The sequence below is a fragment of the Sphingomonas sp. genome (genome assembly GCF_026460985.1).
In the GTDB taxonomy this organism is placed as follows: Bacteria; Pseudomonadota; Alphaproteobacteria; order Sphingomonadales; family Sphingomonadaceae; genus Sphingomonas.
Window position 1 is genome coordinate 1 of record NZ_JAPKNM010000071.1, and the last position, 56269, is coordinate 56269.

Below are 56269 nucleotides of genomic sequence, written 5' to 3' on the forward strand. Positions count from 1 at the left end.
CCGACCTGGGCGATCTCGTTCGAGCCGGAGACCGGCTTCGAGCGCGACTTGATGTCCTCGACGACCTTGGTGACCGCGAGGTCGATGCCGCGCTTCAGGTCCATCGGGTTCATGCCGGCCGCGACCGACTTCATGCCCTCGCGGACGATCGCCTGGGCGAGCACGGTGGCGGTGGTGGTGCCGTCACCGGCGAGGTCGTTGGTCTTCGACGCGACTTCGCGGATCATCTGCGCGCCCATGTTCTCGAACTTGTCCTTGAGTTCGATTTCCTTGGCGACGGTGACGCCGTCCTTGGTGATGCGGGGCGCACCGAACGACTTGTCGATCACGACGTTGCGGCCCTTCGGCCCCAGCGTGACCTTGACCGCGTCGGCGAGGATATCGACGCCGCGCAGGATGCGTTCGCGTGCGTCGCGGCTGAATTTAACGTCCTTGGCTGCCATGTTGGCTGACCTTTCGAATTGATGACCGGTTGACGAAGTTGACTATTGCCATCGCGCGAGTCCCGGGCAGGGACCCGGCGGGCTTCAGCCGATGATCCCGAGGATGTCGGATTCCTTCATGATGAGGAGGTCCTCACCATTGACCTTGACCTCGGTGCCCGACCACTTGCCGAACAGGATGCGGTCGCCGGCCTTGACGTCGAGCGGCGTCACCTTGCCGTCCTCGGCCTTGGCGCCCGAACCGGCGGCGACGACTTCGCCTTCCTGCGGCTTTTCCTTGGCGGTGTCGGGGATGATGATCCCGCCGGCGGTCTTTTCCTCGGCTTCGACGCGGCGGACGAGCACGCGGTCGTGCAACGGACGGAAGTTCATTGCGCTGCGATCCTTTGTCAGGGTTGAACAGGTTTTAGCACTCATATGAGGTGAGTGCTAACGCGGCGGGATATGCGAAGCGGCGCCGGATTCGTCAACGGGCGCGGCGCAAATATTTGATGCCGCCGCCGCGGATCAACCCCGGGTTGCGGGGAGCCGTTGGATTGCCGCGCCGACGGTGGGGAAGGTCTCGTCGGTATCGGTTTCGCCGGCGCCCGCGCCGCGGCGGGAATCCACCACGGCGGCCTGCGTTGCCGGGCGGGGGGAAGGGGCGTATGATCGCGCCTGCCGGGGACATCGAGGAGCGCGTCATGACTGTCGCTCGTGTCGAACCTGTGGAACGCCCCGCGGAGGCGTATGACGTCCGTACCATCACCGCCGCCGACCTGCGCGACGCGCTTCGCCAGGGCTGGGCCGATTTCCTCGAGCATCGCGGCGACCTGATCTTCGTCGGGATCATCTATCCGATGGTGGGCTTCGCCGCGGCGGCGGTCGCGTTGCAAGGCTCGCTCGCCCATCTCTTCTTCCCGCTCGCCGCGGGCGTCGGTCTGCTCGGCCCCGCCGCCGCCGCCGGCTTCTACGAGTTGGCGCGCCGCCGCGAGCAGGGGCTCGAATCGGACTGGTCGCACTTTCTCGACGTCATCAAGCGCCCCTCGTTCGATTCGTTCATGGTCGTCGCGGGGCTGCTGCTCGTGATGTTCTTCGCCTGGCTGACCGTCGCCGCGGGACTTTATGTGGCGCTGATGGGGATCGCGCCGCCCGAGAGCCTGAGCGCGTTCGCGACTCGGCTGTTCACCACGCCCGAGGGCTGGGCGTTGATCGTGCTCGGCAACCTCGCCGGCCTGCTCTTCGCCGCGGCGGTGCTGACGGTGAGCGTGGTGGCGATGCCGATGCTGGTCGACAAGGATGTCGACGCGCGCGTCGCGGTCCATACGTCGCGGCTGGCGGTCAACGCCAACCGGGGCGTGATGCTGCGCTGGGGCGTGATCGTCGCGGCATTGCTGGTGGTCGGATCGATCCCCTTCTTCGTGGGACTCGCGGTGGTGCTGCCGGTGCTCGGCTATGCGACCTGGCACCTCTACACCAAGCTCGTGGTGCGCTGATCCGCGCCGCGCCGGGCGCCCTGCCTGTATTGGATGAATAATACACGGGCCGTTTACTCGCTCCCTGCCATCCGGTAGCAGGAGAGCGCAATTGATGGAGCGGCAGACGTGAAGCTGGTTCGGGGCGCCTGGAAGATACTCGTCGGGATCAAGGATTTTCTCGTCCTCGTCCTGATGCTCCTGTTCTTCGCGGGCCTGTTCGCGGTGCTTTCCTACAAGCCCAACAAGGCGGCGGTGAGCGACGGCGCATTGGTGGTGGCGCTGGACGGGACGCTTGTCGAGCAGCCCGAGGAGGCCGATCCCTTCGCGCGGCTCAGCGGCGGCGAGGTGACCAAGCAGCATCGCCTGCGCGACGTGCTGCGCGCGCTCGACACGGCGCGGACCGACGGGCGGGTCAAGGCGGTGGTGCTCGATCTCGATCGCTTCATGGGCGGCTATCCGGCGGCGATTTCCGAGGTCGCCGATGCCGTGGGCCGGGTGCGCGCGAGCGGCAAGCAGGTGCTGGCCTATGCGACCGGCTATAGCGACGACAGCTATGCGCTCGCCGCCAATGCCAGCGAGATCTGGGTCAATCCGCTGGGCGGGACGCTCTTCGCGGGGCCGGGCGGCACGCAGCTCTATTACAAGGGGCTGATGGACAAGCTCGGCGTCAACGCGCACGTCTACAAGGTCGGCAAGTTCAAGTCGGCGGTCGAGCCCTATATCCGCACCGACATGTCGCCCGAGGCGCGCGAGGCCAATGACGCGCTGTACGGCGCGCTCTTCGCGCAGTGGCGCGAGGGCGTGGCCAAGGCGCGGCCCAAGGCGCGGATCGCCGACTATCTCGCCAAGCCCGACGAAGTCGTGGCCAGCGCCCGGGGCGACATCGCCGCCGCGAACCTTTCCTACGGGCTGGTCGACAAGGTCGGCGACCGGCTCGCCTTCGGCAGGCGCGTCGCGGAGATCGTCGGCGCGCCGGGCGGCAAGCCCGCGGGCAGCTTCAAGTCGATCAAGCTCGGCGACTGGATCGCCGCCAACCCAGCGCCGACGGGGGGCGATTCGATCGGGGTGATCACCGTCGCGGGCGAGATCGTCGACGGCAAGGCCGGGGCGGGGAGCGCGGGCGGCGACACGGTGAGCGGGCTGCTGCTCAAGGGGCTCGCCGAGAAGAAGTTGAAGGCTTTGGTGGTGCGCGTCGATTCGCCGGGCGGATCGGCGATGGCGTCCGAGCAGATCCGCCAGGCGGTGCTCCAGGCCAAGGCGCAGGGGCTGCCGGTGGTGGTCTCGATGGGCAGCCTGGCGGCGAGCGGCGGCTATTGGGTGTCGACCGCGGGCGACGCGATCTTCGCCGAGCCGAGCACGATCACCGGGTCGATCGGCATCTTCGGAGTGCTGCCCTCGTTCGAGAACAGCCTCGCCAAGATCGGTGTGACCAGCGACGGGGTGCGGACCACGCCGCTCTCCGGCCAGCCCGACGTCTTCGGCGGGATCAACCCGGTCACCGACCGGATCCTGCAGGCGGCGATCGAGAGCGGCTATGCGCGCTTCATCGGGCTCGTCGCCCAGTCGCGGAAGCTGACGCCGCAGCGCGTCGACGAGATCGGGCAGGGCCGGGTCTGGGTCGGCGGAGTGGCGCACCAGCTGAAGCTGGTCGACCGGTTCGGCGGGATCGACGCGGCGGTCGCCGAGGCGGCGCGGCGGGCGAAGCTCGATCCCGCGAAGGTGCACGCCGTCTATCTCGAGAAGCAGCCGAGCGGATGGATGCAGTTCCTCGCCTCGCTGGCGGGCGGGGACGATGACGACGAGGAATGGGCGGACCAGCCCGCGGGCACCGACCTGTACGGCCGCATCGCCGCCGAGCGCCGCGCTTTGCTCGGCCAGGCGCTGGGCGACGCGCGGCGGCTGGCGCTGGGCGGTTCGGTGCAGGCGCGCTGCCTCGAATGCATGGCGCTGGCCCCGCCCAACACCCGCACGGAGGACCGCAAGTTGATCGACCTGTTGCTCGCGAGGATCGGCCTGTGATCGCGATCCGCGCCGCAGAGCCCGCCGACGCCGCCGCGATCGCCGCGATCTATGCGCCGCACGTGCTGACCGGCACCGCCTCGTTCGAGATCGACCCGCCCGACGCGCGGGCGATGCGCGCGCGGATGGCGGCGAGCGAGGGGCTCTATCCGTGGATGGTCGCGACCAACGGCGAAGAGGGCGGAGTGATCGGCTATGCCTATGCCGGCAAGTTCCGCGACCGGCCCGCCTATCGCTACGTCTGCGAGACCTCGATCTATCTGACCGACGCGTCGAGCGGCTCGGGGGTGGGGCGGCTGCTCTACGCCGCTTTGGTCACCACGCTGCGTGCGCAGGGCTTCGTCCATGCGATAGGCGCGATCACCTTGCCCAACGATCGCTCGATCAAGCTGCACGAGGCGGTGGGGTTCCGCCGAACGGGCGTCTACCGCGAGGTGGGCTTCAAGCACGGCCAGTGGATCGACGTCGGCTTCTGGCAATGCCAGCTCAACGAGCCGGCCGTGCCGCCGGTGGAGCCGAGGAAGTTCAGCGACGTGGGGGTCGTGCGGCCTTAGTTTTTCTCACGCGGAGGCGCGGAGGCGCGAAGAGAAGAGGTTCGCGCAGAGGCGCAGAGGACGCAGAGAATTTTATTGCCGCGAAGCGGCAGAAAGTTCCCGCCCCTCCGACGCAGTGAACGACGGCCGCGCCAGGCTGTCTCTGCGCTCTCTGCGCCTCCGCGCCTCCGCGTGAAATCAATCAGCGCCTTCCGCGATAGGCCGGCAGGTGGATCTTCCAGACGATCGCAGCTGCCCGGAGCGCGAAGCCGGCGGCGGCGGCGATCAGGCCGGCGGCGAGCGGGGTGAGCCCGGCAAGCGCAAGCCCGACATAGACCGTGGAAGCGAGCGCGGCGGCGGTGACGTAGAGCTCGGGACGCATGAGGATCGACGGCTCGCCGACCAGCACGTCGCGGATGATGCCACCGACGCAGGCGGTCATGATGCCCATCAGCGCCGCGGGGACGGGCGGGATGCCCCAGCCGAGCGCCTTGGCCGCGCCGAACGCGGCGTAGGCGGCGAGCCCGAAGGCATCGAGCCAATCGAACGTCCGGTCGCTCCACCAGCGCTGCGGGGTCAGCCACACCGCCACCGCGACCGCCAGGATCAAAGCCGCGACCGTCGCGTCATGGACCCAGAAGACCGGCGCGCCGATCAGCAGGTCGCGCACCGTGCCGCCGCCGACGCCGGTGATCAGCGCGAAGAAGGCCACCGTGACGAAGGTCAGCCCGCGCCGCGTCGCCGAGAGCGCGCCGGTGGCGGCGAACACGGCGATCCCGCACAGATCGAGCCAGGGGAGGATGGGACCGATATGCGCTGCGACCTGGGCTTGCATGGCGGCTTTCTCTCCTGTCGGCGCGGGCAGGTCAAACGCGGGGTGGCGGCGCGCGATGCGCTGCGGCATTAGAGCGTCATGCACCGGACTGAATCGCCGTTGATCGCAGTCGCCGTCTGCCTGGCGGCGCTCGCCGGCTTCGTCGACGCGCTCGCCTTCACCAGCCTGGGCGGCTTCTTCGCCTCGTTCATGAGCGGCAACTCGACCCGGCTCGGCGTCGGGCTCGGGCAGGGATTGGGCGGCGACGCGCTGACTGCCGGCGGCCTGATCCTGAGCTTCGTCAGCGGCGTGATCGTGTCGAGCGTGATCGTCCGCGCGGCGGGGGCGCGGCGCAAGGCGGCGGTGATGGCGGTGGTCACCGCGCTGCTGACGCTCGCCGCGATCGTCGCGACCGTGATGCCGGGGCCGCTGGTGCTCGTCCTGCTCGCCGCGGCGATGGGCACCGAGAACGGCGTGTTCAACCGCGACGGCGAAGTGACGATCGGGCTGACCTACATGACTGGATCGCTGGTGCGGATCGGCCAGAAGCTCGCGGGCGCGCTGATGGGGGACCAGGACCGCTGGGGCTGGATCCCCTATCTGGCTCTGTGGCTGGGCTTCGTTGCGGGTGTGGTCTCGGGCGCGGCGAGCCAGCTGCGCTGGGGCTGGGACGCGCTGTGGCTCGCCGCGCTGATCGCGGCGGTGCTGACCCTGGCGATCGCGCGGCTGACCGGGGCGACGCGGCCCCAGCCGCGCCCGGCCACCTGAGGCGGACTATTTCCGTTTCGCCGGCATGTCGCGCCCGTGCTGGTGGAGGACCAGCCCGGTCACCTTGCCACCGGCGTCGCGCGTGAAGCTCACCTGCGCGTCGGCCACCTTGAGGAAGAACTGGTCGGGCTTCTCCGCGAACAGCTCGAACGCGTCCTGGCCGGTGGCCTGCGTCGTCAGTTTGCCGCCCTCGACCTTCATGGTGACCGCGAAGGTCGGGCTCAGTTCGTAGGTGCCTTCATATTCGCGGAGCTTTGCGGCCGGCACCGTGATCGCCCGGCGCTCGGCGGGCAGCACCACGTTGCCGCCGCGCGCGAGCGTCATCAGCGACTTGCCGAGCCGGTCCGGTGCGCCGCTGTTGAGGTTGCCGAGCACCACGACGGTCAGCTTGCGATCGGGATCATAGCCGAGCCAGGTGTTGAAGCCCTCGATCCCGCCGCCATGGTTGATCATCGTCGCGCCGTCGACGTTGGCGACGAACAGGCCGAGGGCGTATTTGTCCTTCACCGGCGTGGTCATCGCCTTGAGCGATTCCGGCTTGAGCAGCTTTCCGCCGAACAGGCCGGCGTTCCATTTGAGCAGGTCGTGCGTCGTCGAATAGAGCGCGCCCGCACCCTGCGGGATCGTCATATCGATATAGTCGGTGTTGATCACGCCGCGCGGCGACGGCGTATAGCCCGATGCGCGACGAGGTAGAACGGCGGCGTGACTGTCATAACCGCTGTCGGCCATGCCGAGCGGCTTGAAGATGTTGTCGGTGACGAACGCCGCATAAGGCTGGCCGCTCGCCTTCTCGACGATCGTGGTGAGGAGGATGTAGCCGGAGTTGGAATAAGCGAACTTCTCGCCGGGCTGGAAATCGAGCGGCTTGTCGCGGAAGCGCGCGGTCAGGCTGTCGAGCGTTGCGGGAAGCGGCCGGCTCTTCGAATAATCGTCGAAACTGGTGAAGCTGGGAATGCCGCTGGTGTGGCTGAGCAGGTGGCGCACCGTCACCTTGTCCCAGGCCGCGGGGGCATCGGGCAAATAGGTCTTGATCGGCGCGTCGAGGCTGAGCTTGCCGCGCTCCTGGAGCAGCAGGATCGCGGCGGCGGTGAACTGCTTGGTGATCGACCCGAGGCGGAACTTGGTGTCGCCATCGTTCGGGATCTTCCATTCGAGGTTCGCCGAGCCATAGCCGCGGTCGAGCAGCACCTGCCCGTCGCGCGCGACCAGCACCGCGCCCATGAACTCGCCCTTGTCGGCATCGGCGGCGATCACCTGCTGCATCCGGCCCGGATCCTGCGCCAGCGCGGGCGTGGCGGCGAGGCTGAGCGCGAGCAGGCTGACGGCGAAGCGGTGCATGTGATCCCTCCCACTATGTGTGTTATGTTAGTATAACACTCGGGAGATGATCGCAAGTCCAGCCGCTACCAGCCGAACCTGTCCAGCATAGCGCGGGCCTCTTCCGGCTTCATCCGCGATATCAGCACGCGCATCGTCGCGCCGCCCTGCATCGTGCCGTCGCGCCAATAGGCCCAGTCGATGACCTGGCCGTCGCGGACCGTGACCTGCTGGCCCTTGGCGAAGCGCGGGTCGCGCGGGGCGTTGGCGAGGCGGGCGATGCTGACATCGCCCTGGTGCGAGACGATCTCGGCCCAGGCGAACTCGGCCGGGGCCTCTGGGATCAGGTCGAACTTGATCAGGAAGCCGCCTTCGCCGGGCGAGGGCGCGGTGGCGTGGCCGAAGAAGACCGGCAACCCCGCGCGCGCCTTGGCGACCGCGGCGCGCATCTCGGGATCGTTCTCGGCGACGCCGATCGTGGCGTCCTGGGCGGGCGCCGGCAGCGGCGCGGCGAGCAACAGCAGCGCCGCGCCGAGCCTGACCATCAAATGTGGATCGGCTTGCCCAGCACGCCCATCGCGGCTTCCTTGATCGCCTCGCTATGCGTGGGATGGGCGTGGCAGGTGTACGCGATGTCCTCGGACGTCGCGCCGAATTCCATCGCCTGCGCGACCTGCGCGATCATCGTGCCCGCCACCGAGGTGATGATCCACGCGCCGAGCACGCGATCGGTCTTGGCGTCGGCGATGACCTTCACCCAGCCTACCGTGTCGTCGATCGCCTTGGCGCGGCTGTTGCCCGCCATCGGGAACTTGCCGACCTTGACCTCGCCGCGCTCCTTGGCTTGCTCTTCGGTCAGGCCGACGCCGGCGATCTCGGGGTGGGTGTAGACCACCGACGGGATGACGTCGTGGTTCACGATGCCGGTGAGGCCGGCGATGTTCTCGGCGACCGCAATGCCTTCGTCCTCGGCCTTGTGCGCGAGCATCGGGCCGGGGATGACGTCGCCGATTGCCCAGACGCCGTCGACCGTGGTGCGGAAGCTATGGTCGGTCTCGATCTGGCCGCGCTGGTTGGTGGCGAGACCGATCTTGTCGAGGCCGAGGCCGTCGGTGTTGGGCTTGCGGCCGATCGAGACGAGCACGGCATCGGCCTCGATCGTCTCGGCTGCGCCGCCCGCGGCGGGCTCAACCGTCACGGTCGCCTTGCCGCCATTGACGGCGACGCCAGTGACCTTGGTGGAGAGCTTGATCTCCATGCCCTGCTTCTTGAAGATCTTGGCGGCTTCCTTGCGGACCTCGCCGTCCATGCCGGGGAGCAACTGGTCGAGGAATTCGACCACGGTGACCTTGGCGCCGAGGCGCTGCCAGACCGAGCCGAGCTCGAGCCCGATCACGCCGCCGCCGATCACGACGAGATGCTCGGGGACCTTCTCGAGCGCGATCGCGCCGGTCGAGTCGACGACGACCTTCTGGTCGATTGCGACGCCGGGAAGCGGGGTGACCGACGAGCCGGTGGCGATGACCACGTTCTTCGCGGTGACCTTGCGCTCGCCGACCTGGACGGTGTGCGCGTCGACGAAGGTGCCGAGGCCCTTCACCCACTCGACCTTGTTCTTCTTGAACAGGAACTCGATGCCGCCGGTCAGGCCCTTCACGGCCTTGTCCTTGTCGGCCATCATCGCGGGCAGGTCGAGCTCGACGCTGCCCAGCTTGACGCCGTGCTTGGCGAGCGCGCCCGAGGCGGCTTCGTGGAACAGCTCGGAGGCGTTGAGCAAAGCCTTGGACGGGATGCAGCCGACGTTGAGGCACGTGCCGCCCAGCGTCTCGCGGCTCTCGACGCAGCCGGTGCGCAAACCGAGCTGCGCGGCGCGGATCGCGGCGACATAGCCACCGGGGCCTGAGCCGATCACGAGGACGTCGAAGTCGTATTCAGCCATGTCACACCTTATCTGAGCGGCAGCACGCGAAGAGCACCGTGCTGATCGATAACAATGAATTGGTTGGAAATGTCGAGATCGCCCTCATCCAGGATTCGGAGGAACATCGCCACAGTTTGCGCCACGCCGGTGGAGTGCGACTGCAGATAGACCACGCCCGGCGGAGCAGCGCGCTGCTCGTAGAAGATAAGGCGGCCGAAGTCACTGTCGAAGGTTAGCAAGATCGCACAGTCGGCGACAGCGCGGGCTAGGATATCGATATCATCCGCGCGGGCGGCGATGCGGGCGACATGCTCGACTTCGTGCCTGCGCTCGCATAGCGCATCGAACAAGTCGAACGGCACATTCTCATCGAGCAGGAAGCGCACTTCAGGCTGCGCGAGGTTCTAGCGAATAGAGGCCGTCGGCAATGATATCGCGGGCGAAAGCATGGACGGCGCGCAGATCGGCGGCGGTCACGCGCGGATAATTGCGCAATATCTCCTCTTCCGACCAACCGGCGGCCAACCATTCGAGCAGTATCTCAACCGTGACGCGGGTGTCGCGGATGACGGGCCGCCCGCCCATCACGCCGGGCTTGGTTTCGATATGATCGCGCCAGTCCATCGCACGCTCCTCACAGATCGATCAGCAGCCTCGTCGGATCCTCGATAGCATTCTTCAACGCGACGAGGAACGTCACTGCCTCGCGGCCGTCGATCAGGCGGTGATCGTAGGACAGCGCGAGGTACATCATCGGGCGGACGACGACCTGGCCGTCGCGGACGACCGGGCGGTCCTCGATGCGGTGGAGGCCGAGCACTGCCGACTGGGGCGGGTTGATGATCGGAGTCGACATCAGCGAGCCGAACACGCCGCCGTTGGAGATGGTGAAGGTGCCGCCCTTCATCTCCTCCATCTTGAGCGTGCCTTCCTTGGCGCGCTTGCCGAAATCGCCGATCGTCTTCTCGATGCCGGCGACCGACAGGTCCTGCGCGTCGCGGATCACGGGCACGACGAGCCCCTGCGGCGCGGAGACCGCGACCGAGATGTCGGCATAATCGTGATAGACGATCTCGTCGCCCTCGATCGAGGCGTTGACCGAGGGGATGTCGCGGAGCGCCTGGACGGCGGCCTTCACGAAGAAGCCCATGAAGCCCAGGCGGACGCCGTGCTTCTTCTCGAACAGGTCCTTGTACTTGGTGCGCGCGGCGATGACTTCGGTCATGTCGACGTCGTTGAACGTCGTCAGCATGGCGGCGGTGTTCTGCGCTTCCTTGAGGCGCTTGGCGACGGTCTGGCGCAGGCGCGTCATGCGGACGCGCTCTTCCTTGCGGCCGCCGGCAGAGGCTGCAGCGGCGGGCGCCGGGGTCGCGGCAGGCGCGGCGGCGGGCTTGTTGCTGGCGGCGGCGATCACGTCGTCCTTGGTCAGGCGGCCGTCCTTGCCGGTGCCCTGCACGGTCGAGGGATCGACGCCGGTCTCGAGCACCGCGCGGCGCACCGATGGCGAAAGCGCGGCGGCCGCATCGCTCGCGGCGGCGGCCGGGGCAGCGGCAGGCGCCGGTGCCGGCTCGGCGGCGGCAGGCGCGGGGCTGGGCGCTGCCGCAGCGGCGCCGCCCTCGGTGACGGTGGCGATCACCGCGTCGACCGCGACGGTGTCGCCGACCTTGACCAGCTGGTCGCCCATCACGCCCGCGACGGGCGAGGGGACCTCGACCGAGACCTTGTCGGTCTCGAGGCTGGCGATCGGCTCGTCGAGCTTGACCGGGTCGCCCGGGTTCTTGAGCCACTCGCCGAGCGTCGCTTCGGTGATCGATTCGCCGAGGACCGGGACCTTAACGTCTGCCATCTTCTCTACCTCGTTAGGATTTCCGCGTCCGGCGAATCTCTTCGCGGACGCTGTGACCGAGCGCTTCGGCGACGAGCGCCCCCTGCTCGGCGGTGTGGCGCTTCATCAGGCCGGTGGCGGGCGATGCCGCCGCGGCGCGGCCGGCATAGCGCGGGCGCTGCGGCTTGACGCCGGCATCGATCAGGCACTGCTCGATGAAGGGCTCGACGAAGAACCAATAGCCGTTGTTCTTCGGCTCTTCCTGCGCCCAGACCACTTCCTCGAGGTTGGCCATGCGCTTGAGGCGCGCGGTGAGCGGCTCGCCCGGGAAAGGATAGAGCTGCTCGATCCGGACGATCGCGGTGTTCTTGTCGCCCGCCGCGTCGCGCGCCTCGATCAGGTCGTAGGCGACCTTGCCGGTGCACAATACGAGGCGCTTCACGTCGGCATCCGCCGGCGCGTTGGGGTCCGAGAGGATGCGCTTGAAGTGCGTGTCGCCCAGGAAGTCCTCGGTCTTCGACACCGCCATCTTGTGGCGGAGCAGCGACTTGGGGGTCATCTGCACCAGCGGCTTGCGGAAGTTGCGGTGCATCTGGCGGCGCAGCAGGTGGAAGTAGTTCGCCGGGGTGGTGATGTTGACCACCTGCATATTGTCCTGCGCGCAGAGCTGGAGGAAGCGCTCGGGGCGCGCCGAGCTGTGCTCAGGGCCCTGGCCTTCATAGCCGTGCGGGAGCAGCATCACGAGCCCGTTGGCGCGCAGCCACTTGGCCTCGCCCGATGCGATGAACTGGTCGATCATGATCTGCGCGCCGTTGACGAAATCGCCGAACTGCGCCTCCCAGAGCACCAGCGCCTTCGGATCGGCCGAGGCATAGCCGTACTCGAAGCCGAGCACGCCGTACTCGGACAGCGGGCTGTCGAGCACTTCGAAGCTGCCGTGCGGGATGGTCTGGAGCGGCACGTATTTGTGCTCGTCCTTCTGGTCGACCCAGACGGCGTGGCGTTGGCTGAAGGTGCCGCGACCGGAGTCCTGGCCCGAGAGGCGGACGCCGAAGCCTTCGGAGAGCAAGGAGCCGAACGCCAGCGCCTCGCCGGTCGCCCAGTCGAAATTCTCGCCCGACTTGAACATCTCGCGCTTGGCGTCGAGCACGCGGCCGAGCGTCTTGTGGATCTCGAGACCCTCGGGGGCCTCGGTCAGCGTGCGGCCGAGGCTGTCGAACAGCTTCTTCTCGATGCCGGTATCGACGCTGCGCCGCGCGGTCTCGGGATCGGCGGGGGCGCCGAGGCCCGACCAGCGGCCGGCGAACCAGTCGGCCTTGTTGGGCAGGTACGACTTGCCGGCGTCGAACTCGCCTTCGAGCAGGGTGGTGAACTGGGCGGTCTTCTCGTCGACGAAGCCCTGGTCGGCCACGCCCTCGGCGGCGAGGCGCTTGGCATAGACCTCGCTCACCGGCGGATGCTGCCTGATCTTGGCGTACATCAAGGGCTGGGTGAAGCTCGGCTCGTCGCCTTCGTTGTGGCCGAAGCGGCGATAGCACCACATGTCGATCACGACGTCGCGCTTGAACTTCTGGCGGAACTCGATCGCGACCTTGCAGGCGAAGGTCACCGCCTCGGGATCGTCGCCGTTGACGTGGAGGATCGGCGCCTGGACGCCCTTGGCGACGTCCGACGGATAAGGCGAGGAGCGCGCGAATTGCGGGCTCGTCGTGAAGCCGATCTGGTTGTTGATGACGAAATGGATGCAGCCGCCGGTATTGTAGCCGCGGATGCCCGAGAAGCCGAGGCACTCCCAGACGATGCCCTGGCCCGCCATCGCGGCGTCGCCGTGGATCAGGACGGGAAGGACCTGCTCATGCTCGGCGAGATCGCCGCGCAGCGTCTGGAGCGCGCGGACCTTGCCGAGCACCACCGGATCGACCGCCTCGAGGTGCGAGGGGTTGGCGACCAGCGACATGTGGACGCTGATCCCGTCGAATTCGCGGTCGGTGCTGGTGCCGAGATGGTATTTCACGTCGCCCGATCCGGCCACATCGTCGGGATTGGCCGAGCCGCCGCCGAATTCGTGGAAGATCACGCGGAACGGCTTGGCCATGACGTTGGCGAGCACGTTCAGGCGGCCGCGATGCGCCATGCCGTAGACGATCTCGCGCACGCCGAGCTGGCCGCCATATTTGATCACCGCCTCGAGCGCGGGGATCATCGCCTCGCCGCCGTCGAGCCCGAAGCGCTTGGTGCCGACGAACTTCTTGCCGCAGAAGCGTTCCCACTGCTCGGCCTCGATCACCTTGGAGAGGATCGCCTTCTTGCCGTCGGGGGTGAACTGGATGGCCTTGTCCTTGCCCTCCATCCGCTCCTGGAGGAAGCGGCGCTCCTCGACATCGGCGATGTGCATATATTCGAGGCCGACATTGCCGCAGTAATTGGCCTGCAGGATCGCGACGATCTCGCGCACGGTCGCCTTTTCGAGGCCGAGCACGCCGCCGAGATAGATCGGGCGATCGAGGTCGGCGCCGCTGAAGCCGTGATATTCGGGCGTCATGTCGGCAGGCAGCTCGTGCCGGACGAGGCCGAGCGGATCGAGGCTGGCGGCGAGATGGCCGCGAACGCGATAGGTGCGGATCAGCAGCATCGCGCGGATCGAATCGGCCGCGGCCTTGACGATGTCGGTTTCCGACGCCGCCGGAGCGGCCTTGGGCGCGGGCGCGCCGCCCTTGGCGGGCTTGGGCGCGGGCTCCATCTGGGTGGGATCGAGCGCGGCGGTGAGCGCATCGGTTTCGCTCAGCGGCCAGCGCGGATTGGCCCAGCTCGGGCCGGAGGCAGTATTGTCGAGGCCTTCGAAGAACTGGCGCCAGCCGGATTCGACCGCGTTCGGGTCGGCCTTGTAGCGGCGGTACAGCGTCTCGATGAAGGCGGGGCTCACCCCGCCGGCGATCTGCTCGAAATCCAGGCCTTCGTAGCCCATTCTACACCTCGTCATCCCGGCGCACGCCGGGATCTCATGCGGCACGCGATCCCGGCTCTCGCCGGGATGACGGCCTAGTATTTAGCCCTTCAACACCTCGACCAGCGTCGAGCCGAGCTCGGACGGGCTCGGCGAGACGCGGATGCCGGCGGCTTCCATCGCCGCGATCTTGCTCTCGGCGTCGCCCTTGCCGCCCGAGACGATCGCGCCGGCATGGCCCATGCGGCGCCCCGGAGGCGCGGTGCGGCCCGCGATGAAGCCGGCCATCGGCTTCTTGCGGCCGCGCTTGGCCTCGTCGATCAGGAACTGCGCGGCCTGCTCCTCGGCGTCGCCGCCGATCTCGCCGATCATGATGATCGACTGGGTCGCCTCGTCGGCGAGGAACAGCTCGAGCACGTCGATGAAGTTGGTGCCGTTGACCGGATCGCCGCCGATGCCGACCGCGGTGGTCTGGCCGAGCCCGGCATTGGTGGTCTGGAACACGGCTTCATAGGTAAGCGTACCCGAACGGCTTACAACGCCCACCGAACCCTTGGAGAAGATGCTGCCGGGCATGATGCCGATCTTGCACTCCCCTGGAGTGAGCACGCCGGGGCAGTTCGGGCCGATAAGGCGCGACTTCGAGCCGGTCAGCGCGCGCTTGACGCGGACCATGTCGAGCACCGGAATGCCCTCGGTGATCGCGACGATCAGCGGGATCTCGGCGTCGATCGCCTCGAGGATCGAATCCGCGGCGAAGGGCGGCGGCACGTAGATCACCGATGCGTCGGCGCCGGTCTTCGACTTGGCCTCCGCGACGGTGTCGAACACCGGCAGGCCGAGATGCTCGCTCCCACCCTTGCCCGGCGTGACGCCGCCGACCATCTGCGTGCCGTATTCCAGCGCCGCCTTGGTGTGGAAGCTGCCGGTCTCGCCGGTCATGCCCTGGGTGATGACCTTGGTGTTCTTGTCGACGAGGATGCTCATTGGGTCTCTCTTTCGTCATCCCGGCGAGGCGGGACCGTGTCGCACGAGACCCCGACTTTCGCCGGGGTGACGGTGGGTGCTTAGTTCAGGCTGCTGTCGATGCCCTTGCAGGCGACGAGCAGTTCCTTGACCGCGTCGACCGAGACCGTGAGGTTGGCCTTGGCTTCGTCGGTCAGGCTGATCTCGATCACCTTCTCGACGCCGTCCTTGCCGATGATGATCGGCACGCCGACATAGAGATCGTCGACGCCGTACTGGCCGGTCAGGTGCGCCGCGGCGGGCAGGACGCGCTTCTTGTCGTAGAGGTAGCTCTCGGCCATCGCGATCGCCGAAGTAGCCGGCGCATAGAAGGCCGAGCCGGTCTTGAGCAGGCCGACGATCTCGCCGCCGCCCGAGCGGGTGCGCTGGACGATCGCGTCGATACGCTCCTTGGTCGAGAAGCCCATCGCGATCAGGTCGCTGACCGGGATGCCCGAGACGGTCGAATATTCGAGGACCGGGACCATCGTGTCGCCATGGCCGCCGAGCACGAAGGAGTTGACGTCCTTGACCGAGACCTGGAACTCCTCGGCGAGGAAGTGGCTGAAGCGCGCCGAGTCCAGCACGCCGGCCATGCCGACGACCTTCTGGTGCGGGAGGCCCGAGAATTCGCGCAGCGCCCAGACCATCGCGTCGAGCGGGTTGGTGATGCAGATCACGAAGGCGTCGGGAGCGTTGGCGGCGATGCCTTCGCCGACGGCCTTCATCACCTTCAAATTGATGCCGAGCAGGTCGTCACGGCTCATGCCCGGCTTGCGGGCGATGCCGGCGGTGACGATGATCACGTCGGCGCCCGCGATGTCGGCATAGTCGTTCGAGCCGGTGATCTTCGCGTCGAAGCCCTCGACCGGGCCGCACTGGCTGAGATCGAGCGCCTTGCCCTGGGGCACGCCTTCGACCACGTCGAACAGGACGATGTCGCCCAGGCCCTTGAGTGCGGCGAGGTGCGCGAGCGTGCCGCCGATATTGCCGGCGCCGATCAGCGCGATCTTCTTGCGAGCCATGGAATCTCCTTAGCGCTAGTCAAGCAACCGCAGACGCAGCTGTGGCGCCCCTGAAACGCGGGCGGCTTAGACCTATGATAGGAGGGTCGCAACCCGGGAATCGCTGTAGTTCCGGATTATCTTTGCAACTAATTCGCAAGTGCAATAAGGCGGGCGCGCGCCATCGCGGGTCAGCGGCGCGACCCGGCGCGGCGGCGATATTCCTCCGCGAGCACGTAGAACGCCTGTTTGCGCGCGCCGGTTTCCGAGATCAGCCCCTTGCGGTTCCAGCCCTGCTGGAAGACCGGATGCTGGCGCCGCGGCGAACGGAAATCCTTGAGGATCCACGGGCTCATGCCGGCGAGGAAGGGCACCTTGGCGGCCATGGCCAGCGTCTGGCGGTAATATTCGGCCTGGAATTCCTCGCTGAACTTGTGCGGATCGGTGGCGGCATCGTGATAGCCCACCTGGGCATCGGCGCCGAATTCGGAGAAGATCAGCGGCTTGGCCGCGGGCGAACGCCACTCGAAGCCCGGCAGCTCGGGCAGCGGATCCTGCGAATACCAGCCGTTATAGGTGTTGATCGCCATGACATCGAGATCGGCGACGAGCGGATCGTCGATGGTCATCACCTTGCCTTCGCGCTTGCTGAGCAGGGCGGCGGTGACCAGCCGGCTGTCGTCGATCGCGCGGACGTCGCCGATCAGCGTGCGGAGGAAGGCGTTGCGCGCGTCGCCGACAGGTGTCTCGTTGGCGACGCTCCACAAGGCGATCGAGGCGCGGTTGCGATCGCGAAGGATGTTCTCGCGGAGCTGCTGGCGCGCGGCGGCGAGCGTCGCCGGATTGTCCCAGTTGACGCGCCAATAGACCGGGACCTCGCTCCACACGATCAGACCGAGCTCGTCGGCCATGCGCGTCATGACCTCGCTGTGGGGGTAGTGGGCGAGGCGGACGAAGTTGCCGTTCAGGCCTTGCTTGATCTCGGTGAGCAGCGCGCGGGCGGCCGCGGGGGTGATCGCGCGCACCGGGTTCCGGCCGAGCTCCTCCTCGTGCATCGAGATGCCGCGCAGGAAGACGGGCTTGCCGTTGAGCAGGATCTGCGTGCCGCGGACCTCGACCGTGCGGAAGCCGATCCGGTCCTGGAGGGCGTCGGTGCCCGATTCGATCCGGACGTCGTAGAGCGTGGGCGTCTCGGGCGACCAGCGGGCGAGCGCGCGCGGCGCGGGCGCGCTGCCGCTCCATCGGCCGTCCACGCCGGTCCGGCCCGAAAGCGCGAGGCCGAGCGCGGGGATGCGGACGCGCACGTCGCGGTTCGCGGCCTCGCGGCCGTACAGCCGGACATCGGCATGGATGCGCCCGTCGCGGCCGAGGCGGATCCAGGTATCGTCGACGAAGGTCTCGGGGACGGTGACCAGGGTCACCGAGCGGGTGATGCCGCCATAGGTCTCCCAGTCGGTGACCGGTGGGGGCACGTCGTCGTCGCTGCGCGCGGAATCCATGCCGACGGTGATCTGGTTGCTGCCGTCGCGCAGCAATTCGGTCACGTCGAAGGCGAAGGGGGTGAAGCCGCCGGCATGGCTACCGACGCGCTTGCCGTTCAGATAGACGTCGGCGGTATAGTCGGCGGCGCCGAAGCGCAGGAAGGCGCGCGTGCCGGGGGCGGGCTTCGGCGTGTCGAAGCTGCGCTGGTACCAGACGAGGCCCTGGTAATGGCGCATCTCCGGCGCGTGGCCGATCCAGCCGCCGGGCAGATGCGCGACCGGCGAGCGCTGCATGTCGAACTCGAACAAAGCGCGCGGGTTCTTCTCGGCGACTTCGGCCTGGATGCTGTCCTGCCAACGTTGGGTGCTGCTGCCCGGAGGGCCGCCATGGAAGCCCGCCTTGCCGTCGCGATAGGGATCGACCGACCAGTGCCACGCGCCGTCGAGGCTGTGCGACGGGCGCATGTCGGCGCCGGTGAGCACGGCCTGGGCGAAGGCGGGTGGGGCGAGGAGGAGGGCGAGGGCGAGCAGGAATGTTCGGACCATGCAATTTCTCCCCTTCTTAGCCCTCCCCCTTGATGGGGGAGGGTTGGGTGGGGGTGAGCTCTCCACGGGCCTCGTCGCCCGGGGATAGCTCACCCTCACCCTCCCACGCGCTTCGCGCGCGGGCCCCTCCCTCTCCCATCAAGGGAGAGGGGTGCGAGCCTAATGCTCGCCATGCCCTTCGGCCAGATATTCGTCGGAGGCCATTTCGTGCAGCCGCGAGGCGGTGCGCTCGAATTCGAAGGCGCCGTCGCCGGCGATGTAGAGCTCGTCGGGCTGGGCGTCGGCGGCGGCGAGCAGTTTGACGCGGTTCTCGTAGAGCGCGTCGACCAGGGTGACGAAGCGCGCGGCCTCGTTGCGGTTCTCGGGGCCCAAGCGGGGGATGCCGACCAGGATCACGGTGTGGAAGCGGTGCGCGATGGCGAGATAGTCGGGCGCGCCGCGCGCCTCGCCGCACAGCCGCTTGAACGAGAACACCGCGACGCCCTTCACGCATCGCGGAACATGGATCGAGCGACCGCCCTGCACGGGCAGGTCGCAGGAGGGAACGCGCGCGGCATCCTCGACCGGATAGTCGGTGAGGCGGAAGAAGGCGGCGGAGAGCTGGGCGGTCGCCTCCGGGCCGTTGGGAACGAGCCAGGTCTGCATGCTGCCGAGGCGATCGAGCCGATAGTCGACCGGGCCGTTGAGCGCGAGCACGTCCATGCCGTTCTCGATCAGCGCGATGAAGGGGAGGAAGAGCGCGCGGTTGAGCCCGTCCTTGTAGAGGTCCCTGGGCGGGCGGTTCGACGTGGCGACGACGGTGAGGCCGTGGCCCATCATCTCGGTGAACAGTCGCGAGAGGATCATCGCGTCGGCGGGGTTGTTGACCACCATCTCGTCGAAGGCGAGCAGGCGGATGTCCTCGGACAGCGCATCGGCAACCGCGACCACGGGATCGGCACTGTTCTTCTTGCGCTCGGCATTGAGGCGCTCGTGCACCTCGAGCATGAATTCGTGGAAATGGACGCGGCGCTTGCGGCGGATGTCGACGCAGTCGAACAGCAGGTCCATCAGCATCGACTTGCCGCGGCCCACGCCGCCCCAGAGGTACACGCCGCGCGGCGGATCGGGCCTGCGGCGGAGCGCGCGCCACAGGATGCTGCCTTTGTGCGGCACTTCCTCGAGCTCGCGGGCGAGCCGGTCGAGCCGCTCGGCTGCCGCCTCCTGCTCGGGGTCGGCGCGCAGCTCGCCCGCAGCGACGAGCGCGCGATAGCGGGCGAGGACCTTGGTCATCTGCCTCTCGCGTCACCCCCGCGAAAGCGGGGGCCCATCTCGTGGGCTATCCGAAAGCACAGCGGGCGTATTTCGCTGCGCGTTTCGGAGATGGGCCCCCGCTTTCGCGGGGGTGACGGAAGAGAGGGAATGAGCATCACTTGGCCGAAGGCTTCCGGATCGTGCCGAGGAAGCTGGCGACCATCACCTCGTCCTGCACCACCACGCCGCGCAGGAAGAGCAGCCGGCCGGTCTCGCGGAGCAGTTCGACATGCGCCTCGGTCGGCACGCCGATCGCGCCGCCGGTGATGAACTGGATCGACATGTCGAGCGTCGAGGCGGGGCCGCTCAGCACGCCGAAGCTGCGCCCTGCGGCGAACAGCGCCATGTCGATGAAGCCGGCGAGCGCGCCGCCATGGATATGGTCGCGCAGGTTCGAATGTTCGTGCCGGAAGGTCGTGCGCACGCGCGCGAGCCTGTCCTCGCGCTTGACCGACAAGGCGCCGATGAAGCTGTTGAAGCGGCCCGAATCGAGGATCTGCCAGCGCTTCCAGCCCGGCAGGTCGGGATCGTCGTCGTAGCGGAAATGCTGCTCGGCGAAGTCGCTCAAAGCGCCCGCTCGGCCTCCATCTTCTTGATCTCGGCGATCGCCTTGGCGGGGTTGAGGCCCTTGGGGCACACGTTCGCGCAGTTCATGATCGTGTGGCAGCGATAGAGGCGGAACGGATCCTCGAGCTGGTCGAGCCGCTCGCCGGTCATCTCGTCGCGGCTGTCGGCGAGCCAGCGATAGGCCTGGAGCAGGATCGCCGGGCCGAGGAACTTGTCCGAATTCCACCAATAGCTCGGGCACGAGGTCGAGCAGCAGGCGCAGAGGATGCACTCGTACAGGCCGTCGAGCTTGTCGCGCTGCTCGGGGCTCTGGAGTCGCTCCTTGCCCGAGGGCGTGGTCGAGACGGTCTGCAGCCACGGCTTGATCGAGGCATATTGCGCGTAGAAATGGGTGAAGTCGGGGACGAGGTCCTTGATCACGTCCATGTGCGGCAGCGGCGTGATGCGGATGTCGCCCTTGATGTCCTCGATCGCGGTGGTGCAGGCGAGGCCGTTGCGCCCGTCCATGTTCATCGAGCAGGACCCGCAGATGCCCTCGCGGCATGAGCGGCGGAAGGTGAGCGTCGAATCCTGCTCGGACTTGATCTTGATCAGCGCGTCGAGGACCATCGGGCCGCACTCGTCGAGATCGACCTCGAAATTGTCGTAGCGCGGGTTTGCGCCGCTGTCGGGATCGTAGCGGTAGATCTTGAACTTCTTGACGCGCTTCGCGGACGCGTCGGCCTTGTGCTCCTTGCCCTTGGTGATGCGGCTGTTCTTGGGCAGGCGGAAGTCGGCCATTTCCGAAAAGGTCCTTACGCGCGGGTCGTTCGGTTGCGCGGGCTATGCCTTTCGCTTGGCGAGCGCAAGCCCGTAGGCGCGCGCGATCAGGGCTTGTTGGCCAGAACCGAGTCGAGCAGCCCGGGAAAACGCGCGTCGAAATCGGCGCGGCGCAGGCGGTTCATCCGCTCGCGGCCCTCGGCGGTCGTCTCGATCAGCCCGGCGGCGCGCAGCACGTTGAAGTGATTCGAGAGCGTGCTCTTCGGCGTGTTGCCGGGGCAGGAGGCGCCCGAATTGAGGCAGGGATTCGCGACCAGCCTGGCGATGATCTCGAGCCGCACCGGATCGGCGAGCGCGTGCAGCGCCGCGGCGAGGCTGACGTCCTTGAGGTCGGGGTGCACGAAGCGATCCATGGGGCGAATATAGAAACGCTTCGTCGTTTCCATAGTTCGGTAATATTGAAATATCTTTGTCGCTTCCCAAGTTGCGCTTCGTCCCGGCAGCCGGCGAAGCGATCGGCTGGGGATCGGAGATTGAGCAATGTCGAAGAAACTGCAGGGCAAGCGCGCGCTGGTGACCGGCGGATCGCGCGGGATCGGGGCGGCGATCGCGAAGCGGCTGGCCGCCGAGGGCGCCGATGTCGTGATCACCTATGCCGGCAATCGCGAGGCCGCCGAGGCGACCGTCGCGGCGGTCGTCGCCGCGGGCGTCAAGGGCAAGGCGCTGCAGGCCGACGCCGCGGATCCCGCCGCGGTGAAGGCCGCGGTCGACCAGGCGGCGGCCGATCTGGGCGGGATCGACATCCTCGTCCACAATGCCGGCGTCGCGGGCTTCACCGGCGTCGACCAGGAGAGCGTCGACAGCTTCCGCCGGATCTTCGCGGTCAATGTCGACGGCGTGGTCGCCGGGACGGTCGCGGCGGTGCCGCATCTCGCCGACGGCGGACGCGTCATCATCACCGGCAGCGTGATGGGCGACGCCTCGATGTTCCCCGGCGCGGCGACCTATGCGGCGAGCAAGTCGGCGGTGCAGGGGCTCGCCCGCGGCTGGGCTCGCGACCTCGCGCCGCGCGGCATCCTCGTCAACGTGATCCAGCCGGGGCCGATCGACACCGACATGAACCCCGCCGACGGCGATCTCGCCGCGTCGCTGCTGCCGACGATCCCGCTGGGGCGCTATGGCCGCGCCGAAGAGGTGGCCGCGCTCGCCGCCTTCCTCGCCAGCGAGGATGCGTCGTACATCACCGGTACGACGATCGACGTGGACGGGGGCACGACGGCTTAATCTATTTACTCGTCATCCCCGCGAAAGCGGGGACCCATCTCCCGCACGAGCCACAAGATCCACCGGTGCGTTTGTGGATGAGACAGGAGATGGGCAGGTAAGATTGCCCCCGGCAATCTTAGCCATGCGCGGGGCGCATGGCGACCTGCCCATCCCCCGCTTTCGCGGGGGTGACGGGGGTGGAGCGGCGGGCTTAGATCACGTTGGGCACGAGACCGAGGTCGCCGTGCGTCAGGGCCTGAACGCGTCAGTGGCCGGTGCGCCGACGGGGGCGGTCGCGACCTTGGGCATGCGCGCCTCGAGCGGAACCAACCAGGCCTCTACGCCCTCGCCGAACGTCGCCTGCGGCATCGAGGAGGGCAGGCTGTTGGCCATTTCCCAGTCGCTGATCGTGACGCGCGCCTCGGTGAGCGCGTCGTCGAGCGGCTGGGGCTTCCGCAGCGCATGGTTGACCAAGGCGTCGCCGAAGAAGGTCCAGTCATTCTCGGCGCGGCAGCCGAACGAAGTGCGCTCGGAAGAGGCGGCGGTGAGCAGGGCGGTGTCGTCGTTCGAAAGCGCGGGGACGAAAATGCCCGAATAACAGGCGCTCAGGATCAGCACGCGCTTTCTGATCCCCAGTTCGTCGAGAAAGGCGGCGAAGCGGCGCGGGGTGATCAGCCCGAAGCCCTCGTCGCCGTCATGATAGGCGATGCCGACCTGCGCGCCATGGCTGGTGAGATAGAGGACGAGCACGTCCTCGCTTTTGTCCATCACCTCGGCGACGCGCGTCAGCGCGAGGGCGAGCGAGCGCGGCGTGCCCATCGCCAGCGCGCTGGGCGCGCGGCCGTCGGTGCCGGCGAGCACGATGCTGCGCCCGGCGGCGTCGTAACGGCGCGTCAGCACCTTGCCCGCCTCGCGCGCCTCGCGTCCGAACACCGGATCGCTGTCGAGCGCGACCGAGACGACATAGGCGTCGATCACGCCCTTGCGCTGCGGCCGGAGCGCGGCCAGCGCGGCGGCGAGCTTGCGCTGCTGATCGGGCTCCCAGCGTGCCGGGCGACCGCGTTCGATATGCGGGCCGAGCTCGCCGTCGGCAAGATCGGGCCATTCGGTGGTATGCTGCGGCGGTCGATAGCTTTGCCGGTTCCCCGACTGGCCCGAGGCCGAAGCGGCAACCGCTACCGGCAGGAGCAGAACCGCGAGCATGCGCGCGAACCCGCGCAGACCGACAGCCAATCGCATCAGCCACCCCTTTTCGCCGAACAGGGGTTCAATCTGGGGCGGCGGCGGAACCTGTCAAGCGGATGGGGCCCGGCCGGGTGGGAAATCGCGCACGGTGCGGCGCTTTGGCCCTGCCCTGGTCATAGCGACATTCAGGCGAGCGAGGCCCTTCAATCCTCCCCCGCCAGGGGGAGGTGGCGCGCGCAGCGTGACGGAGGGGGCGGAATCACCGCGCTCAATTGGAGAGGGTGCTGCTTACCTCCCCCTCCGTCAGCCTTCGGCTGACACCTCCCCTTGGCGGGGGAGGATTGTCGATACGACCTAGTACACCCGCTTCTTCGGCTTGATGTACTCGATCTCGTCGGTGAGCGTGTAGTCGTGCACCGGGCGGTAATCGATCGACACCGCGCCGCCCTTGCCGCCCCAGCCTTCGAAGGTCGCGACGGTGTGCTTCATCCAGTTCGCGTCGTCGCGGTTGGGGAAGTCCTCGTGCATGTGTGCGCCGCGGCTTTCCTTGCGGTTGGCGGCGCACTGGATCGTCACCACCGCCTGGCCGATCAGATTGTCGAGCTCGAGCGTCTCGACCAGATCGGTGTTCCAGATCAGCGAGCGATCGGCGATGCCGACGTCCTGGAAGCCCTGATAGACCGCGTCCATGTGCGTGACGCCTTCCGCCAGCAGCGCGCTGTCGCGGAACACGGCGCAGTGGCGCTGCATCGTCTTCTGCATGTCGGCGCGGATCTGCGCGGTCGGCCTGGCACCCTTGGCGTTGCGGAAATGATCGAGCCGGGTAAGCGAGAACTCCTCCGAGCCCTTGGGCAAGGCGGCGTGGGCGGTGCCGGGCTTGACGATCTCCTTGAGGCGCAGGCCCGCCGCACGGCCGAACACCACGAGGTCGATCAGCGAGTTCGAGCCGAGGCGGTTGGCGCCGTGGACCGAGACGCAGGCCGCCTCGCCGACCGCGAACAGGCCGGGGATGACGGTGTCGGGGTTGCCGTCCTTATTGTGGACGACCTCGCCGTGATAGTTCGTGGGGATGCCGCCCATATTATAGTGGACGGTCGGGACCACCGGCAGCGGCTGGCGGGTCAAGTCGACGCCCGCGAAGATCTTGCCGGTCTCGGTGATGCCGGGCAGGCGCTCGTGCAGGATCTTCGGGTCAATATGGTTGAGGTGAAGGAAGATATGGTCCTTCTCCTTGCCCACGCCGCGGCCCTCGCGGATCTCCATCGCCATCGAGCGGGCGACGACGTCGCGCGAGGCGAGGTCCTTCGCGGAGGGCGCGTAGCGCTCCATGAAGCGCTCGCCCTCGGAATTGGTGAGGTAGCCGCCCTCGCCGCGGGCGCCTTCGGTGATCAGCACGCCGGCGCCGTAGATGCCGGTCGGGTGGAACTGGACGAACTCCATGTCCTGGAGCGCGATGCCCGCACGCAGCGCCATGCCGTTGCCGTCGCCGGTGCAGGTGTGCGCCGAGGTCGCCGACTGATAGACGCGGCCGCCGCCGCCGGTGGCGAGCACCACGGCATGGCTGCGGAAGCGGTGGATCGAGCCGTCCTCCATGCAGAGCGCGATCACGCCGCGGCAGGCGCCGTCCTCCATGATCAGGTCGAGCGCGAAATATTCGACGTAGAAGTCGGCGTCGTACTTCAGGCTCTGCTGGTAGAGCGCGTGGAGCATCGCATGGCCGGTGCGGTCGGCCGCGGCGCAGGTGCGCTGCACCGGCGGGCCTTCGCCCATATTCTGCATGTGGCCGCCGAACGGGCGCTGATAAATCGTGCCGTTGTCGTTGCGGCTGAACGGCACGCCGGCATGCTCGAGCTCGTAGACCGCCTGCGGCGCCTCGCGGACCATATATTCGATCGCGTCCTGGTCGCCGAGCCAGTCCGAACCCTTGACGGTGTCGAACATGTGCCATGACCAGTGATCAGGCGTGTTGTTGCCCAGGCTCGCGGCGATGCCGCCCTGCGCCGCCACGGTGTGCGAGCGCGTCGGGAACACCTTGGTGATGCACGCGGTCTTGAGGCCAGCCTCGGCCGCGCCCATCGTCGCGCGCAGGCCCGAGCCGCCGGCACCCACGACGACGGCGTCATAGGTGTGGTCGATGATCTTGTACGCAGCAGGCATCAGAGCGCGGCTCCGGCGGTGAAGGCGACCTTGAGGATCGAGAAGATCGCCAGCGTGGCGGTCGCGATGGTGAAATACTTCAGCAGGATCAGCAGCACGAAGCGGGTGTGATCGTGCTGATAATCCTCGATCACCACGGTGAGGCCGTGGTGGAAATGGTAGAAGACGCTGACGACGAGCAGGATCAGCGGCACCGCCGCCCAGGGCTGGGCGAGCCAGGCGCTGATCGTGGCGTAGTCATGGGCCGGAAGCAGCGCGAGTGAGAACAGGAACCACAATACGAGGACCAGGTTCGATCCCGCGCTGATCTTGTGGTGCCACCAGCCATCGGCGCCCTCATGTGCCGAGCCGAGGCCGCGGACGCGGCCGATTTCGGTGCCGTCACCCATTGCTCTTCTCCAGCAGGAACACCCAGAAGCCCGCGGTGGCGAGGACCCCGAACACGAAAGTCGCCAGCGCGGTGCGCTTGTTGGCGCGGAGCTCGAAATTCGCGCCGGCATCCAGGAACAGGTGCCGCACGCCCGAGGCCATGTGCTGGAAGAAGCACAGGGTCAGGCCGATGCCGACGACATAGCCGACCACGTTGAGCGCACCCGAACTGACCGTGAACAGGTCGAGGAACGCGGCATAGGCCGCCGGGCCCGAGGCCATCGCGGCGAGCCACCAGACGAGCAGGATCGTGCCGACCGTCGCCATGCCCGATCCGGTGGCGCGATGGACGATCGAGACCGCCATGGACGGGCCCCACTTCCAGATCGATAGGTGCGGCGAGAGCGGTCGCGCGGGGTTGCGGACGTTGGCCAAGGACATTCCTTTCGGGTCGACGCCGCTTCCTTAGTCCGCGATGCAACGGATGCAAGCCCGGCTCGGTTTCTAGGCCGTATCGCCATTCAAATCCTCCCCCGCCAGGGGGAGGTGGCGCCGAAGGCGTCGGAGGGGGAGGTAAGCAACGCACTCTCCAACTGGGCGCGGTGCTTCCGCCCCCTCCGTCACGCTGCGCGTGCCACCTCCCCCTGGCGGGGGAGGATTGAAAGGGTCTCGCTCGCCTGAATGTCGATACGTCCTAACTCCGCCTTAACCACTTCCGCGCCATAGGAGGCCAATGTCGGCCGGCATTCCCCGTCGGCCGAATATGGGGACCCTTTTACTGTGGCTTCGACCAAGGACCTGCCGGCACCCGGCACGATGAGCGCCCGGATCGACATTCGCGCACGGCTGCGCGTGTTCGACGTGGAGGGAACGCTGATACGCTCGAGCCGCGAGGCCTGGGAGGCGCTCGAGCCCGAGATCCATGCGGTCTCCGAGGCCTATTGGCAGCAATGGCTGCGCTGCTTCGCCGACGAGCGCAACTGGGCGCACGACGACACCGCCAAGATGATCGATATCGGCGTGGTCTTCCTCAAGAACCGCTTCCTCGACACGCAGGGCACCGCCTGGCTCGAATCGATCGAGCGCTCGGTCGCCGCGGCCTATGCCGCCGACGTGCCGCCGATGGCCTTGCTGTCGATGATCAGCGCGAGCGACCGCGCCGCGCTGCAGGCGCTGACGCGCCGACTCGCTTCGGACGATGCCCGCCTCGTCGGGATGATCGACACGCTGATGCGGCTCTCCGCGCTCGAAGGCGACATCACGGTCGAGATCTACAACATGTATCGCGAGCACAGCGCGCAGAGCGCGCGCGACCGGCTCGCCGCCGAATTCCGCGACTCGATCGGCATGACCGTCGAGCACGCCTCGCGCGAGGGCGACCAGCTGCGCGTCCAGGCGGTGCACACGTCGGCCTCGGCGCGCGGGATGCTGGGCAAGGCTTCGGAAGTCGCCGCGGCGGCCGAGCAGTCGGCGGTGGCGATGCGCGAGGCGGCGCAGACCGCGGCGGGGCTGATCCGCGCGATCGAGGATGCGCGCATGGAAGTCGAGGCGGCTGCCGAGATCGCCACCCGCGCCTCGGGCCAGGCGGGAGCTGCGGTGGGCATGTCCGAGATGCTCTCCGATCATGCCAAGTCGATCGAATCGATCCTGGGCCTCATCCGCGACATCGCCGGGCAGACCAATCTGCTCGCGCTCAACGCGACGATCGAGGCCGCGCGCGCGGGCGATGCAGGCCGCGGCTTCGCGGTGGTCGCGCAGGAAGTGAAGAGCCTCGCCAACCAGACGGCGCGGGCCACGGACGACATCGCTGCCAAGATCGCCTCTATCCAGTCGGCGACGCGCTCGACGGTCGAGACCAATGCCTCGATCCGCGAGACGGTCAGCGAAGTGCAGGAAAGCGCCAACCGTATCCGCGTCGCGATGGAAGTGCAGGCGCAGACGGTGACCGCGATCACCGCCGCGGTCGACGAGACCGCGCTCGCCGCCGATTCCATGTCGGCGACGATCGGTGCGATTCGCGAGGACACCGAGGCGGTGGCTTCCGAAATCGACCGGGTCGGCCAGGGCTTCGTCGCCCTCGACAGCCAGCTCGGCACCCTCAAGTTCAGCGCCAGCGACTTCGTCTCGAAAGTCGCGGCCTAGGAGAGAAAAACATGGTGGGACGGCGCGAACCGGGACGCTGGAGCGGGGGCACCCGCTCGGTCGAGGATCATCGGCGGGTCTATGACTGGGACGAGGCGATATTGCCCGCCTGCGCCGAGATCAGCACGCTGCTCGAGGGGCATCACGAGGACATATCGCGCGCCTTCTGGAAGCACTTCCTCGCCATGCCGGCCAGCGTGCCGATGCGCGGCGCGTTCGAGGACCAGCGCAATTTCGAGGAACAGGTCCAGCTCGGCGCGCGCTATGCGAAGCTCAAGTTCGGCCGGCCGTTCACTGAGGAATGGGTCGAGATGGCGTGCGGTTACGCCGCCCAGACCTATAAGGGCGGCGTGCCGCTGCCCGCGGTGCTCGCCTCCTTCGCTTATGCGCACAGCGCGACGATGGCCGTGCTGCGCGAGAAGGTGACCGACGCCGAGCGGCTCGGCCGCCTGTGCGACGTGGTGCAGCGCCTGGCGATGGCCGAGGCGGACCTGATGGCGGGCCATCTCGGCGCCACCGACGCGGCGCATATCAGCGAGGAGCGGCGCGACAGCTCGGCGCGCTTCCGCGCGAGCATCAGCGAATCGCTCGAGGGCGCGACCGCGCTCGGCAACCGCATTCGCGTCCAGGCGCAAGGCGCGTCGAGCTCGGCGCGCGGGATGCTCGGCAAGACGAGCGAAGTCGCTGCGGCGGCCGAGCAGTCGGCGGTGGCGATGCGCGAGGCGGCGCAGACCGCGGCGGGGCTGATCCGCGCGATCGAGGATGCGCGCATCGAAGTCGAGTCCGCGGCCGATATCGCGACACGTGCGTCGAGCCAGGCCGGCGCCGCCGTGGGCATGTCCGAGATGCTTTCGGATCACGCCAAGTCGATCGAATCGATCCTGGGCCTGATCCGCGACATCGCGGGACAGACCAATTTGCTCGCGCTCAATGCGACGATCGAGGCCGCGCGCGCCGGCGATGCAGGCCGCGGCTTCGCAGTGGTGGCGCAGGAAGTGAAGAGCCTCGCCAGCCAGACCGCGCGCGCGACCGACGACATCGCCGGCAAGATCGCGTCGATCCAGTCGGCGACCAAGTCGACCGTGGAGACCAACGCCTCGATCCGATCGACCGTCAACGAGGTCCAGGAGAGCGCCAACCGCATCCGTGCCGCGATGGAAGTGCAGGCGCAGACGGTGACCGCGATCACCGCCGCGGTCGACGAGACCGCGCTCGCCGCCGATTCCATGTCGGCGACGATCGGTGCGATCCGCGAGGACACCAAGACCGTCACCAGCGAGATCGACACGCTCCAGCAGGACGTCGCCGAAGTCGACGACCGCCTCAACCAGCTCCGCGCCGCCGCCGAGACCTTCTCGAACTCGGTCGCCGCCTGAGTTTCCTTCCCGTCATCCCGGCCTTCGCCGGGATGACGGGGGTCTGTTACGAAGACTTGGTGCCGGTCGCCGCACTCGCTAGTGCTGCCCGATGACCAACATCCTCCTCACCGGCGCGAGCCGCGGGATCGGCGCGGCCATTGCCGATTCGCTGAAGGGCGAGGGGCTGCGCCTCGTCGGCCAGAGCACCCGCGGCGGCATTCGGGCGGATTTCGCCGATCCCGCCGCACCGCTGACACTCTGGCAGAAGGCGCTCGATGCGCTCGACGGGCGGATCGACGTGCTGATCAACAATGCAGGCATCTTCGAAAGCAACCCGCTCGACCTCGACCATGACGACTGGGTCGCCGGCTGGGAGCGGACGATGCGGATCAACCTGACCGCCGCGGCCGAACTGTCCCGGCTGGCAGTGTGCCATTGGCGGGCCGAGGGGCGGCCGGGCCGGATCGTCAACATAGCCAGCCGCGCCGCCTATCGCGGCGACAGCCCGGCGCACTGGCATTATGCCGCGTCCAAGGCGGGGATGGTCGGCATGACCAAATCGATTGCGCGGGGGTACGCGCGGGATGGCATCCTGGCCTTCGCGATCTGCCCGGGCTTCACCATGACGGGGATGGCCGACGACTATCTGGCGAGCCGCGGCGGCGACAAGCTGCTCGCCGACATCCCGCTCGGCCGCGTCGCCGATCCCGAGGAAGTCGCGACGCTCGCCCGTTTCTGCGCGCTCGAGGCGCCGCCTTCGATGACCGGCGCGGTGCTCGACATCAACGGCGCAAGCTACGTTCGATAGGTAGAAACGGGGAGGGGGATATGGCTGAGGGGAAGACTGGCGGCGGCGCTCGCTGGCTGTTTTGGTTGTTCGCGGCGATCGGGCTGTGCGCTGCGCTCGCGGTGATCTATATCGCACTCCGTGTCGCGACGATCGGGAGCGGGCGGGTCATAGAACCGGCGCCGATCGAGGCGAGGAACCCCGAGCAGCGCTTCACCGTCGCCGATACCGATGCGATTCCCGGAACCGATCTGGTGCAGATCGTGATCGCTACCGAAGCCTCCGTCTCCGGCGGCCATGATTCCTATTCGAGGGGTGATCGCCCGGACGAGCGCAACCTCATCCTGCTCGACCAGGCGAGCGGCGCCAGTCGCAAGTTGCTGCCCGACAACAGCCGGCGGATCGTCGCCCGCTACATGCTGCCGGCGGTGGCCGGAGCATCGAAAGGCGACAGCGAATGGTTTACGATGACCGGTTCGGATGGAAAGGACGTCACGCCGCCGGTCGCTTACTACCTGCTCCGCGTGCGCGCGGCGCAGGGCCAGAGCGAGGACCTGCTGCTCGGCAACATCGCGAGCGGCCGCCAGGATTTCGTGCTCAAGGGGATCGACGGCGTCGACCGCATCTGGATGCAGACGCCGACGCGCATCGCGATGTTGCTGCGCCAGCAACGCAAATTGCATTATCGCGCGTTCGAAGTGCCCGAGCTCAAGCTCGCCGTGGCGCGCCCGGTCGAGATTGATTGAGGACGGATACCAAGACCATGACCGTTGATTCGTGGAAAGTGACTTTGCCCTGCACCCGCGCCGAGGCCGAGGCGATCGACGCGGGCGACCTCGCGATCGACGCGGTGCTGATGACCACCGAGGAGGTCGAGGACGATGTCGAGCGCTGGCGTCTCGACGCCTATACCGAGCAGGAGCCCGACGCGGCGATGATCGCGACGCTGCGCGCATTGGTGCCGAGCGCGGCGGACGTCGCGCCGGTGATCGAGCCGCTGACCGGCGAGGATTGGGTAGCGATGAGCCAGGAGGGGCTCGAGCCGATCCGCGAGGGGCGGTTCGTGGTCCATACCAGCGCGCATCCGGTTCCGGCGCCCGAGGGCGGCCGTGCTTTCCTGATCGACGCGGGCCGCGCCTTCGGAACCGGGCATCATGCGACGACCTCGGGGTGCCTCCGCATGCTAGACGCGATGGCGGGGCGCGACTTCGCCAACGTCATCGACGTGGGCACGGGCACCGGCCTGCTCGCCTTCGCCGCCGCCTATCTCTGGCCGCAGGCGCATATCGTCGCCACCGACATCGATCCGGCCGCGATCGAAGTGACGCAGGTCAACGCGGTCGACAATGGCATCGCGGGGATCGAGCTGATCGTCGCCGACGGCGCGCTCAGCGACGCGATCACCGCGCGCGCGCCCTATGATTTGCTGATCGCCAACGTCCTGGCCGGACCGCTGGTGTCGATGGCGCCCGAGCTTGCCGCCATCGCCGGTTCACGCGCGACGATCGTGCTGGCCGGGCTGCTCGAGACGCAGCGCGAGCAAGTGATCGCGGCGTTCGCCGGTTGTGGCTGCACGCTCGAGCAAGTCGATCGCCGCGGCGACTGGACGATCCTGCGGCTGCGGGCGGGTGAGGCGCGCTACGTCCCCGCCGCGCCGCCCGACCCCAAGGGCCGCGACGGCTGGGCATTGGATATCTAGGTCGGGAACGCGAATTCAAACCGTCATCCCCGCGAAAGCGGGGACCCATCTCCTATGCTTGCCCATATTACCGCGGTGGCATTTGCGGAAATTCCGGGAGATGGGCCCCCGCTTTCGCGGGGGTGACGAAGAGGTGGTCAGTCCTTCGCCCGCGCATATTCCTGGGTGCCGCGGGTGATCACTTCGTCCTCGGGCAGGATCTCGGCGATCGCGATGTCGGGCTGGGCGAGCAATTTCGCGTAGAGCGGCGCGAAATCGGTCTCGATCGTGACGCGGAGCAGTTCGTCGAAGCTCGGGATGACGAAGTAGTTCTGCTGGAAGTCGTCGATCCGGTATTCGGTGCGCATCACTCGGGCGAGGTCGAAGCGGATGCGGTTGGGGCTGGGATCCTCGAGCGCGAAGCGGCTCTCGGCCGAGCTGGAGACGATGCCCGAACCGTAGATGCGCAGGCCCTCGGCCTCTTCGACCAGCCCGAACTCGACCGTGTACCAATAGAGCCGGCCGAGCTGTTTGAGTGCCCCCAGCTCCATCGCGCGGACGCCGCCGCGGCCATAGGCCGCGAGATAATCGGCGAAGACCGGGTCGGCCAGCATCGGCACATGGCCGAACACGTCGTGGAAGACGTCGGGCTCCTGGATGTAATCGAGCTGTTCGGGCCGGCGGATGAAATTGCCCGCGACGAAGCGTCGGTTCGCCATGTGATCGAAGAAGACGTCGTCGGGGACGAGGCCGGGCACCGCGACGACCTGCCAGCCGGTGAGCTTCATCAGCCGCTCGGACAGTTCCTCGAAATTGGGAATGCCAGATTCGGAGAGGCGAAGCGCATGGAGGCCGTTCAGCCAGGCCTGCGCGGCGCGGCCGGGAAGGAGCTTCGCTTGGCGCTCGAACAAGGTGTCCCAGGTGGCGTGTTCCTCCGCGGTGTACGCCTGCCAATTCTGCGGTATCGTCCAGTCGGCCGCCGCGCCTTCGGGCGGACGGTCGAGCACATGCGTGTCTTGAGCCATGCCGCGAGCATAGCATGGTGCGGCGCGGCGCGATATGGGAGGCGGGGCTGATCCGACTGATACGAAGGCTCGCGCTGGCGTTGATCGGCGTCGCGCTCGGCTATTTCGCGGCGGCGCTGATCGGTAGCAACATCGCCGCCAATGCGGACTGGAAGCCGCCGGCGAGCGGGGTGCGCGTCTATGTCGCGGACAATGGCGTGCATACCGACCTGGTGCTGCCCGCGCGCGATTTCGCCGATCTGGTGCACCCCGAACATTTCGCCGATCCGCGCCGCGCGGCGCAGCCGATGCTGATGTTCGGCTGGGGCGACCGCGACTTCTATCTCAACACGCCGAGCTGGTGGGAAATGAATCCCCTGCGTGCCGTCCGCGCGCTGGCGGGATTGGGGCCGACGGTGGTGCATGTCTCGGCGGTCCCCGAGCCGCAGCCGGGCGCGAAGATCCGGGCGCTCCTGTTGCGGCCCGAGGAATATGCCCGGCTGATCGCCCATGTGCGGGCTACCTTCGCGCCGGGGGTTCCGGTACATGGCTATGGCGGGCACGACGCATTCTATGCGGCGCATGGCGGCTATAGCGCGTTCAGGACCTGTAACGAGTGGAGCGCGGGCGGCCTTCGCGCCGCCGGCGTGCGGATGGGGGCATGGACGCCCTTCGCCTTTGGAGTGATGCAGTGGCTTTGAAGCTGGCGACACCGCGATCCGCAGACGTGCCCCCGCCGGGGCTGGCGATGCTTTCCGAAGCGCCGCGCGCGGCCTGGGGACTGGGTCGGCTGATCCGCGAGTGGAAGACGCTGGAGGCGATGCCCAAGGGCGACGGGCGGCCGGTGCTGCTGCTGCCCGGCCTCGTCAATTCGGACCGCTCGACCTTCGTGATGCGGCGCTTTCTGAAGCGGCTCGGCTATCGAGCCGAGGGCTGGGATCTTGGCCACAATCTCGGCGTGCGCGCCATCGGTCCAGAGGGCGAGCGGCTGATGGAGCGGATCGCCGCGCTGCATGCCGAGACGGGCGAGAAGGTTACCCTGGTCGGCATCTCGCTCGGCGGGATCATGGCGCGGATCGCCGCGCACCGGCATCCCGAAATGGTCCGCGAAGTGATCACGATCAGTTCGCCCTTCGCCGGGCCGCCGACCTCCACCAATGTCTGGCGGCAGTTCGAATGGCTGACCGGCGAGAAGATCGACGACCCGGCCGTCAATGCGCGGCTCGAGGAGGCGGCGCGACCGCTATCGGTGCCGGCGACGGCGATCTGGAGCCGGGACGACGGGATGGTCAACGGACTGATCTGCCGCGAGCCCGAAGGTTCGGGCGCACGCGCGATCGAAGTCAGCAGCAGCCATTTATGGGTGCAGATGAAGCCCGAGGTGCTGCGCGCGGTGGCGCAGACGCTCGGAGATCACTCCGGATCCGAGGCCCGATAGCCGTCATAGGACTGGCAGGTCTCGGGGTTCTTCTTGCATTCCTTCTCGCGCTTGCGGCGCTCCTTGCCCTCGCGCGCTTCCTTCTCGCGCATCTTCTTGCCGTAATTGCGGTCCGATTCCTCCTGGCTCGTCGTGGTCCAGTCGACCGCCTGGCTGCCCGCCTTCACCGGCAGCGTGGCGACGTCCCACGCGGTCTTGGCGATGCAGCCGCCCGCGAGCAGCGGCAGCGTGGCGACGAGCGGAAGGAGCAACTTGCGCATGAATCTCACTTTCGATGTGCGGGCGAAGCGGAAGCGGCGCGCGCGGATACACCCATATATGGGTAATCGCTGAAGAATCCGTCGACACCAAGTCCGATGAAATACCCGATTTCCTCGGTGAGCCGACCATGTTCGGCCGGGCCGCCGGCCGAGCGATAGGCCGGCGAGAGGAAGATGTTCTCGGCGCGGAAGGTCCAGGGATGGACCTTGAGCCCTGCTGCATGCGCGTCGGCGATCAGCGCGGTGGGCGCTCCCGACGCGGGCAGGATCATCGTCTTTTCGGGGCCGATGCCCGCGGCATATTCGGCGACGCGCCTGAGCCCCTCCGGCGTCGCCATCGCCGCATAGCTCGGCTCGGCATGATCGGCCGGGCCGTCGCTCGCGCTCATAAGCTGGATGAGCGGCACGCGCGTCATGCCCTTGAGCTTCCGGAGATTGGCGACCTCGAACGACTGGATGAACACCGGGGCATCGGCGCGGTCCCAGCCGGCCGCGCGCAATTTCTCCACCAGCCGCGCCTCGAGCGGCAGGCCGATCGAGGCGAAATAGCTCGGATGCTTGGTCTCGGGATAGATGCCGATCGTCCGGCCGGTGTCGCGGCTGGCCTTCTGGGCGAGCGCGATGATCTCGTCGAGCGTCGGGATCTCCGCCTGGCCGTCATAGCGGGTGTTGCCGGGGCGGAACTGGGGCAGGCGCTCCTTGGCGCGGAGCGTCTTGAGCTCGGCGAGCGTGAAATCCTCGGTGAACCAGCCGGTGACGGCCGCGCCGTCGATGGTCTTGGTCGTCTTGCGTGCGGCGAATTCGGGATGGGCCGCCACGTCGGTGGTGCCCGATATCTCGTTCTCGTGCCGGGCGACGAGCACGCCGTCCCTGGTCGGGACGAGGTCGGGCTCGATGAAATCGGCGCCCTGCTCGATCGCGAGCTGGTAGGAGAGCAAGGTGTGCTCGGGGCGCTCGCCGCTGGCGCCGCGATGCGCGATGACGATGGGTTGCACGGCCATGCTCCTTTCCTGCACGCCGACACAGGCCGGCGCCAGCAGCAAGGTTGCGACAGCAAGCGATCTCGTCACGAAACTTTCCACGGGCTAGGCGTTATCCAGCGGATGTGACGGGAGCGAGGCGAAGCGTGGCGGAAAACGACAGCGTGCTGGCAGCCGCGCAGGCATGGGAGGGCGCTCCGATGGCGCTCGCCACCGTGGTCTCGACCTGGGGTTCGGCGCCGCGGCCGCGCGGCAGCCACATGCTCGTCCATGCCGACGGACGCTTCGAGGGCTCGGTCTCGGGCGGCTGCGTCGAGACCGACATCCTCGCGACCGCGGCGGAGGTGATCGCGGGCGCGCCCGCGGTGGTGAAGCGCTACGGCGTCGCCGATGCCGCCGCCTGGGAGGTCGGGCTGCCCTGCGGGGGCGAGATCGCGGTGCTGGTGCAGCCGGTGTCCGATTTGGGTTTCCCCCTGCCCCTGTTCGCGGCGATCGCGGACGCGCGGGCGGACGGCACGCCCTTCGATGTGGCGACCGATCTCGCCGCCGGGCGGAGCGCCGCGGGGGCCGCAGGCGATTTCGTCAATCGCTACGATCCCCCGCACCGGCTGCTCATCGTCGGCGCGGTGCAGATCGCGCAGCGGCTCGCCGGCCTCGCGCGCGAATTGGGTGTCGCTACGCAGGTGATCGACCCCAGGGGGCGCTTCCTCACCGAGGAGCGTTTCCCCGGCGTGACCCTGGACGACCGCTGGCCCGACGAGGCCGTGACCGCGCTCAGGCCCGATCCTGCCACGGCGGTCGTGACGCTCAGCCACGATCCCAAGATCGACGATGCGGCACTGGTCGCCGCGCTCGCGCATCCGACCGGCTATGTCGCGGCGCTCGGCTCGCGCAAGAGCCACGCCGCGCGGCTGGAGCGGCTTGCCGCGGCCGGCGTCGCGGAGGCGGATCTCGCCCGGATCGAGGGGCCGGCAGGGATCGACATCGGCGGGATCGGCCCCGCGGAGATCGCGCTGTCGATCGCGGCGTCGATGATAAGGAGTTTCCATGCTCGCACCTAGACAGACCGCGTTGGTGCTCCTCGCCGCCGGGCGCTCGCGGCGGTTCGACGGCGACAAGCTCGTCGAGCCGTTCCTCGACAAGCCGCTCGCCTTTCACGTGGTGACCGCGCTCGAGAAGATCCCCTTCCTCGCGCGGATCGCGGTGGTTTCCTGCACCGACCTCGATTTCGCCGCGCTCGGCTATCGCGTCGCGCTCAATCCGGATCCGTCGCTCGGCCAGGCGCGCTCGCTGTGCCACGGCGTCCTGGCGGCGCGTGAGGCGGGCGCCGATGCCGTGCTGGTGGCGCTGGCCGACATGCCGCGCGTCACCGCGGCGCACATCTATCGCATGTTCGATGCGGCGACCGGGCCGGACACGGTGGTCGCGTCGAGCGACGGCGTGCAGCCGCGCCCGCCGGCGCTCTTCGGCGGCAACCTGTTCGACAATCTGCTGGACCTGGACGGCGACCAGGGCGCTCGCGAACTGATCATGCGCGGCCGCCATGTCGTGACCAGCCCCGCCGAGCTGGTCGACATCGACACGCGCGCCGATCTCGCCGAGCTGCGCGCGCTCTACGGGCTCGAGACCGACGGGAAGTAACGCCTTCCCTTCACTCGTGCCGCAGCGCGTCGATCGGGTTGAGGCTCGCCGCGCGCCGCGCCGGGAAATAGCCGAACACCACGCCGATCAGCGCCGAGACGAGGAAGGCGATGACGTTGATCTGCGGCTCGAACATCCATTCGACCTTCATCAGCGGGGCCAGCCCCACCACCACAAGTTGCGCCACCACCAGGCCCACCAGCCCGCCGAGGCACGACAGCACCACCGCTTCCGTCAGGAACTGCATCAGCACTTCGCTCGCCACCGCGCCGATGGCGAGGCGGATGCCGATCTCGCGCGTGCGCTCGGTGACCGAGACCAGCATGATGTTCATGATGCCGATGCCGCCCACGACCAGGCTGATCGCGGCCACCGCCGTGACGATCTGCGTGAGCAGCGTGGTGATGCCGGTGAGCGTCTGGCTGATCTGCGCGGTGTCGAAGATGTTGAAATCGTCTTCCTTGCCCCCGGTGATCCTGCGGCGCTCGCGCAGCAATTGCTGGATCGACGCCTGGACCTTCGCGCCGTCATAGGCCGGATCGACGCCGACCATCATCAGCCGGATGTCGCGATTGCCGACGAAGCGGCGCTGGACCTGCTTGATCGGCATGATGATCACGTCGTCCTGGTCGCCGAAGCCGCCCTGGCCGCGCGTCGAGAGCACGCCGATCACGTCGCACGAGATGCCGTTGACGCGGATCCGCTCGCCCACCGCTTCGCCGCCGCGAAACAGGTTGGTGCGGATCGTGTTGCCGATGATGCACACCGCCTTGCCCGCCTGCTCCTCGGCGCGTGTGAATATCCGACCCGATACGAGCGGCCAGGGCTGGACGTCGAAGAAGGCGTTGGTGGTGCCGTTGATGGTCGTCGACCAATTGGCGCCCTGATAGATCACCGTCGCGGTCGACTGGGCCTGCGGTGCAACCGCCTTCACGCCCGCGATCTGCTGCGCGATCGCCTCGACGTCCGACTCCCTGAAGTCGGGCGGCCTGGGGCCGCCGCCGCCGCGGCCGAAGCCCTGGCCGGGGCGGATCTGGAGGATGTTGGTGCCCAGGCTCGCGACCTGCGCCTGCGCGGCCTTGGTCGTCGCGTTGCCGAGCGTGACCATCGCCACCACCGCGGCGACCCCGATGATGATGCCGAGCGTAGTCAGGAACGACCGCAATTTGTGGCGGAAGATCGAGCGGATCGCGAGCATGAAGATGGTGCCGAACATCCTAGGCCACCGCCTCGCCGGACTTGTGTCCCACCTCGGTTCGCTCCACCAGCCCGTCCTTGAAATGGATGATCGTGTGCGCGAACGCCGCCATGTCGGGTTCGTGCGTCACCATCAGCACGGTGATCCCGCTCGTCCGGTTGAGTTCGGCGAGGAACTCCATGATCTCGAGCGAGCGTTCCGAATCGAGGTTTCCGGTGGGCTCGTCGGCCAGCAGCACGTCGGGATTGGTGACGATCGCGCGGGCGATCGCGACGCGCTGCTGCTGGCCGCCCGAGAGCTCGCCAGGCGTATGGTCCCACCAGTCCTTGAGCCCGACCTTGTCGAGCGCGGCCATTGCCGCCTCGCGCCGCTGTTTCTTCGGATCGCCGCGATAGAGCAGGGGAAGCTCGACATTCTCGAGCGCCGAGGTGCGGGCGAGCAGGTTGAAGCCCTGGAAGACGAAGCCGAAATACTTCCTGCGCAGCAGCGCGCGCTGGTCGCGCTCGAGCCGCTCGACATGCACGCCCTTGAACAGGAACTGGCCGCCGCTCGGCACGTCGAGGCAGCCGAGGATGTTCATCATCGTCGACTTGCCCGAGCCGGAAGGGCCCATCACTGCGACGAAATCGCCCGCCTCGATGTCGACGTCGATGCCCTTCAGCGCCTGGAACGCGCTCGCGCCTTCGCCATAGACCTTGGTGACGCCACGCAGCTGGATGATCGATGGATCACTGGCCGCCACTCTGGCCTCCCGCACCGCCCTGCGTACCACTCTTCGCAGCGCCATTGGCGCCCTGGCGCTGGCCGGATCTCTGGCTACGCTGGCCGGTGCTGCCCGAGGCGAGCTGGCCGGTGATCACCTTCATGCCGGGCTTGAGGTCGCCGCCGGTGACCTCGGTGACGGTGCCGTCGGTGTCGCCGGTGGTGACCTGCACCGGCTGCGGCTGGCCGTCCGTGCCGAGGACATAGACCGTCTGCTGCGCGCCGCGGCTCAGCGTCGCCGATTTCTCCGTGGTGCTGGCGCCCCCGCGACGCCGGGGGACGAGCGCGCCGGCGATCCCGCCACCCTGGCCGCCGCTCGCGCTTTGGCTGCCGGCGGCGGTGGGGCGGAAGCGCAAAGCGGCGTTGGGGACGAGCAGAACGTCGGGCTTGGCCCTGGTTATGATTTCCGCGGTCGCGGTCATGCCGGGGCGCAGCTGCTGGTCGGCATTGGCGACGCTGAGCGTCGCGGCATAGGAAACGACCGTCGTGCTCGTGCTGCTGGTCGTGGTCGAGCTGGTCGTCGATTGCGCCGAGAGGTTCGAGCCGAGATCGACGCGGGTGATCGTCGCGGGGAAGGTCTTTCCCGGGAAGGCGTCGACCGTGAAGCTCGCGAGCTGGCCCTGCTTGACCGAGCCGACATCGGCCTCGTCGATCGCGACCTGGAGCTGCATCGCGGAGAGATCCTCGGCGATCACGAACAAGGTGGGCGTGCTGAACGAGGCGGCGACGGTCTGGCCGGCATCGATCTGTCGGGCGAGCACGACGCCGTTCACGGGCGAGCGGATCACCGCCTTGAAGCGCTGCGTCCTGTTCGACGACAGGTCCGCGCGCGCGGAGACGACGTTCGCCTCGGCGACCTTGAGCGCGGCCACGGCGCGCGCGGCGGTGGCCCGCGCCTGCTCCATCTCGACCTTGGCCGGGACGCGCCCGCCCGAGAGCCGGCTGACCTCCTCGAGCCGGGCGAGTTGCGCGCGCGATTCGGCGACGGTCGCCTGCGCCTGCGCCACCTGCGCCTGGTTGGCATTGAGCGACGCCTCGCTCTGCGCGATCGAATCGTCGAGCCGCGACGTGTCGAGCACCGCGAGCGGCTGGCCCTTCACGACGCGGTCGTTGACGTCGACGGTGACGGTCTCGACCAGGCCCGAAAGCTCGGAGCCGACCTGGACCTGGTTGGTGGGCGCGAGCTTGCCGGTGGCGGAGACGGTGACGGTCAGGTTGCCACGCGCCGCCTCCTCGGTCGAATATTGCGTGGCGGTCGCGCCGCCGAACAGGAAGCGCGAGAGCAGGAATACCGCGAGCAGCACCACCGCGCCGACGACGATCCACTTGAGCCAGCGCCGCCACCACGGCCGTGCAGGCGTGCCGAGGAACTCGTCGAGATTCTTGTTGGGATCAGTTGCCATCCGCGGTGCCGCCTGTGGTCGATGAGGTTCGCGCCGGAGCCTCGGGTGTCACGCTGCTGTCCCAGCCGCCGCCGAGCGACAGATAGAGCTGGATCAGCGCCGTCGATTGATCGGATTGCGCGCCGACAAGGCCGTTGCGCGCCGAAAGCAGCGCGTTCTGCGCCTGGTTCAGCGTCGTATAGTCGGTGAGGCCCGAGCGATATTGCATCCGCGCGAGGATCGCCTGGTTGTTCGCGGCCTCGAGCGCGATGCGGAACTCGGCCTCGCGGCGCCGCGCCGCATCGAGCGCGACGATCGCATTCTCGATATCCTCGAGCGAGGTCAGCACGGTCTGCTTGTACGAAAGGAAGGCGCCGTCCGCGGCGGCCTGGGCCGAGCGCACCTGGCTGCGGGTGCGCCCAGCGTCGAAGATCGTCTGGGCGATGTTGGCGAACAGCCGCCCGGTGATCACGTCGAAGAGCGAGCTCAGCGCGCTGCTGCCAGCGTCGATGCTGCCGCCGATCGCCAGCGACGGATAGAGCTGCGCCTCGGCCACGCCGATCCGTGCGGTTGCTGAGGCGAGGTTGCGCTCGGCGGCGCGGATGTCCGGGCGCTGGCGGAGCGCCTCGGCGGGAATGCCGGTGGCGACCTGCGCGGGGCCGCGCGGGATCGGCTTCACGGCCTCCAGCTCGCTCTTGAGCGCGCCGGGCGCCTGGCCGGTGAGCACGCCGAGCCGCGAGACGAAGCCGTTGTAATTGGCCTCCAGCGTGGGGATGGTGGCCGCGGTCTGGGCGCGCTGCGCCCGCGCCTGCTCCTGGTCGAGCGACGAGACGAGCCCCGCCTGGACGCGCCACTCGGCGATCTGGAGATCGTCGTCCTGCAGCACCAGCGCCTCGCGCGCATTGGCGAGCTGCGCCTGCGCCGCGCGGGCGAGGACATAGTTGCGCGCGGTCTCCGCCTCGATCGAGACCAGCACGGTCGCATAGTCGAAGCCCGCGGCCTGATAGTCGGCGCGTGCCGACTGGACGCCACGCCGCACGCCGCCGAACAGGTCGACCTGGTAGTTGGCGTCGGCACCGAGCGAGAAGCTGGTGCTGCCGCCCTGCGAGAAGGAAGTGACGCTGCCGTCGGGAAGCGTGGTGGTGGTCGTGCCGCCGCGCAGCGGCTCGCTGCGCGAGATGCCGCCCGAGGCGCCGAGGCTCGGGAAGAGCGAAGCGCGCTGCTGGACCAGCGATTCGCGCGCCTGGCGGAGCCGCGTCACGGCCTGGGCGATGTCGAGATTGGCGGCCTGGGCGCGCTGGACGAGCGAGGCGAGCTGCGGATCGTCGAACTTCTCCCACCAGCGCGTCAGGTCCTCGCGGGCGCGCTGGTCGGCGGGCACCGAAAACTTGTCGGGAACGCCGAGCTCGGGGGCGGTGCGCGGGCGATAATCGGGGCCCACGGCGCATGCGGAGAGCGGCAGGGCAACGGCGAGCGTCAGGACAAGCGGGCGTCGGGCCATAGCCGGCAAGATGGTCCGGGGTACCGATCGGTTCCATCGAAATATTGTCGCAGTTTGTCGCAGGGGTCACCCTGAGTGGCGCTCCGATTGGACCTGAGGGACATTGCAGGCTTCCCGGGAGCCCGGGTTGCGCCGAGTGTGCTTGCAATCTCCGGCGCCCACCATAAACGCCTCGGGCAAGGAGATCCCGATGTCCGAGAATCTGTACCCCGTATCCGAAGAATGGGCGCGCCGCGCGCGGGTCGACGCCGCCGGATATGAGAAACTCTACGGACGGAGCATCGCCGATCCCGGCAGCTTCTGGCTCGAACAGGCAAAGCGGCTCGACTGGATCCGCCGGCCGGAGCTCGCCGGCGACTGGTCGTTCGACGAGGAGGACTTCCACATCAGCTGGTTCGCCGACGGCAAGCTGAACGTCGCGGCCAACTGCGTCGACCGGCATCTGGCCAGCCGCGGCAACGACATCGCTATCCTCTGGGAGCCCGACGATCCCAATGAGGAACCCCGCCGCTTCACCTATCTCCAGCTCCACGAAGAGGTCTGCCGCTTCGCCAACGTGCTGAAGGCCCAGGGCGTCAAGAAGGGCGACCGCGTCACCATCTACCTGCCGATGATCCCCGAGGCGGCGTTCGCATTGCTCGCCTGCGCGCGGATCGGGGCGATCCACTCGGTGGTGTTCGGCGGCTTCTCGCCCGAGGCGCTGGCGGGGCGGATCACCGATTGCGACAGCGCATTCTGCGTCACCGCCGACGAAGGCCGGCGCGGCGGCAAGCGCGTGCCGCTCAAGGCCAATGTCGATGCCGCGGCGAAGCATGCGCCGGCGCTCCGGAAGGTGATCGTCGTCCGCGCCACCGGCGGCGAGGTCGAGATGCAGCCGGGCCGCGACATCTGGTATCACGAGGCGGCGGCGACCGTCTCCGCCGAGTGCCCGCCCGAGCCGATGGGCGCCGAGGACCCGCTGTTCATCCTCTATACCTCGGGCTCGACCGGCAAGCCCAAGGGCGTGCTCCACACCAGCGCGGGATATCTGCTCTGGGCGAGCTTCACCCACGAGCTCGTCTTCGATTACCGGCCCGGCCAGGTCTATTGGTGCGGGGCGGATATCGGCTGGGTCACCGGGCACAGCTACATCGTCTACGGCCCGCTCGCGAACGGCGGGACGACGCTGATGTACGAGGGCGTGCCCAACTGGCCCGACGCCTCGCGCATCTGGCAGGTCGCGGACCGGCACCAAGTCGAGATCCTCTACACCGCGCCGACCGCGCTCCGCGCGCTGATGCGCGAGGGTGACGAATTCGTCGCGAAGACCTCGCGCAAGTCGCTCAAGCTGCTCGGCACGGTAGGCGAGCCGATCAATCCCGAGGCGTGGCGCTGGTATCACGACGTGGTTGGCGAGGGGCGCTGCCCGATCGTCGACACCTGGTGGCAGACCGAGACCGGCGGGCAGATGATCACGCCGCTGCCGGGTGCGACCGCGCTCAAGCCGGGCTCGGCGACGCTGCCGCTGCCGGGGGTCGATCCGCAGATCGTCGACGCCGAGGGCAATGTCCTGCACGGGGCAACCGAAGGGAATCTGTGCATCGCGCGGAGCTGGCCGGGGCAGATGCGCACCGTCTGGGGCGATCATGCGCGCTTCTTCCAGACCTATTTCACCACCTATCGCGGCAAATATTTCACCGGCGACGGGTGCCGCCGCGACGAGGACGGCTATTACTGGATCACCGGCCGGGTCGATGACGTGATCAACGTCTCGGGACACCGCATGGGCACCGCCGAGGTCGAGAGCGCGCTGGTGCTCCATCCCAAGGTCGCCGAGGCGGCCGTGGTCGGCATGCCGCACGACATCAAGGGGCAGGGCATCTACGCCTATGTCACGCTCAATGCCGGCGAGACCGCGTCGGAGGCGTTGCGCGGCGCGTTGCGCAGCTGGGTGCGGCAGGAGATCGGTCCGATCGCCACGCCCGACGCGCTCCAGTTCGCGCCGGGCCTGCCCAAGACGCGCTCGGGCAAGATCATGCGGCGCATCCTGCGCAAGATCGCGGAGGGGGATGTGTCGAACCTCGGCGATACCAGCACGCTCGCCGATCCGGCGGTGGTGGACGATCTGGTCCGCAATCGAGTCAAGTAGCGCTCGCCAAGACTTCGCGAATAGGACATCCTCTCACCGATCTGATCCCGGATTGGTGGGGGAGAAGCAAGATGTCCAACGTGTACGCGAGCATACGGCGTGATTTTGGGACAGACGAGTCGGGGGCAAGGCACTGTGCCGACCGTCTTCTCAAGATTCGTGCACGGTTGAGCCCGCTGCGTGAGCGAAAATGCGATGCGACGCTGCTGCTGGCGACATGGAACATCCGCGACTTCGACTCGAACAAGTTCGGATACGGACCGCGACGCAAGGAGAGCTTCTACTACATCGCCGAGATGATCTCGTGCTTCGATCTGGTCGCGGTGCAGGAGATCAATCGCGATCTGCGTCCATGGGAAAAGGTGATGGCGATCCTAGGCCGCGAATGGGATTATATCGCGACGGACACTACCGAGGGATCGGGCGGCAATGGCGAACGCATGGTGTTCGTCTACAACAAGGAGAAGGTCTGGTTCCGCAAGATCGCGGGCGAGATCGTGCTGCCCGAAGGCCAGCAGATCGTGGCCAAGAGCAAGAAGAAGCGGACGGACGAGGGCGACCCTGACGAGGTCGAGGAAAAGCAGTTGCAGTTCGCACGCAGCCCCTTCCTGGTGGCTTTCCAGTCGGGCTGGTTCCGTTTCAGCCTGTGCACCGCGCATCTTTATTACGGCGCAGCGTCGGGGCCGGCGCTGGAGCGGCGCATCGCGGAGATCCAGAAGCTCGTCGAGTTCTTTGCCGAGAGGCAGGACGATGCCAGCAAGCAGGAGAAGGATCGTCACGGCGTCGTCGAGAACTACATCATCCTCGGCGATTTCAATGTCGTCAGCCCGGAGCACAAGACCATGGCGGCGCTGAAATCGAACGGGTTCGAGGTTCCGGACGCAATCGACGGCGACAAGGTCCGCCAGCTGGGCGATCATTTCTACGACCAGATCGCGGTGCGGGTGAACGACGCGCGTTTCAAGGTGCTCGGCGGCGGGATCCTGCACATGTACGAGGATGTCTTCACCGACGACGACCTTGCGCTCTATGCGGACGTGATCCCCGCGGTCGATCCCGAGAAGGACACGGCGTTCAAGGCGAATACGCCCGAGGGCATCTATCGCAAATGGCGGACCTGGCAGATGTCCGACCATCACCCGCTCTGGATCGAGGTCGCGACGGATTATTCCGACCATTATCTGTCGGAGATCGTCGGGGAGCCGGTGCCGACGCCCTGATCGACCGGGTTGACGGCTGGGCGCAGGCGGCGACCCGAGCGGCCGCCGCCTGCGCCGGTTCAGCGGAGCTCGCCCGCCGTGCGCGTTCCCGGCGCCGCGGGTTCGGCGAGCTGCTTCTCGCCCGCCAGTCCATGGCCGGTCTCGTCCGTGCCGATCGTGTCGAGGTGCATCAGTCTGGCGATCAGCCAGCTCACCGGGATCGCGACCAGGCCGATCGCGACGGTGGCCCAGCCGATCCAGTTGTAGACGTCGAGCACCTGATCGGGATTGGCGCCCTCGGTCGCCTTGGCGATCTGCGCGGCGAGGAAGTTGCCCGCGGCCGTGCCGAGGAACCAGGTTCCCATCATCAGCCCGACCATCGAGCGGACCGACAGGCGCGTCATGCTGGAGAGGCCGACCGGCGAGAAGCACAGTTCGGCGGTCGAATGGAACAAATAGAGCAGGATGATGAAAGCCATCGGCGTGAGCGCATCGCCTCGGCCCGCGCCCCAGACGAGCACGATGAAGCCGAGCCCGACCTGCACCAGCCCGAGCGCGAACTTGAGCGGCGCGTTGGGCTCGAGCCCGCGCTTGCCGAGCCAGACCCAGAGCATGCCGAACAGCGGCGCGAGGGTGATGATCCAGAAGCTGTTGACCGACTGGAACCAGGAGGCCGGCATTTCCCAGCCGAAGAGGTGCCGGTCGACACGCTCGTCGGTGAACACGTTGAGCGACGAGCCGGTCTGCTCGAACAGCGCCCAGAAGAGCGGGGAGAGCAGGATCAGGTAGAGCGCGGCGAGGACGCGGTTGCGTTCGACCTTGGGCAGGGTGAACAGCGAACGGTAGAAGATGTAGAGGAAGGTGATCCCGAAGCAGCCGAGCAGCAGCGTGCCGACGAGGCCCTCGTCGCGGATCAGCCACCAGGCGAGGAGCACGCCGCCGAACGAGGCGAGGTAGATCAGCCATTCGCGCGACATGCCGATCGCGGTGCGCTGGACGAGGAGCGCGGGATCGACGGGTTCGCCGGCGCCGTGCAGTTCGCGGCGGAACAGCACGAAGACGATCAGGCCCAGCAGCATGCCGATGCCGGCGGCGCCGAAACCGTACGACCAGCCGATGCGCTCGCCGAGATAGCCGATGATGAGCGGGCCCACGAACGCGCCCAGGTTGATCCCCATATAGAAGATCGAGAAGGCACCGTCGCGGCGGATGTCGTCGCGGCGATAGAGCTGGCCGACCAGCACCGATATGTTCGCCTTCAGGAAGCCCGTGCCGACGATGATGAAGGCGAGGCCCAGATAGAAGCCGTTGAGGTGCCAGTCCTGTGCCCCTTGCGGCCCCTCGACGAGCGCGATCAGCAGATGGCCGATCGCGATGAAGATGCCGCCGGCGAGCACGGCCTTGCGCGCGCCCAGAAATCGGTCGGCGAGATAGCCGCCGATCACCGGCGTGATGTACACCATCGAGGTGTAGGCGCCGTAGACGGCGTAGGCGGGATCCTTGGCGAAGAGGAAGTGCTTGGTCAGGTAGAAGACCAGGATGGCGCGCATGCCGTAGAAGGAGAAGCGCTCCCACATCTCGGCGAAGAACAGCATGAAGAGGCCGCGCGGATGGCCGAGAAATGTCTTTGCCGTTGCGGGTACGCCCCCGCCTGCAGCTGTGGTCGCCATGCGCCCGAGAGTCCTTTTTGAAATTTCCGTGTGCCCGCAAGGGGAAATGCCGCGCAGAGTAGCGGCGAATCATCGGCTGTGAAGCCCGGTTGTTGCGGACGATACCAACTGGCGGTCATGGGTGCGGCGCAACTTCGATCGCTGCCGACGATCTCGCTATTTGCGGGGGCGGGAGCGGCACCCTAGATGCGCGCCATGTTCAACGACCGCTCGACTCCGCTCTCGCTCCTCAAGACCCGCCGCTCGGGCAAGCCGCGCGACATGGTGGCGCCGGGCCCCGATCCGGCGCAACTGCGCGAGATGATCGCGATCGCCGCGCGGACGCCCGATCACGGCAAGCTCGCGCCGTGGCGCTTCGTGATCGTGCCCGACGAGGCCCGGCTCGCGCTGGCGGACAGGCTCGTCGAGATCCAGCGCGCGGAGAAGCCCGACTGCAACGTGCGCGACGAGGAGGCGACGGTGCAGTTCGTGATGCAGGCGCCGGCGTTGGTGGTGGTGCTCTCGGCGCCGGCGATCGGGCACAAGATCCCGGAATGGGAACAGCAACTGTCGGCGGGGGCAGCGTGCATGAACCTGCTCCATGCGGCGCACGCCATGGGGTTCGTCGGCGGCTGGCTGACCGGCTGGGCGGCCTATTCGGACGCGGTGCGCGACCTGTTCGGCGAAGCGCCGCAGCGGATCGCGGGGTTCGTCTTCATCGGTACGCCGGCGCGCGAGCTCGACGAGCGGCCGCGCGGCGAACTGTCCGAAATCGTACATGCGTGGAATCCCGGTACTGGACCCGGGCGCCAATTGGTGTATTAAGTCAGCATGACAGCGCTCGAGCACGAAGACTCACCGGTTTACCTCAAGCTGCGCGCCACCATCGCCGCGGCGATCCTGCGCGGCGAATATCGCGCGGGGGACCAGCTTCCCTCGGTGCGGGCGCTGGCCGCCGAGCACGGCGCCAACCCGCTCACCGTGGCCAAGGCCTATCAGAGCTTCCAGGACGACGGCTATGTCGAGGTCCGCCGCGGCGTCGGCATGTTCGTGCTGCCCGGCGCGGTCGAGCGGCTGCGCGTTGCCGAGCGCGAGCGCTTCCTGACCGGCCACTGGCCGCGCGTGCGCGAGCATATCGCGCTGCTCGGGCTCGATGTGCGCGAGCTGCTGGACAGCGAGCTGGCCTGAGGCACTTCTAGTTCGTCATCCCCGCGAAAGCGGAGACCCATCTCCCGCCCCATCCATCAACGCGCCGGCGCCTTCTGTTGCGCCGGCACGAGATGGGCCCCCGCTTTCGCGGGGATGACGGTTGTGGTGGGTCAACCCGCCTTCACGCTCGGCGTGTTGACCCCCATCGACTGCAGGTACTTCCGCACGTTGCGCGCCGCCTGGCGCAGGCGCTGCTCGTTCTCGACCATCGCGATGCGGACGAAACCCTCGCCATTCTCGCCGTAGCCGACGCCGGGCGCGACCGCGACCTTGGCATGGCTGAGCAACTGCTTCGAGAATTCGAGGCTGCCGAGATGCGCCAGCGCCGGGGGCAGCGGCGCCCAGGCGAACATCGATGCGCGGGGGCTCGGGATGTCCCAGCCGGCGCGGCCGAAGCTCTCGACCAGCACGTCGCGGCGCTTGTGGTAGAGTTGGCGGTTCTTCTCGACGATGTCCTGCGGGCCGTTGAGCGCCGCGCAGGCGGCCGCCTGGACGGGCGTGAAGGCACCGTAGTCGAGATAGGACTTCACCCGCGTCATCGCCGCGATCAGCTGCTTGTTGCCCACCGCGAAGCCGATCCGCCAGCCCGCCATCGAATAGGTCTTGCTGAGCGAAGTGAACTCGATCGCGACGTCCTTGGCGCCCTTGACCTGGAGGATCGAGACGGTCGGGTTGCCGTCATAATAGAGCTCGGAATAAGCGAGGTCGGAGATGATCCAGACCTTGTTCTCGCGCGCCCAGGCGACGAGCCGCTCGTAAAAGGCGAGGTCGACGGTCTCGGCGGTCGGGTTCGACGGATAGTTGACCACGAGGATCGACGGCCGCGGCACGGTGAAGTTCATCGCGCGCTCGAGGCTCTCGAAATAATGCTCGTCGGGCGTGGTCGGCACCGCGCGGATCGTCGCCCCGGCGATGATGAAGCCGAAGGTATGGATCGGATAGCTCGGATTGGGCGCGAGGATGACGTCGCCCGGCGCGGTGATCGCGGTGGCGAGGCTGGCCAGGCCTTCCTTCGAACCCATGGTCACGACCACTTCGGTCTCGGGATCGACCTCGACGCCGAAGCGGCGGCCATAATAGTTCGCCTGGGCGCGGCGCAGGCCGGGGATGCCCTTGGACTGCGAATAGCCGTGCGCGTCGGGCTTGCGGGCGACCTCGCAGAGCTTCTCGATCACGTGGTCGGGCGGCGGCAGGTCGGGATTGCCCATGCCGAGATCGATGATGTCCTCGCCCGCCGCACGCGCCGCTGCCCGCATGCCGTTGACCTCGGCGATGACATAGGGCGGCAGCCGCTTGATGCGGTAGAACTCTTCGGACATTTCCACTTCTCGCTTGTGTGTTGGAGGCGGCACCACATGTGCCGTTTGCTTGTTCTAGGGCATAAGCGCGCTCGCGGAAACGGCGAGTTGCATCTAGTACGTCGAAGCGTTCGCTGGAGAGGATCCTGGATGGCCGATACCCCGACCCCGACACCCAATCTCGAGGACCTGCAGCACTGGACCTGGGTGCTCGGCCGCGCACAGCAGATGATGCTCGAGCATGGGTTCGACCTGATGGGCCAGATGCCGGCCGCCTCGCCGGCGATGGACCCGACGGGCGCCCTGCGCGCGAGCGCGAGCTTCTGGGCGGATACGATGCAGCTCTGGCAGCGCTTCCTCGATCCCGCGAACGCGACGCCGTTCGAGGAGACCCCCGAGCAGGCGCGCGACAAGCGCTTCAAGGCGCCGCAATGGCGCGAGGAGCCGGTGTTCGACTTCCTGCGCCAGAGCTATTTCGTGATCGCCGACAATCTGCTGAAGGGCGTCGACGCGCTCGAAGGGGTGGATCCGAAGCAGAAGGAGCAGATCCGCTTCGCCACGCGGGGCTTCATCGACGCGGTGAGCCCCACCAACTTCCCCGCGACCAATCCGCAGGTGCTCGAGAAGATCGTCGAGACCAAGGGCGAGAGCCTGCTCAAGGGCCTGCAGAACATGCTGTCGGACGTGGCCAAGGGGCAGATGACGCAGACCGCCGAGGGGGCGTTCGAGCTCGGCCGCAACCTGGCGATGACGCCGGGCAAGGTGGTCAAGCGCACCCCGCTCTACGAGCTGATCCAATATTCGCCGGTGACCGACGAGGTCTACGCCACCCCGCTGATCATCTTCCCGCCCTGGATCAATCGCTTCTACATCCTCGATCTCACCCCCGAGAAGAGCTTCATCCGCTGGGCGGTCGAACAGGGACTGACCGTGTTCGTGGTCTCGTGGCGGTCCGCCGATGCGAGCATGAAGGACGTGGTCTGGGACGATTATATCGAGCGTGGCCAGATCGACGCGATCGATACGGTGCGCGACCTGCTCGGCGTCGAGGGCGTGCACGCGATCGGCTATTGCGTCGCCGGCACCACGCTGGCGGCGACGCTGGCGGTGCTGACCGCGCGCGGCGAGGCGGAGAAGGTGAAGAGCGCGACCTTCTTCACCGCGCAGGTCGATTTCTCCGAGGCCGGCGACCTCCAGATGTTCGTCGACGACGACCAGCTCGCGTTGATCAAGAGTCTGGGCGGCGAGGGGTTCCTCGACGGGCGCTACATGGCCGCGACCTTCAACCTGCTGCGCGGGCGAGACCTGATCTGGAACTATGTCACCAACAACTACCTGATGGGGCAGGACTATGTGCCGTTCGACCTGCTCCATTGGAACTCGGACGTCACCAACCTGCCGTCCACCTGGCATCTGAGCTATCTCTCGGACCTGTACCGCGACAACAAATTGGTAGTGCCGAACCTGCTCTCGATCGCCGGGACGCCGGTCGACCTCGGCAAGGTGATCACGCCGACCTATGTCCAGGCCGGCCGCGAGGACCATATCGCGCCCGCGGCGAGCGTGTGGAAGATCACCCACCACTTCAAGGGGCCGCTCAAGTTCGTGCTCGCCGGCTCCGGGCACATCGCCGGGGTGGTCAACCCGCCCGCGGCGGGCAAGTACCAATATTGGGTCAACGACGCGAAGGTCGAGACGCTCGCCGAGTTTGTTGCGGGTGCGAAAGAAACCAAGGGCAGCTGGTGGCCCGACTGGATCGGCTGGGTCGAGAGCGTCGATGCCGCGAAGGTGCGTGCAAAAGGTGCACGCGTGCCCGGAAAGGGCAAGTTGAAGGCATTGGAGGATGCGCCCGGCAGCTATGTCCGGAGCCGCTGATTCCGCGCTTTCCGTAGCATAAATCATATTTGTGCGATGCACAATATTCTCCTTGCAATTCGCGCAACACGCCTCTAGATGCTGCATTGCAGCAATAGTCAGGGGACCGAGTCACATGGCCACCAAGGGACCGAAGGCGCCGGCTAAGCCCGTCGCTCCGAAGCCTGCGGCGCGCGCCAGCAAGCCGGCCGCGCCCAAGGCTCAAGCTGTCGCAACCAAGGCTGAGAAGCCCGCGCCGGTTGTCGTTGCCGAGGCCGTTGCCCCGGTGACCGCTCCCGAGCCGGTCCCGGCCGTGGAAGTCGCGTCGCAGGAAGCAGTCGAAACCGTTCAGCCCGCGGCAGAGCCGGCCGAAGTCGCCGTCGCGGAGACCGTCAACGTTACCGAGGCCGTCGCCGAGACCGCCGCGGAAACCATCGTCAAGGAAACCACCACCATGGCTACCACTTTCGAAACCAACACCGCCAAGGCCCAGGCCCTGTTCGCCGACTGGAACGACCGCACCAAGGCGGCCGTCGAGAAGTCGACCAAGCTGGTCGAGGAAGCCAACGAGTTCGCCAAGGGCAATCTCGAGGCCGTCGTCGAGTCGAGCCGCATCGCCGCCAAGGGCTTCGAGACCCTCGGCCAGGACGCCGCCGAATATGGCCGCAAGTCGTTCGAGAGCGCGACCGCCGCGCTGAAGACGCTCGCGACCGTCAAGTCGCCGACCGAATTCTTCAAGCTGCAGAGCGACTTCGTTCGCGGCGCGTTCGACTCCTATGTCGCCGAAGCCTCGAAGAACACCGAAGCCGTTCTCAAGCTCGCCGGCGATGCCGCGCAGCCGCTTTCGAACCGCTTCGCGGTTGCGGCCGAGAAGGTGAAGACCGCCGCCTGAGCGCTATCCGCGCTCCAGTAAAAGCGTAGATGGGGCGGCTGCCGAAAGGTGGCCGCCCCTTTTCTTTTTGACGGCGCGTGCTTTTTTTGAAGATTAACGGCGTCGCTCCGGCCTTGCCTCCCTTTCCGCGAAGCCATATTTTCGACGCGACATGGTCGAACCCAGCAAAATCAATATCCGGATGGCCGAGGACGGCGACGACGACACCGGCACGCGCGACCCCTCGGTCGGGCTCGCGACGCGCACCCGCACGCGCACCAAGAAGCCGACGCCGTACCGCGTGCTGATGCTCAACGACGATTACACCCCGATGGAGTTCGTCGTCCTGTGCCTCCAGCGCTTCTTCCGGATGGACATGGAAGAGGCGACGCGGGTGATGCTCCACGTCCACCAGCGCGGCGTGGGCGTGTGCGGCGTGTTCAGCTACGAGGTCGCGGAGACCAAGGTGACGCAGGTGATCGATTTCGCCCGGCAGAACCAGCACCCGCTCCAGTGCACGCTGGAGAAGGCGTGACCTTCGGGGGCTGAGCGGCGCAGGCGGCGCTTGCGTGCACGCGCCGACCGGCTAGAAGCTCCGCCATGGACCGTATCCTCATCCGCGGCGGCAAGCGCCTTTCCGGCAAGATCGCCATTTCGGGCGCCAAGAACGCCGCGCTCACGCTGATGCCCTGCGCATTGCTGACCGACGAGCCGCTCACGCTCCGCAACCTGCCGCGGCTCGCGGACGTCGACAGCTTCGGGCATCTGCTCAACGAGCTCGGCGCCTCGACCGCGATCGAAGGCACGCGGCCCAATGATTTCGGCCGGGTGCTGACCACGCGGGCCGGCAAGCTGACCTCCACCGTCGCGCCCTATGACATCGTCCGCAAGATGCGCGCGTCGATCCTCGTGCTCGGTCCGCTGCTCGGCCGCGCGGGCGAGGCGACGGTGTCGCTGCCCGGCGGCTGTGCGATCGGCAACCGGCCGATCGACCTGCACCTCAAGGCCTTGCAGGCGATGGGCGCCGAGATCGAAGTCGCGGCGGGCTATGTGAAGGCGAGCGCGCCGGGCGGGCGCCTCACGGGCGGGCGCTTCAGCTTCCCGGTGGTGTCGGTCGGCGCGACCGAGAATGCGCTGATGGCGGCGGTGACCTGCAAGGGCACTACCGTGCTCGACAACGCGGCGCGCGAGCCCGAGATCGTCGATCTCTGCAACCTGCTCGTCGCGATGGGTGCGCATATCAGCGGCATCGGCACCGAGCGGCTGGAGATCGAAGGCAAGGACCGGCTGCACGGCGCGACCTATGCGGTGATGCCCGATCGCATCGAGGCGGGCAGCTATGCCTGCGCCGCGGCGATCACCGGCGGCGATGTCGAACTGGTCGGCGCCGCGGCGAACGACATGCGCGCGACGCTCGACGCGCTCACCCAGGCCGGCGTGACGGTCGAGGAGAAGAAGAGCGGCATCCGCATCGCGGCAGAGGGCAAGCTCAAGCCGCTGACGCTGTCGACGGCGCCCTTCCCGGGATTCGCGACCGACATGCAGGCGCAATTCATGGCGATGCAGCTCGTCGCCGACGGGGCCAGCGTGTTCACCGAGACGATCTTCGAGAACCGCTACATGCACGTGCCCGAGCTGGCGCGGATGGGCGCGCATATCGATGTGCGCGGACGCACCGCCGTGGTGCACGGGCCGACCAGGCTGGTCGGCGCGCCGGTGATGGCGACAGATCTGCGCGCATCGATGAGCCTGATCCTCGCCGGGCTGGTCGCCGAGGGCGAGACCCAGGTCAACCGCGTCTATCACCTCGACCGCGGATACGAGCGACTCGAGGAGAAACTCCAGGGCGTCGGCGCCGATATCGAGCGCGTCGGCGACGGCTAATTCGTCACCCCAGCGAAAGCCGGGGTCTCGTGCAACATACCGTTCGCTCGCCGCCTGAGATCCCGGCTTTCGCCGGGATGACGATTAGCGCGCCGTACTCGTCGAGAAGGGCCGTGCCGCGCGCGACGTGCCCCGGCTCTTGTTAGGCGTGGCCTGCATCGTGAAGCGCAGCTCGCCGCCCGCCGACAGCTCCTCATGGGTGATGTAGCTGCGCGCCAGCGGCTCCCCGTCGAGCGTGACCCTGCCGACATAGCCATTCGTAACCGACAGCCCGTCCGCCACCACCGTGAAGCGCTTGCCGTTGGGCAGGGTGAGCGTGGCGCGGTCCACGAAGGGGCGGCCGATCACGTATTGGTTCGATCCGGGCGCGACGGGATAGAAGCCGAGCGACGTGAAGACGAGCCATGAGGACATCTGGCCGAGATCGTCATTGCCCGAAAGGCCGGCGGGGCCGGTCTTGTACTGGCTCTCGACGATCTGCTTCAAACGCTCCTGCGTCCGCCAGGGTTGGCCGGCGAAGGCATAGAGATAGGCGACGTGGTGGCTGGGCTCGTTGCCGTGGATATACTGGCCGATCAGCCCGGCAATGTCCTCGGCATGGCTGTAGTCGAGCTTCGAATTGTCGAAGTCGAACATGGCGTCGAGCTTCCCGATCGCGGCCTTGTCGCCGCCGAGCAGAGCGAACATCGCCGCCTGGTCGTGCGGCACGAACCAGGAATATTGCCAGGCATTGCCCTCGGTATAGTCCGAACCGTAGTTGATCGCGGTGGGATCGAACGGCGTGCGGAAGCTTCCGTCGGCCTTGCGCGCGCGCAGGAAGCCCGTCTTCGCGTCGAAGCTGTTGCGCCAATTGCCGGCGCGCTTCTCGAAGGCGGCGGCGACGTCGTCTTTGCCGAGCGCGCGGGCCATGCGGGCGATGGTCCAGTCGTCATAGGCGTATTCGACCGTCTTGGACGCCGCTTCGGGCTCCTTGTCGATGGGCACGTAGCCGAGCCGCATATAGTGATCGAGCCCGCCATATTGGCCGTAGCTCGCGCTCTTCACCATGGCATCGAGCGCTGCGTTCGCGTCGAAGCCGCGCACGCCCTTCAGCCAGGCGTCGGCGATCACCGGCACGGCGTGATAGCCGATCATCGTCCAGGTCTCGCGGCCGTGGAACTGCCAGACTGGGAGGATGCCGAACGGGCTGGCCTGCTGGCTGGCGAGTAGCGACCGGACGAAGTCGGCGTTGCGGCGCTCGGGCTGGATGAGCAGCAGCAAGGGATGCTCGGCGCGGAAGGTATCCCAGAGCGAGAAGGTCGAGTGGAAGGTGAAGCCTTCGGCCTTGTGGACCTGGTCGTCGGGCCCGCGATAGCGCCCGTCGGCGTCGGAGAAGACGCTGGGCGCCATCAGCGAGTGGTAGAGCGCGGTGGCGACCATCGTCTTTGTGGGCGCAGGTGCGTCGATCTCGATCGCCGAGAGTACCTGCTGCCAGGCGGCGCGGGTGCTGGCGCGGACCGCGTCGAAATTGCCGCGTTGGCTGTCGAGATTGGCGATCGCGCCGTCCTCGTCGACCGCCGAGATCGCGACCTTGAGTTCGAGCGGCTTGTCGAGCTTGCCGAAATCGAGCCGGGCGACGAGCGCACGGCCCTGGAGTTGGTCGAGATCCTCGCGGCCGCGGCCGGGCCCCTGGAAGCCCTTATACTCGATCTTCTCCTCGCGGTTGAGGAAGGCGTGGCCGACCAGCGGCACCGAGGGGCGCATCGCGAAATAGAGTTTCCGAGCCGGGGCCCAGCCGCGAGTCTCGCGCATGCCCGTGATCGTGCCGTCGGGGCGGATGCGGATCGACGACCAGAGCGTCTTGCCCGGATAGTTGTAGAGCCCGCTGCGCAGGTCGAGGATCAGGTGTGCGGGGGCGCCGGCGGGGAAGGCGTAGCGGTGGACGCCGACGCGGGTGCCGGCGGTCATTTCGGCGCGGATGCCCGAATCGGCGAGCGTGACGGCGTAATAGCCGGGCTGCGCGGTCTCGCTGTCGTGGCTGAAGCGCGAGCGATAGCCCGAGCCGGGCTGCTTGGGGTCGCCGGGCTCAAGCAGCACGCTCTCGCCGACCGCGGGCATGACGAGGAAGTCGCCGAGATCCGAATGGCCCGCGCCCGAGAAATGCGTGTGCGAGAAGCCCTGGATCGTCGGATCGTCATGGCGATACCCCGCGGCGTGGCCATAGCATTCGCGGACCACGCAGCCGGTGTCGGTGTCGGGGCTCAGCTGCACCATCCCGAACGGCGCCACCGCGCCGGGGAAGGTGTGGCCTTCGCCCCCGGTGCCGATGAACGGGTCGACGCTTTCATAGCTGGTCTGGGCGGCGAGGGGGGCGGTGGTGAGCGACAGGGC

The 56269-nt window shown here is 67.7% G+C and carries 53 protein-coding genes (1 of these 53 cut by a window edge); 22 read left to right on the forward strand and 31 right to left on the reverse strand.

Annotated features, from left to right (window positions below; translation table 11 throughout):
• Together MT490_RS11805 and groES are read right to left on the reverse strand one after the other, a co-directional pair.
• A partial coding sequence (locus MT490_RS11805) for a TCP-1/cpn60 chaperonin family protein (RefSeq protein WP_297387675.1) occupies positions 1 to 443 on the reverse strand: 443 nt, incomplete at its 3' end.
• A gap of 84 nt (positions 444 to 527) precedes the next feature.
• Positions 528 to 815, reverse strand: coding sequence for a co-chaperone GroES (groES, locus tag MT490_RS11810; RefSeq protein WP_042484184.1), 288 nt, complete (start codon positions 813 to 815; stop codon positions 528 to 530).
• A gap of 311 nt (positions 816 to 1126) precedes the next feature.
• Between groES and MT490_RS11815 the strand changes: the two genes are divergently transcribed.
• The 3 genes from MT490_RS11815 to MT490_RS11825 all read left to right on the forward strand — a co-directional run bounded on the left by MT490_RS11815 (position 1127) and on the right by MT490_RS11825 (position 4473).
• Positions 1127 to 1918 carry a DUF2189 domain-containing protein gene (locus tag MT490_RS11815; protein WP_297387680.1) on the forward strand — a complete coding sequence of 264 codons (792 nt, stop codon included), beginning with the start codon at positions 1127 to 1129 and terminating at the stop codon, positions 1916 to 1918.
• Between the two features lie 108 nt (positions 1919 to 2026).
• Complete coding sequence (gene sppA, locus MT490_RS11820; RefSeq protein ID WP_297387682.1) at positions 2027 to 3919, forward strand: signal peptide peptidase SppA; 1893 nt, start codon at positions 2027 to 2029, stop codon at positions 3917 to 3919.
• The gene (locus MT490_RS11825; RefSeq protein WP_297387684.1) at positions 3916 to 4473 is read left to right on the forward strand and encodes a GNAT family N-acetyltransferase; all 558 of its coding nucleotides are present in this window, start codon (positions 3916 to 3918) and stop codon (positions 4471 to 4473) included. The genes sppA and MT490_RS11825 overlap by 4 nt, the downstream gene beginning before the upstream one ends.
• A gap of 181 nt (positions 4474 to 4654) precedes the next feature.
• Here MT490_RS11825 and MT490_RS11830 read toward each other — a convergent pair whose 3' ends face one another.
• The gene (locus MT490_RS11830) at positions 4655 to 5287 is read right to left on the reverse strand and encodes a TRIC cation channel family protein (RefSeq protein WP_297387686.1); all 633 of its coding nucleotides are present in this window, start codon (positions 5285 to 5287) and stop codon (positions 4655 to 4657) included.
• A 78-nt stretch (positions 5288 to 5365) separates the two neighbouring features.
• Between MT490_RS11830 and MT490_RS11835 the strand changes: the two genes are divergently transcribed.
• Positions 5366 to 6034: a DUF1275 family protein gene (locus MT490_RS11835; protein ID WP_297387688.1), complete on the forward strand. Its 669-nt coding sequence runs from the start codon at positions 5366 to 5368 to the stop codon at positions 6032 to 6034.
• 6 nt (positions 6035 to 6040) lie between these two features.
• On the opposite strand, the gene MT490_RS11840 is transcribed toward MT490_RS11835, so the two are convergent.
• The 14 genes from MT490_RS11840 to MT490_RS11905 form a co-directional block, all read right to left on the reverse strand.
• A complete protein-coding gene (locus MT490_RS11840; RefSeq protein ID WP_297387691.1) occupies positions 6041 to 7375 on the reverse strand; it encodes a serine hydrolase in 1335 nt (444 codons plus the stop codon).
• 65 nt (positions 7376 to 7440) lie between these two features.
• A complete protein-coding gene (locus MT490_RS11845; RefSeq protein WP_297387850.1) occupies positions 7441 to 7899 on the reverse strand; it encodes a DUF2314 domain-containing protein in 459 nt (152 codons plus the stop codon).
• Positions 7899 to 9293, reverse strand: coding sequence for a dihydrolipoyl dehydrogenase (lpdA, locus tag MT490_RS11850; RefSeq protein ID WP_297387693.1), 1395 nt, complete (start codon positions 9291 to 9293; stop codon positions 7899 to 7901). Before lpdA ends, MT490_RS11845 begins: the two co-directional genes overlap by 1 nt.
• A gap of 8 nt (positions 9294 to 9301) precedes the next feature.
• The gene (locus MT490_RS11855; RefSeq protein WP_297387696.1) at positions 9302 to 9661 is read right to left on the reverse strand and encodes a DUF5615 family PIN-like protein; all 360 of its coding nucleotides are present in this window, start codon (positions 9659 to 9661) and stop codon (positions 9302 to 9304) included.
• Between the two features lies 1 nt (position 9662).
• Complete coding sequence (locus tag MT490_RS11860; RefSeq protein ID WP_297387699.1) at positions 9663 to 9899, reverse strand: DUF433 domain-containing protein; 237 nt, start codon at positions 9897 to 9899, stop codon at positions 9663 to 9665.
• Between the two features lie 10 nt (positions 9900 to 9909).
• Positions 9910 to 11121, reverse strand: coding sequence for a 2-oxoglutarate dehydrogenase complex dihydrolipoyllysine-residue succinyltransferase (odhB, locus tag MT490_RS11865; protein ID WP_297387701.1), 1212 nt, complete (start codon positions 11119 to 11121; stop codon positions 9910 to 9912).
• A 13-nt stretch (positions 11122 to 11134) separates the two neighbouring features.
• Positions 11135 to 14065 carry a 2-oxoglutarate dehydrogenase E1 component gene (locus MT490_RS11870; protein ID WP_297387704.1) on the reverse strand — a complete coding sequence of 977 codons (2931 nt, stop codon included), beginning with the start codon at positions 14063 to 14065 and terminating at the stop codon, positions 11135 to 11137.
• A gap of 81 nt (positions 14066 to 14146) precedes the next feature.
• The gene (sucD, locus tag MT490_RS11875; RefSeq protein WP_297387707.1) at positions 14147 to 15031 is read right to left on the reverse strand and encodes a succinate--CoA ligase subunit alpha; all 885 of its coding nucleotides are present in this window, start codon (positions 15029 to 15031) and stop codon (positions 14147 to 14149) included.
• A gap of 80 nt (positions 15032 to 15111) precedes the next feature.
• Positions 15112 to 16074 carry a malate dehydrogenase gene (gene mdh / locus MT490_RS11880; protein WP_297387710.1) on the reverse strand — a complete coding sequence of 321 codons (963 nt, stop codon included), beginning with the start codon at positions 16072 to 16074 and terminating at the stop codon, positions 15112 to 15114.
• A 170-nt stretch (positions 16075 to 16244) separates the two neighbouring features.
• A complete protein-coding gene (locus MT490_RS11885; RefSeq protein ID WP_297387713.1) occupies positions 16245 to 18080 on the reverse strand; it encodes a glycoside hydrolase family 2 TIM barrel-domain containing protein in 1836 nt (611 codons plus the stop codon).
• A 159-nt stretch (positions 18081 to 18239) separates the two neighbouring features.
• On the reverse strand, positions 18240 to 19352 hold the full coding sequence (gene zapE / locus MT490_RS11890) for a cell division protein ZapE (protein ID WP_297387715.1): 1113 nt from the start codon (positions 19350 to 19352) through the stop codon (positions 18240 to 18242).
• Between the two features lie 136 nt (positions 19353 to 19488).
• Entirely contained in the window at positions 19489 to 19941 is a 453-nt protein-coding gene (locus MT490_RS11895) for a PaaI family thioesterase (RefSeq protein ID WP_297387718.1), read from the reverse strand.
• Complete coding sequence (locus MT490_RS11900; RefSeq protein WP_297387721.1) at positions 19938 to 20720, reverse strand: succinate dehydrogenase iron-sulfur subunit; 783 nt, start codon at positions 20718 to 20720, stop codon at positions 19938 to 19940. Before MT490_RS11900 ends, MT490_RS11895 begins: the two co-directional genes overlap by 4 nt.
• A gap of 86 nt (positions 20721 to 20806) precedes the next feature.
• Positions 20807 to 21112 (reverse strand): helix-turn-helix domain-containing protein, encoded by a 306-nt coding sequence (locus MT490_RS11905; protein ID WP_297387724.1) that lies wholly within the window; start codon positions 21110 to 21112, stop codon positions 20807 to 20809.
• Between the two features lie 127 nt (positions 21113 to 21239).
• Between MT490_RS11905 and MT490_RS11910 the strand changes: the two genes are divergently transcribed.
• Positions 21240 to 21983 carry an SDR family oxidoreductase gene (locus MT490_RS11910; protein ID WP_297387727.1) on the forward strand — a complete coding sequence of 248 codons (744 nt, stop codon included), beginning with the start codon at positions 21240 to 21242 and terminating at the stop codon, positions 21981 to 21983.
• A gap of 231 nt (positions 21984 to 22214) precedes the next feature.
• Here MT490_RS11910 and MT490_RS11915 read toward each other — a convergent pair whose 3' ends face one another.
• The 4 genes from MT490_RS11915 to sdhC all read right to left on the reverse strand — a co-directional run bounded on the left by MT490_RS11915 (position 22215) and on the right by sdhC (position 26111).
• Positions 22215 to 23204 (reverse strand): C13 family peptidase, encoded by a 990-nt coding sequence (locus tag MT490_RS11915; RefSeq protein WP_297387730.1) that lies wholly within the window; start codon positions 23202 to 23204, stop codon positions 22215 to 22217.
• Positions 23205 to 23504: 300 nt separating this feature from the next.
• Complete coding sequence (gene sdhA, locus MT490_RS11920; protein WP_297387733.1) at positions 23505 to 25307, reverse strand: succinate dehydrogenase flavoprotein subunit; 1803 nt, start codon at positions 25305 to 25307, stop codon at positions 23505 to 23507.
• On the reverse strand, positions 25307 to 25696 hold the full coding sequence (gene sdhD / locus MT490_RS11925) for a succinate dehydrogenase, hydrophobic membrane anchor protein (RefSeq protein ID WP_297387735.1): 390 nt from the start codon (positions 25694 to 25696) through the stop codon (positions 25307 to 25309). Before sdhD ends, sdhA begins: the two co-directional genes overlap by 1 nt.
• Positions 25689 to 26111, reverse strand: coding sequence for a succinate dehydrogenase, cytochrome b556 subunit (gene sdhC, locus MT490_RS11930; protein ID WP_297387738.1), 423 nt, complete (start codon positions 26109 to 26111; stop codon positions 25689 to 25691). The genes sdhD and sdhC overlap by 8 nt, the downstream gene beginning before the upstream one ends.
• A gap of 381 nt (positions 26112 to 26492) precedes the next feature.
• Here sdhC and MT490_RS11935 point away from each other — a divergent pair, with 381 nt between their 5' ends.
• The 5 genes from MT490_RS11935 (at position 26493) to MT490_RS11955 (ending at position 31662) form a co-directional block, all read left to right on the forward strand.
• A complete protein-coding gene (locus MT490_RS11935; RefSeq protein WP_297387852.1) occupies positions 26493 to 27818 on the forward strand; it encodes a methyl-accepting chemotaxis protein in 1326 nt (441 codons plus the stop codon).
• 11 nt (positions 27819 to 27829) lie between these two features.
• Positions 27830 to 29194, forward strand: coding sequence for a methyl-accepting chemotaxis protein (locus MT490_RS11940; RefSeq protein ID WP_297387740.1), 1365 nt, complete (start codon positions 27830 to 27832; stop codon positions 29192 to 29194).
• Positions 29195 to 29285: 91 nt separating this feature from the next.
• Positions 29286 to 29984, forward strand: coding sequence for an SDR family oxidoreductase (locus MT490_RS11945; RefSeq protein ID WP_297387742.1), 699 nt, complete (start codon positions 29286 to 29288; stop codon positions 29982 to 29984).
• A 20-nt stretch (positions 29985 to 30004) separates the two neighbouring features.
• Positions 30005 to 30709: a hypothetical protein gene (locus MT490_RS11950; RefSeq protein WP_297387743.1), complete on the forward strand. Its 705-nt coding sequence runs from the start codon at positions 30005 to 30007 to the stop codon at positions 30707 to 30709.
• Between the two features lie 17 nt (positions 30710 to 30726).
• Positions 30727 to 31662 (forward strand): 50S ribosomal protein L11 methyltransferase, encoded by a 936-nt coding sequence (locus tag MT490_RS11955; protein WP_297387746.1) that lies wholly within the window; start codon positions 30727 to 30729, stop codon positions 31660 to 31662.
• Positions 31663 to 31799: 137 nt separating this feature from the next.
• On the opposite strand, the gene phhA is transcribed toward MT490_RS11955, so the two are convergent.
• Positions 31800 to 32666 carry a phenylalanine 4-monooxygenase gene (gene phhA / locus MT490_RS11960; RefSeq protein WP_297387749.1) on the reverse strand — a complete coding sequence of 289 codons (867 nt, stop codon included), beginning with the start codon at positions 32664 to 32666 and terminating at the stop codon, positions 31800 to 31802.
• Between the two features lie 14 nt (positions 32667 to 32680).
• On the opposite strand from phhA, the gene MT490_RS11965 reads away from it, so the two are divergent.
• Together MT490_RS11965 and MT490_RS11970 are read left to right on the forward strand one after the other, a co-directional pair.
• Entirely contained in the window at positions 32681 to 33346 is a 666-nt protein-coding gene (locus MT490_RS11965; protein ID WP_297387751.1) for a TIGR02117 family protein, read from the forward strand.
• On the forward strand, positions 33337 to 34083 hold the full coding sequence (locus MT490_RS11970; protein ID WP_297387755.1) for an alpha/beta hydrolase: 747 nt from the start codon (positions 33337 to 33339) through the stop codon (positions 34081 to 34083). The genes MT490_RS11965 and MT490_RS11970 overlap by 10 nt, the downstream gene beginning before the upstream one ends.
• Here the strand turns inward: MT490_RS11970 and MT490_RS11975 are convergent.
• A complete protein-coding gene (locus MT490_RS11975; protein ID WP_297387758.1) occupies positions 34059 to 34343 on the reverse strand; it encodes a hypothetical protein in 285 nt (94 codons plus the stop codon). The two genes, MT490_RS11970 and MT490_RS11975, sit on opposite strands and share 25 nt — an antisense overlap.
• Before the next feature lie 5 nt (positions 34344 to 34348).
• On the reverse strand, positions 34349 to 35344 hold the full coding sequence (locus tag MT490_RS11980; protein WP_297387760.1) for a glycerophosphodiester phosphodiesterase: 996 nt from the start codon (positions 35342 to 35344) through the stop codon (positions 34349 to 34351).
• 125 nt (positions 35345 to 35469) lie between these two features.
• Between MT490_RS11980 and MT490_RS11985 the strand changes: the two genes are divergently transcribed.
• Complete coding sequence (locus tag MT490_RS11985) at positions 35470 to 36384, forward strand: XdhC family protein (protein ID WP_297387763.1); 915 nt, start codon at positions 35470 to 35472, stop codon at positions 36382 to 36384.
• Positions 36371 to 36964, forward strand: a complete 594-nt coding sequence (locus MT490_RS11990; RefSeq protein ID WP_297387766.1) for a nucleotidyltransferase family protein — start codon at positions 36371 to 36373, stop codon at positions 36962 to 36964. Before MT490_RS11985 ends, MT490_RS11990 begins: the two co-directional genes overlap by 14 nt.
• A 10-nt stretch (positions 36965 to 36974) precedes the next feature.
• Here the strand turns inward: MT490_RS11990 and MT490_RS11995 are convergent, their stop codons facing one another.
• From MT490_RS11995 to MT490_RS12010, 4 genes are read right to left on the reverse strand one after another with little or no spacing between them, the layout of a single operon-like run.
• On the reverse strand, positions 36975 to 38180 hold the full coding sequence (locus tag MT490_RS11995) for an ABC transporter permease (RefSeq protein ID WP_297387769.1): 1206 nt from the start codon (positions 38178 to 38180) through the stop codon (positions 36975 to 36977).
• Position 38181: 1 nt separating this feature from the next.
• Positions 38182 to 38904: an ABC transporter ATP-binding protein gene (locus MT490_RS12000; protein WP_297387770.1), complete on the reverse strand. Its 723-nt coding sequence runs from the start codon at positions 38902 to 38904 to the stop codon at positions 38182 to 38184.
• Positions 38891 to 40327 (reverse strand): efflux RND transporter periplasmic adaptor subunit, encoded by a 1437-nt coding sequence (locus tag MT490_RS12005; RefSeq protein ID WP_297387773.1) that lies wholly within the window; start codon positions 40325 to 40327, stop codon positions 38891 to 38893. The genes MT490_RS12000 and MT490_RS12005 overlap by 14 nt, the downstream gene beginning before the upstream one ends.
• Positions 40317 to 41807: an efflux transporter outer membrane subunit gene (locus MT490_RS12010; protein WP_297387775.1), complete on the reverse strand. Its 1491-nt coding sequence runs from the start codon at positions 41805 to 41807 to the stop codon at positions 40317 to 40319. The genes MT490_RS12005 and MT490_RS12010 overlap by 11 nt, the downstream gene beginning before the upstream one ends.
• A 190-nt stretch (positions 41808 to 41997) precedes the next feature.
• On the opposite strand from MT490_RS12010, the gene acs reads away from it, so the two are divergent.
• Positions 41998 to 43935, forward strand: a complete 1938-nt coding sequence (gene acs, locus MT490_RS12015) for an acetate--CoA ligase (protein WP_297387777.1) — start codon at positions 41998 to 42000, stop codon at positions 43933 to 43935.
• A gap of 167 nt (positions 43936 to 44102) precedes the next feature.
• Positions 44103 to 45155 carry an endonuclease/exonuclease/phosphatase family protein gene (locus MT490_RS12020; protein WP_297387778.1) on the forward strand — a complete coding sequence of 351 codons (1053 nt, stop codon included), beginning with the start codon at positions 44103 to 44105 and terminating at the stop codon, positions 45153 to 45155.
• A 59-nt stretch (positions 45156 to 45214) separates the two neighbouring features.
• Here MT490_RS12020 and MT490_RS12025 read toward each other — a convergent pair whose 3' ends face one another.
• Positions 45215 to 46804: a peptide MFS transporter gene (locus MT490_RS12025; protein ID WP_297387781.1), complete on the reverse strand. Its 1590-nt coding sequence runs from the start codon at positions 46802 to 46804 to the stop codon at positions 45215 to 45217.
• Positions 46805 to 46999: 195 nt separating this feature from the next.
• Between MT490_RS12025 and MT490_RS12030 the strand changes: the two genes are divergently transcribed.
• Positions 47000 to 47608 (forward strand): nitroreductase, encoded by a 609-nt coding sequence (locus MT490_RS12030; protein ID WP_297387784.1) that lies wholly within the window; start codon positions 47000 to 47002, stop codon positions 47606 to 47608.
• Positions 47609 to 47614: 6 nt separating this feature from the next.
• Positions 47615 to 47971, forward strand: a complete 357-nt coding sequence (locus tag MT490_RS12035) for a GntR family transcriptional regulator (RefSeq protein ID WP_297387786.1) — start codon at positions 47615 to 47617, stop codon at positions 47969 to 47971.
• A gap of 131 nt (positions 47972 to 48102) precedes the next feature.
• Here MT490_RS12035 and MT490_RS12040 read toward each other — a convergent pair whose 3' ends face one another.
• On the reverse strand, positions 48103 to 49311 hold the full coding sequence (locus MT490_RS12040) for an LL-diaminopimelate aminotransferase (protein WP_297387789.1): 1209 nt from the start codon (positions 49309 to 49311) through the stop codon (positions 48103 to 48105).
• A gap of 129 nt (positions 49312 to 49440) precedes the next feature.
• Between MT490_RS12040 and phaC the strand changes: the two genes are divergently transcribed.
• The 4 genes from phaC to murA all read left to right on the forward strand — a co-directional run bounded on the left by phaC (position 49441) and on the right by murA (position 53899).
• Positions 49441 to 51165: a class I poly(R)-hydroxyalkanoic acid synthase gene (gene phaC / locus MT490_RS12045; protein ID WP_297387791.1), complete on the forward strand. Its 1725-nt coding sequence runs from the start codon at positions 49441 to 49443 to the stop codon at positions 51163 to 51165.
• Between the two features lie 115 nt (positions 51166 to 51280).
• The gene (locus MT490_RS12050) at positions 51281 to 52036 is read left to right on the forward strand and encodes a phasin family protein (protein WP_297387793.1); all 756 of its coding nucleotides are present in this window, start codon (positions 51281 to 51283) and stop codon (positions 52034 to 52036) included.
• A gap of 181 nt (positions 52037 to 52217) precedes the next feature.
• Positions 52218 to 52550, forward strand: a complete 333-nt coding sequence (gene clpS, locus MT490_RS12055) for an ATP-dependent Clp protease adapter ClpS (protein WP_297387854.1) — start codon at positions 52218 to 52220, stop codon at positions 52548 to 52550.
• A gap of 65 nt (positions 52551 to 52615) precedes the next feature.
• Positions 52616 to 53899, forward strand: coding sequence for a UDP-N-acetylglucosamine 1-carboxyvinyltransferase (gene murA, locus MT490_RS12060; RefSeq protein ID WP_297387795.1), 1284 nt, complete (start codon positions 52616 to 52618; stop codon positions 53897 to 53899).
• Positions 53900 to 53983: 84 nt separating this feature from the next.
• On the opposite strand, the gene MT490_RS12065 is transcribed toward murA, so the two are convergent.
• A protein-coding gene (locus MT490_RS12065; RefSeq protein ID WP_297387799.1) for a GH92 family glycosyl hydrolase crosses the window boundary here: on the reverse strand, positions 53984 to 56269 show its 3' portion. The gene runs 39 nt beyond the window's last position; 2286 of the gene's 2325 nt are visible here — the last part of the coding sequence; its start codon lies beyond the right edge, outside the window — the gene reads right to left on this strand; its stop codon occupies positions 53984 to 53986.

Excerpts from the sequence above, each read along its gene's own strand:
- groES (WP_042484184.1), bottom strand. The coding sequence starts at position 815 with ATGAACTTCCGTCCGTTGCACGACCGCGTGCTCGTCCGCCGCGTCGAA.
- MT490_RS11815 (WP_297387680.1), top strand. The coding sequence starts at position 1,127 with ATGACTGTCGCTCGTGTCGAACCTGTGGAACGCCCCGCGGAGGCGTAT.
- MT490_RS11830 (WP_297387686.1), bottom strand. The coding sequence starts at position 5,287 with ATGCAAGCCCAGGTCGCAGCGCATATCGGTCCCATCCTCCCCTGGCTC.
- MT490_RS11835 (WP_297387688.1), top strand. The coding sequence starts at position 5,366 with ATGCACCGGACTGAATCGCCGTTGATCGCAGTCGCCGTCTGCCTGGCG.
- MT490_RS11840 (WP_297387691.1), bottom strand. The coding sequence starts at position 7,375 with ATGCACCGCTTCGCCGTCAGCCTGCTCGCGCTCAGCCTCGCCGCCACG.
- MT490_RS11845 (WP_297387850.1), bottom strand. The coding sequence starts at position 7,899 with ATGGTCAGGCTCGGCGCGGCGCTGCTGTTGCTCGCCGCGCCGCTGCCG.
- lpdA (WP_297387693.1), bottom strand. The coding sequence starts at position 9,293 with ATGGCTGAATACGACTTCGACGTCCTCGTGATCGGCTCAGGCCCCGGT.
- MT490_RS11860 (WP_297387699.1), bottom strand. The coding sequence starts at position 9,899 with ATGGACTGGCGCGATCATATCGAAACCAAGCCCGGCGTGATGGGCGGG.
- odhB (WP_297387701.1), bottom strand. The coding sequence starts at position 11,121 with ATGGCAGACGTTAAGGTCCCGGTCCTCGGCGAATCGATCACCGAAGCG.
- MT490_RS11870 (WP_297387704.1), bottom strand. The coding sequence starts at position 14,065 with ATGGGCTACGAAGGCCTGGATTTCGAGCAGATCGCCGGCGGGGTGAGC.
- sucD (WP_297387707.1), bottom strand. The coding sequence starts at position 15,031 with ATGAGCATCCTCGTCGACAAGAACACCAAGGTCATCACCCAGGGCATG.
- mdh (WP_297387710.1), bottom strand. The coding sequence starts at position 16,074 with ATGGCTCGCAAGAAGATCGCGCTGATCGGCGCCGGCAATATCGGCGGC.
- MT490_RS11885 (WP_297387713.1), bottom strand. The coding sequence starts at position 18,080 with ATGGTCCGAACATTCCTGCTCGCCCTCGCCCTCCTCCTCGCCCCACCC.
- zapE (WP_297387715.1), bottom strand. The coding sequence starts at position 19,352 with ATGACCAAGGTCCTCGCCCGCTATCGCGCGCTCGTCGCTGCGGGCGAG.
- MT490_RS11900 (WP_297387721.1), bottom strand. The coding sequence starts at position 20,720 with ATGGCCGACTTCCGCCTGCCCAAGAACAGCCGCATCACCAAGGGCAAG.
- MT490_RS11905 (WP_297387724.1), bottom strand. The coding sequence starts at position 21,112 with ATGGATCGCTTCGTGCACCCCGACCTCAAGGACGTCAGCCTCGCCGCG.
- MT490_RS11910 (WP_297387727.1), top strand. The coding sequence starts at position 21,240 with ATGTCGAAGAAACTGCAGGGCAAGCGCGCGCTGGTGACCGGCGGATCG.
- MT490_RS11915 (WP_297387730.1), bottom strand. The coding sequence starts at position 23,204 with ATGCGATTGGCTGTCGGTCTGCGCGGGTTCGCGCGCATGCTCGCGGTT.
- sdhA (WP_297387733.1), bottom strand. The coding sequence starts at position 25,307 with ATGCCTGCTGCGTACAAGATCATCGACCACACCTATGACGCCGTCGTC.
- sdhD (WP_297387735.1), bottom strand. The coding sequence starts at position 25,696 with ATGGGTGACGGCACCGAAATCGGCCGCGTCCGCGGCCTCGGCTCGGCA.
- MT490_RS11935 (WP_297387852.1), top strand. The coding sequence starts at position 26,493 with ATGAGCGCCCGGATCGACATTCGCGCACGGCTGCGCGTGTTCGACGTG.
- MT490_RS11940 (WP_297387740.1), top strand. The coding sequence starts at position 27,830 with ATGGTGGGACGGCGCGAACCGGGACGCTGGAGCGGGGGCACCCGCTCG.
- MT490_RS11945 (WP_297387742.1), top strand. The coding sequence starts at position 29,286 with ATGACCAACATCCTCCTCACCGGCGCGAGCCGCGGGATCGGCGCGGCC.
- MT490_RS11950 (WP_297387743.1), top strand. The coding sequence starts at position 30,005 with ATGGCTGAGGGGAAGACTGGCGGCGGCGCTCGCTGGCTGTTTTGGTTG.
- MT490_RS11955 (WP_297387746.1), top strand. The coding sequence starts at position 30,727 with ATGACCGTTGATTCGTGGAAAGTGACTTTGCCCTGCACCCGCGCCGAG.
- phhA (WP_297387749.1), bottom strand. The coding sequence starts at position 32,666 with ATGGCTCAAGACACGCATGTGCTCGACCGTCCGCCCGAAGGCGCGGCG.
- MT490_RS11965 (WP_297387751.1), top strand. The coding sequence starts at position 32,681 with ATGGTGCGGCGCGGCGCGATATGGGAGGCGGGGCTGATCCGACTGATA.
- MT490_RS11975 (WP_297387758.1), bottom strand. The coding sequence starts at position 34,343 with ATGCGCAAGTTGCTCCTTCCGCTCGTCGCCACGCTGCCGCTGCTCGCG.
- MT490_RS11980 (WP_297387760.1), bottom strand. The coding sequence starts at position 35,344 with ATGGCCGTGCAACCCATCGTCATCGCGCATCGCGGCGCCAGCGGCGAG.
- MT490_RS11990 (WP_297387766.1), top strand. The coding sequence starts at position 36,371 with ATGCTCGCACCTAGACAGACCGCGTTGGTGCTCCTCGCCGCCGGGCGC.
- MT490_RS11995 (WP_297387769.1), bottom strand. The coding sequence starts at position 38,180 with ATGTTCGGCACCATCTTCATGCTCGCGATCCGCTCGATCTTCCGCCAC.
- MT490_RS12005 (WP_297387773.1), bottom strand. The coding sequence starts at position 40,327 with ATGGCAACTGATCCCAACAAGAATCTCGACGAGTTCCTCGGCACGCCT.
- MT490_RS12010 (WP_297387775.1), bottom strand. The coding sequence starts at position 41,807 with ATGGCCCGACGCCCGCTTGTCCTGACGCTCGCCGTTGCCCTGCCGCTC.
- acs (WP_297387777.1), top strand. The coding sequence starts at position 41,998 with ATGTCCGAGAATCTGTACCCCGTATCCGAAGAATGGGCGCGCCGCGCG.
- MT490_RS12025 (WP_297387781.1), bottom strand. The coding sequence starts at position 46,804 with ATGGCGACCACAGCTGCAGGCGGGGGCGTACCCGCAACGGCAAAGACA.
- MT490_RS12030 (WP_297387784.1), top strand. The coding sequence starts at position 47,000 with ATGTTCAACGACCGCTCGACTCCGCTCTCGCTCCTCAAGACCCGCCGC.
- MT490_RS12035 (WP_297387786.1), top strand. The coding sequence starts at position 47,615 with ATGACAGCGCTCGAGCACGAAGACTCACCGGTTTACCTCAAGCTGCGC.
- MT490_RS12040 (WP_297387789.1), bottom strand. The coding sequence starts at position 49,311 with ATGTCCGAAGAGTTCTACCGCATCAAGCGGCTGCCGCCCTATGTCATC.
- phaC (WP_297387791.1), top strand. The coding sequence starts at position 49,441 with ATGGCCGATACCCCGACCCCGACACCCAATCTCGAGGACCTGCAGCAC.
- MT490_RS12050 (WP_297387793.1), top strand. The coding sequence starts at position 51,281 with ATGGCCACCAAGGGACCGAAGGCGCCGGCTAAGCCCGTCGCTCCGAAG.
- clpS (WP_297387854.1), top strand. The coding sequence starts at position 52,218 with ATGGCCGAGGACGGCGACGACGACACCGGCACGCGCGACCCCTCGGTC.
- murA (WP_297387795.1), top strand. The coding sequence starts at position 52,616 with ATGGACCGTATCCTCATCCGCGGCGGCAAGCGCCTTTCCGGCAAGATC.